We start from the raw sequence: 57,671 nt of genomic DNA, 5'->3' as shown, positions 1-57,671 counted from the left end.
CACCGCGAAGATCCGCAGATCCTCCTGGTAACTGCCCATCCCCGGGCCGGGTTCTACGCGGCCGACTGTCTGCGCTTCCCCGCCGGAGACCGGAATCCGGAAATAGGTGGCCGCGGACATCGGATCCGCGCCGTCATCCTGAACGGAATAATACAGCCACCCGCCGTCCTCCGCGAGAAATTCCGGAACAGTATCGGAGGTGAACAGCACCGTCTCCGCGGCAGTCCCCGGGTCAACTGCGCGGACGGTTACGGTTCCCCCGGCCTTCTCGGCCAGGTAAACCCGCTCTCTTCCGAAGTAGTGGGCTGCCAGGGGATTTCCCTCCGCAATGCGCCTCGGGGAAGTGCCATCCTTATTGGCGATGACGAGGGCGAGAGCCTTCCCGTCCTGAAGCGGGAGATACCCCAGGTGCTCCGCCGCGTAGGCCGGGCTCTCTTCGGGGAAGAGCACGCAGTCTGCCGGGACATCGCGGAGGACCGTGTCTTCCGGAGACAGCTCGGCGCGGGTGAATCCGTCCCCGTCGAGGGCGTACGCCCTGCTATTCTCCGAATCCCTGGCATAAAGGCGCCCGCCGGAAACATAGAGCGATGTGGGGACAAAATTGATATCCGCCATGTGCACGGTGCTTCCGTCCGTGAGGGACAGGCGATAGAGGCCGGTCAGCCCGTCGCCGGCCTCATCCTGGTATTCCATGTCAAAATAAAACCCGCCGCGGTAGATCCAGAACGCGCTGCTCCGCTCGCCGCCCTCGAGCGAAACGATGGTCCGGATCTCACCGGTCGCCACCGTCAGCTCATAAAAAGAGTCCCTGTAGCGGAAATACAGCCTGCCGCCGCTCCGGATAACACCGGCCCCGTTGGTCTCTGCCTGGTCCGTCGCCTCCGCGAGCTCCAAAGCCTCCGCATTTTCCGCTTGTTCCGTACTCTCCGCATTTTCCGTATCTCCCGGCGAAGCCGCGGATTCTATGGCCCGGGAAGGTGCCGGACGGGCACAGGAAGCAAGGCTGAGCGCTGTGAGGGCCATCGCGAATATGCACCACCGTCTCCTCATCCGATCACAACTCCATTTTCCGCCCCGGGGCAAATCCTGTCAGGAATCCAGCTCATCCTCATCCACCACATCCTCATAGCCGTAGCTGTTGATCAGCTCGTTGAAGCGGTTGGAGGCGGCTTTATACTCGGCGTCACTCTCGATATTGCCAACGCCCGCCTCCCCGTTCTCATCCTCGAGATAGCGGTACAGGAACACCGTGCCCTCCTCGCTCTCCTGTTCCTCCGAGGGAAGCAGGGCGACATACTCCCGCCCGCAGGCCTCAAAAATGCCGAGAACCAGGCATTCGATCTCCTGCCCGTCGTCCAGCGACAGTGTCACCGTATCCTGATCCTCCGTGAAAATCTCATCCTCTCTCTTTTCCTTCGCCATAAGAGCCTCCTCCTGCACGCCGAATTCTTATTTCTGTTCAGACCCCACTCTATCAGGAACACAGGAAAATGGCAAGATCGTCCCGTTCAGTACTCGATCCCCCGCCGGGCAGGGATCCCCCGCTCATAGGGGTGGCGAATCTTCCTCATCTCCGTGATATAGTCCGCCCGGTCAAGCAGCTCTCTCGCGGGATTCCGACCGGTAATCACAATTTCCGCGAGGTCCTCCAGGCGGTCCAGGACGCCGAGCACCTCCGAAGTGCCGAGGAATCCCGCCCCCATCGCCGCCGCGAGCTCATCGAGCACGAGGAGGACCGGCGGGGAAGGCAGCTTTTCTTCCGGAGAATGTGCCGCCTGCGCCCCCACCGCCGCCTCCAAAGCCAGCCGTTCAGCCTCCCTGAAGAGGCCGCGGGCGTATTCCGCTGCCTCAACCTTCTCCTCCGGCGTCATCGTCCAGGTAAAGCCGAAGGACTTCCGGCAGGGAATGACCGTGATCCCCGGGATGCTGCGCAGGGCGGCGGCCTCCCCGGAATCCTCCGTCTTGAGGAAGCGGGCGGCCACCACGGTTCCCCCGGCACCGGCGAAGCGGGCAGCAAGGCCGGCAGCCGCGGTAGTCTTTCCCTTACCGTCCCCGCAGTAGATATGGATCATTTCGTTTTCCTCCTATCTGTCGGCGGCAGATACTCCAGCACAAAGCGGGAGACCTCCGCCGGCTTTCCGAACCGGGTTCTCACCGAACAAATCCGGAGATTCCGCTTCGCGCGCGTCATCGCCACATAGAAGAGCCGCCGTTCCTCCTCGATATCGTCGGCAAGCACCGCCTTCCCATGCGGTGTGACGCCCTCCACCGCATCGATGATGTAGACGGTGGAAAATTCCAGTCCCTTGGCGCTGTGCATCGTGGCGAGCGTCACCGCGTCCTGCGGCGTTTTCCCCCGGGAAGCCTGCCGGAGCAGCTCCTCCCGGTACTCGCGGATATGCTCCTCCCACTCGGGAACCGTGCGGTAAGACGCGGCGCTCTCGCGGATTTCATCCGCGATCTCAAAAAGCTCTGACGCCTGCATCCGGTGCGACGCCGCATATTCCTCGAGAAAGCGGTCATAGCCGATCCCCTGGCGGATGTAATTCACCGCCGCGAGAGGGGACATCCGGGACAGGGCCTTCAGATCGTACTCGAAATCGCTGAGGATCTGCTCCATATAGCTGCGGTCCGCATAGAACTGCCGCAGCTCGAAGAAGGACACCTTCTCCCCGGGAAATGCCGCCCGGCTCATATAGCGCTTCGGCCGGTTCATGATCCGGAAGAAGTCCTCCCGGCGGCGCCCGCCCGCGGCAAGCCTCAAGTAGGCGAAGATGTCCCGGGCGATCCAGTGGTCATAGAGATTCGGCACCTGGTCCCTCGTCCGGAAGGGCAGGTTGTAGCCCATCATCGTCTCCATCAGCATCCGCGGCCCGAGGTTCGTCCGATAGAGCACCGCGATCTCCGCGGGCTTCTCCCCCGCTTCCAGGAGCGCCCGGATCTCCTCGACAACCGCCCGGTTCTCCGCGCGGGGATTGGGAAATACCCTGGTGAGCACATTTTTCCCGTGGACGTCCAGGGAACGGATGGTTTTCGGAAAACGCTTCTGGTTATGGCGGATCACCAGCTGCGCCGCCCCGACAATCTCCGCCGTGCTCCGGTAATTGATGTCGAGTAGTACCCGCCCCGCGCCGGGATAATCCTTCTCAAAGCCCAGCATGATCTCCGGCCTTGCGCCCCGGAAGCGGTAGATCGACTGGTCGTCGTCGCCCACGATGAACAGGTTATTTTCCGGGAGGGCCAGCATGCGGACGATATCATACTGCAGCTGGTCGATATCCTGGAACTCATCGATCAGGATATAGCGGTAGCGCTTCTGCCAGGCAGAGAGGATGTCTTTCCTCTCCGTGAAGAGCTCATAGCACATGACCATCATGTCGTCGAAATCGATCAGGCCGGTGCGGCGCATCTCCCCGTCGTATCCACGGTAAATCTGCCGGAACGCCTCATCCGGGCAGGAGGCCGAGTAGTAATGATCCAGGGGGATCCGCCCTGTCTTTACGGTGCTGATCTCCGCCTCCAGCTGGTTCAGGAAGTCGCCCTCGTCCTCCGGCTCCAGGCTGCACCGGTCGGCCAGCTCCTTGAGGATCTGCCGTTTCCTGTCCTCCCGGACGATATTTGCGCCCGTCATGCGGTAAGCCAGCTTGAGAATCTGGAAGAAGACCGCGTGAAATGTCCCGAAGGTGACCCGTGAGGACTTCCCAGAAAGCTTCTCATACCGCTCGCGCATTTCCATGGCCGCCGCCCGGGTAAAGGTGATCACCAGGATGTCTCCCGGGTTGACGCCCAGTTCTTCGGTCAGATACCAGATCCGATAGGTGATCACCGTGGTTTTTCCGGAGCCTGGGCCTGCGAGAACCATCATCGGCCCCCGGTCATGCTGAATTGCCTTCCTCTGTGCTTCACTGAATGCCATAAATCCGTCTCTTTACGGAGGCAGCCGGCACCAGAAACCGGTGCCGGCCGTCTCGCTCTCTTACTCCCGCCGGGGCGCTGCGCCCCGGACTTTATGCTTCCAGCTTCTCGATCCCCTTCCGGATCCTCGCGAGGGACTCCTCCTTGCCGAGCGCGTCCAGAAGCTCGGTCGCGCCGCCCGGTGTCGTCGGGAGGCCGGAGAGCGCCGTGCGGATCGGCCACATCACAAAGCCGGTCTTATATCCCTTCTCCGCGGCGAAACTCTTCAGCGCGGCAAAGAGGGCGTCGTTCGTAAAGTCCTCCTGTCCCTCAAGAACCGGGAGAACCTCCCGAAGAAGCGCAAGGGAATTCTCCTTGTTGGTCTTCATTTTCTTGTGGATATAGAGATCCGTGCTGTATTCCGGGAGCGTGTCAAAGAAGCGGACAAGATCCGGAATATCCGGGAAAATCTCGATTCTCGTCTTCACCATCCGCGCAATCTTGCGCAGGTCCATTTCCCTGTGGACCGCCTCGCGGATGTACGGCTCCGCCAGCTGGAAGAACTTCTCATCATCCATCGCTTTCAGGTACTCGCCGTTCATCCAGCGGAGCTTCACCATGTCGAAGACCGCCGGGGACTTGCTGATATTGTGATAGTCGAATGCCTTCACCAGCTCGTCCAGGGAGAAGATCTCCCGGTTGTCCTCCGGAGACCAGCCGAGCAGGGCGACAAAATTGACCACCGCCTCCGGCAGGTAGCCGGCATCGATCAGATCTTCGTAGGAGGAATGGCCGGACCGCTTGGACAGCTTTTTGTGCTCCTCATTCGTGATCGTCGGGCAGTGGATATACTTCGGCACCTCCCATCCGAACGCCTCGTAGAGGCGGTTGTACTTGGGCGAGGAGGAGAGATACTCGGCACCGCGCACCACATGGGTGATGCCCATCAGATGGTCGTCGACCACATTGGCAAAATTGTAGGTCGGATAGCCGTCCGACTTGATCAGCACCATGTCATCCAGCTCGGAATTATTGACGCTGATATCCCCGTAAAGCTCGTCATGGAACGTCGTCGTCCCCTCGGTCGGGTTGTTCTGGCGGATCACGTACGGCTTTCCGGCGGCAAGGTTTGCCTCAACCTCCTCCTTGGAGAGGTGCAGGCAGTGCTTGTCATAGACCATGATCTCCTCGCCGTTCACCGTCTTCTTCAGGCTGTTCAGGCGCTCCTGGGTGCAGAAGCAGTAGTAGGCCTCGCCCTTCGCCACAAGCTCCTTCGCGTACTTCAGGTAGATGCCCTGCTTTACGCGCTCACTCTGGACATAGGGGCCTACCGGCCCGCCGATATCCGGTCCCTCATCGTGCTTTAAACCGGCACTTTTCAGGGTGTCGTAGATGATCTCGGTCGCGCCTTCCACATAGCGCTCCTGATCCGTATCCTCGATCCGGAGGATAAAATCGCCGCCCTCATGCTTCGCGATGAGGTAGGCGTACAAAGCTGTCCGGAGGTTGCCCACATGCATTCTTCCTGTCGGGCTCGGCGCGTATCTGGTTCTGATTTTTGTCATGATCACACTGTCTCCTCTATTCGATACTCATGTTGTTACCGTTCAGTAACATAATTCTCTGTCGGCGGAAACCCCGAATCCCCGCACTCCGATAGGGGAGCCCGGGCACCCTCAGGCGGCCAGGCTCAGGATATGGCTTGCGAAGGCAAAATAGATCGTCAGGCTGGTCGCGTCCACCACGGTCGTCAGCATCGGGGAGGCGATCAGGGCCGGATCCAGATGGATGGCCTTCGCCAGGATCGGCAGGGTGCAGCCGATGCTCTTCGCAATGATGACCGTGAAAAACACGCTGAGCACGACAGTCAGGCAAATCATCGTATGTCCCGGATACTGGACCATCAGGCGGACAAAATTCGCCGCGGCGAGCGTCGCCCCGCAGAGGATGCCGACGCGGACTTCCTTCCAGATAACCTTGAGGATATCCGAAACCTCGATCTCGCCGATCGCCATGCCGCGGATGATCATGGTGCTTGCCTGGCTTCCCGAATTTCCCCCGGTGTCCATCAGCATCGGCACAAACGTTACCAGAAGCGGGATCGCCTGGAATGCTGACTCGTAGCTGGCCAGGATGTTGCCCGTCACAATGCTGGAAAACATGAGGATCAGGAGCCAGGGGATCCGGTTTCTCGCGAGAACGAAGACGCTCGTCTTCAGATACGGCTTCTCGCTCGGCAGGATGGCCGCCATCTTCTCGATATCCTCGGTGACCTCCTCCTCCATGACATCCATCACGTCATCGACGGTGATGATGCCCACAAGCCTGTCCTCCGTGTCCACGACCGGCATCGACAGGAGGTTATAGTCGCTGAACATGAGAGCCACATTTTCCTGGTCCTCCGTGGTCGCCGCCTTGATGACGTTGGTGTCCATGATCTCCCCGACCTTCTGGCTGTAAGGCGCCATCAGGAGATCCTTCACCGTGACCACGCCTTCCAGCTTTCTCGTGGCGTCAGTCACATAGCAGGTGTAAATGGTTTCCTTGTCAAATCCGTTCTTCCGGATGTACTCAAATGCCTCCCGGACCGTCATGTCCTTCTTCAGGGCCACATACTCGGCCGTCATGACGCTCCCGGCGCTGTCCTCCGGATAATTCAGGAACTGGTTGATCAGCTTGCGCTGATCGGGGTCGGAATTCCTGAGCACACGCTTGACGATCGTCGCGGGCAGTTCCTCCAGCATGTCCACGGCGTCATCAACGAAGAGGTCGTTCACGATGTCCGCGAGCTCATTGTCGGTGATGCTGGTGATGATCTGCTGCTGCTTGTCGATCTCCAGCTGGGCAAATACGTCCGACGCCAGTTCCTTCGGCAGCATCCGGAAGACGACGACCATCTTCTCCGGCTCCAGTTCCTCCAGGAATGAGGCGATATCCACCTCATTCATCTCCGCGAGCTCCTTCTTCAGCTGCCGGTACTGGCGATCCCGGACAAGCTGCATCAGGTGCTCCGTTTTTTTCTCCATTTCCTCATTTTCCATGCTCTTCTCCTCTCCAACCGCGATGTCATCGACGAGCTTGGATACAGAAAAGGCAGCCAGTCTGAGGCCAGGTTAACCTCTCATGCGCCTGGAATCTCTCTGTGCAGTCGGGGCAGGCCTCCCATGCGCTCTGCTAAGACGGCAGTGTACGCAGCAAAAATGCTGAATCGCGCGCGCACTGCCCGCGGTTCAGGATGGCTGCCGTCTGAATCCGACTTCGTACTTCGACCTTTCACTGTGTACACTCCTTTCTCTGAGGGATAAAATTTTCGTCCATCATCCCGGGCTGGACCCGTCATGGGATGAACAATAACAACAGTCTCATTATAAATTTGCAAAGAAAATTTTTCAACCGCAAGTCTTGCGCCCGCGCCGGCTGGACACAGGTACCGGCGCTCCTGCGGAATTTCCGTGCGCTCCCGGCGCGGGTATGCATGTGGACGAAGCGCGCAAAAAAGGCGGGGAAGCCCGGGAACTCCTCTGTCCGCAAACTTCTCCGCCTTATCAAACGATATGCCTTACGCGCCGGCGCGCGCCAGTTCTCAGTTCTTTCCCAGGTCGCTCGGTCTCATGGAGAGGTTCACCCTGCCCATCTTGTCGATCTCGATGACCTTGACCGTCACCTCGTCGCCGATGTTCACGACATCCTCAACCTTGCCAACCCTCTTATCCGCCAGTTTGGAGATATGCACCATGCCATCCTTCCCCGGGCAGAGCTCGACGAAGGCACCGAAATTCATGATGCGGACAACCTTGCCGGTGAAGACCTGTCCCGGCTCGATATCGGAGACGATCGCGTGAATGATGTCCTTCGCCTTACGGATACCTTCCGGGTCAGTGCCGCAGATGGAAACGCGGCCGTCGTCATCGATGTCGATCTTGGTGCCGGTTTCCTCAATGATCTTGTTGATCACCTTGCCCTGCTTGCCGACCACATCGCCGATCTTCTGCGGGTCAATCTGCATCATCTCGATCTTCGGGGCATACGGGGAAAGCTGCTTTCTCGGCTCGGAAATCACCGGAGCCATCACCTGGTCCATAATATACAGCCTGGCCTCGCGGGTGCGGCGGATTGCCTCCTCGACAATCGGGCGGGTAAGGCCATGAATCTTGATGTCCATCTGGATGGAGGTGATTCCCTTATGGGTGCCGCCCACCTTGAAGTCCATATCGCCGAAGAAATCCTCAAGCCCCTGGATGTCGGTCAGGACAATGTAATCGTCATCGGAGTCCCCGGTAACCAGGCCGCAGGAAATTCCTGCCACCATGCTCTTGATCGGTACGCCGGCCGCCATAAGGGCCATGCAGGACGCGCAGATCGAAGCCTGGGAGGTGGAGCCGTTGGATTCCATGGTCTCAGACACGGCACGGATCGCATAGGGGAACTCTTCCTCGCTCGGGAGTACCGGAACCAGTGCCCTCTCCGCCAGGGCGCCATGGCCGATCTCGCGGCGGCCCGGGCCTCTGGACGGCTTGGTCTCTCCTACGGAGTAGGACGGGAAATTATACTGATGGAGATATCTCTTGTAGGTGATGCTCTCATCCAGTCCCTCGATCTTCTGAACCTCAGAGAGCGGGGCCAGGGTGACCACATCCAGGATCTGGGTCTGGCCTCTGGTGAACATTGCGGATCCGTGGACACGCGGGAGCAGGTCAACCTCAGCGGCAAGCGGGCGGATCTGGTCCATCGCCCTGCCATCCGGACGCTTGTGGTCACGGAGGATCATCTTGCGGACCGTCTTCTTCTCGTAAGCGTAGATGGCCTCGCCAAGTCTCGCGAGCCACTCCTCGTTGTCCCCGAGCTCCGCCGCGACGCGGTCGGTGATGGCGGCAATGTTCGCCTCGCGGGTCTGCTTATCGTCCGTGAAGACCGCATTTTCCATCTCCTCGGAGGTGACAAGTTCCTCCACCTTCGCCTGAAGGTCTGCAGGAACGGCAAAGCTCTGGTAAGTCATCTTCGGCTTTCCGCACTCCTCGACGATGCGGTCGATGAACTTGATGATCTCCTGGTTGACCTCATGGGCCTTGTAGATGGCCTCGATCATGATGTCCTCCGGAACCTCATTGGCACCGGCCTCGATCATGATGACCTTGTTGCGCGTGGAGGCAACCGTCAGCGCCATGTCGGAGACATGCTTCTGGTCATTGGTCGGATTGATAATCAGCTTGCCGTCGATCATCCCGATCTGTGTTGTGGCGCAGGGACCGTCGAACGGGATATCGGAGATGCAGGTCGCGATGGCGCTGCCGAGCATGGCGGTGTACTCCGGGCTGCAGTCCGGATCCACCGACAGGACGAGATTATCCAGAAGGACATCATTGCGGAAATCCTTCGGGAACAGCGGGCGCATCGGACGGTCAATGACGCGGTCAATCAGGATTGCATTGTCGCTCGCCTTGCCCTCACGCTTCTTGAAACCGCCGGGGAACTTCCCGACCGCGTACATCTTCTCCTCATACTCCACAGAGAGGGGGAAGAAATCAACGCCGTCACGGGGCTTATCGGAAGCGGTGGCCGTGGAGAGAACCGTCGTGTCCCCATAGTGCATCAGGGCCGCACCATTTGCCTGGGCGGCAACACGGCCCACGTCAACGGTCAGCGTTCTGCCGCCGAGTTCCATGGAAAAACTCTTGTACATAATGATCTCCTTTTCTTCATTGTGCGCTGCCTGCAGGGAGATCCGGAAACTACTGCTCTGGCCGCGAGAACGCCCTTGCGGCTACAGCAGCGGTCCCGGAACCGATCCTGCAGAGAGGTCTCGGAAAGCATATACGAAATGGGACAGAGACCTTTCATCTCTGTCCCGCGAAAATCTCGTATTACTTTCTCAGGTCAAGCTTCTCGATCAGAGAACGATAGCTCTCAAGGTCGCTCTTCTTCAGGTAGTCAAGAAGGCCTCTACGCTTACCAACCATCTTCAGAAGCCCGCGTCTGGAGTGGTGATCCTTCTTGTTTGCCTGCAGATGAGCAGTGAGCTCCTTGATGCGCTCGGTAAGCAGGGCGATCTGAACCTCCGGTGAACCGGTATCGCCAGCCTTTCTGCCGTACTCTGCGATGATCTGCTGCTTCATTTCCTTTGTGATCATTGGGTTTTCCTCCTTAAAAATAAGATATTGCACTTACCGAAAACGAGGCCGTGTCCGGAGAGGCTGCGGCCGCGCAGCGGCGTGATTTCTGGTTTGGCCTGCTGGCTCAAAACCGGTCAAATTATACCATTATCCCGGAGTGATGTAAAGCCCCGGCTACAGGAAATTGTAACTGTCACCACATGCGGTTACTGTTTATCCCATGCGGGAGGGATCGCCGGCAATTCGTCCGCGAGCGGCCGGTTTGCCGACGATCCCTCCCGCATGGGGTTCAAGCAGTCCCCTCTGATTTTCCTGTCAATTCGTCCCCTCAGCCGCCGGGCCGTTGGCCGCGTTTCCAGTGTCATCCGCGGGACCCGCCACGGGGGCTGCCGTCTCCGGCGCCTTGGTGGTCTCCGGCGCTTTCGTCTCCGGCGCCTTGGTGGTCTCCGGCGCTTTTGTCTCCGGTGCCTTCGTAGCCGCCTTCGTCGTCGCCGCCGTGCCGTCCGCGTTGGACTTTTTCGTGGTCTCCGTTCCCGGCGCCCCGTAGCAGATCACCGGGCAGCCAGCATCAATGCTGCCGAAGAGCGCTTTTGCCTTCTCGTAGGGCATATTGATGCAGCCATGCGAGCCGCTGGTCTTGTAGATTGTCCCGCCGAACTGCGAACGCCAGGTCGCATCATGGAAGCCGATACCATTGTTAAACGGCATCCAGAAGGAAACCGGTGTCGAGTAATTCTCCCCCTTCAGGGTCGCATTCCGCTGCTTGTAGGCCACTCGGTAAACGCCGTCCGGCGTGCCGTTCCCCTTGCTGACATTGCCGGAGACAAAATCCGATTCCAGCACCAGCGATCCGTTCTTATAATAATACAGGTGCTGGCCGGTCAGGTTGACTTCGACATAGGTATTGCCGATCCCGTCGTTCGCCGCGCCGTCGGCCTTCTGCGCCCACTCCGCGTCGCGGGTGACGGACTCGCCCTTGATGATCGCCGCCTGGAGATCCGCCGCCTCCTTCGACTGGTCAAGCTTCCAGCCGAAGGAACCGCCGCCGACGGAAATGGTGGTGCCGTAGGAAGTCTTGAACTTCTTGGACTTCCCGACCGTGTTGTACTTGTCCGCCATGCTCTTCACATAGGCATTCAGCTGGTCGGCGTAAACTGTCAGATTCCCGCTGTCGTCCACATTGATCCACTTGTGAATGGTGTCGCCGTCAAGCACTTCCTGGCTGGTGTAATTGGTGGTGATGGTGATCCCCACCGCCTTGTTGAGCGCGGCAAGCTGGGTTTTCAACGCCGGGTCATCCTTCGTCACGGACGGCTTCTTGTAAATGCCCTCTTTCTCGAGATCCAGCTCTCCCTGGAGGTTCTCCACCGCCGTGTTCACTGCTGCCAGGAGCTTATCCTCATCAACCTCATTTCCCTCATTTTCCGGAATAATCTCATAGCCCTTACCGGACTGGTACTCAGAGATATAGGCGTTCGCCGGCTTTGTCACAAGATCCCTGTCCGTGAGCCTCAGGCCGTCGATCTCCCCGGACAGCTTACCCTGGTCAAATTCAATCATCGTGCCGATGGTGAAGGACTGCGGATTGTTCTTCCGCTTTAACCAGTCGTAGGGATTTTGTTCCTCCATCATCTTCTCGAGGCTTCCGTCAAATGTCGTCTTCAGGCTGATGTCGCTCCCGGGTATCGTCTCGCTCTCCCCATCCTTCTCCAGAATTTTGAGCGAATACCCGTCCGCATTCGCGGCGATCGCCTGCTTGATTTCCTCCACCGTCTTGCCGGAGGCATCCATCCCGTTGATGATCGTTCCGGGAAGAAAGACATTCTTGTATTTCTGCGCGGTGGAGGCGAAGGCCACACCACCGCAGAGCGCCACGGCGATCAGCACAACGCCGGCGCCAATCGCAATCTTCCTTCCACTACCTCCCCGGAGGCCGCCCTTCGCGCCTCTGGCGCGGCTCCTTCCATGAGATGGAAATTCCTTAAAGCCGGCCATATCCCGTCTTCCTGACGCGCTTCTTCTGATCTGCTCTGCCATGATCCCCGATTCTCCTAACTTTTTGAAAACAACCGGCTACGGCAGCCGGTTAAAGAGTTCTTCCTGTAAACATTGTTGATTCTATCTTTAATCCCGGGAATAGTCAATTGAGCTTCTCTTACAAAAAAAGTAAGGTTTTGCACACAAAATAAGGCATAGTTCCGCGGAGAACTCCTCCGCACAAACTATGCCTGGAAAATGCCTGACGACTGTCTGAAATTTTTCCCTGTTATTTCTCCCATGGGAAGGGCTTTTTCCTGCCACCGGACGCGGCCTTCGCCTCTATCCCGTTCATCGCCTCGTCAAAGGCACGCAGGGCTTCCTTCTGCCTCTCATTCATGCTCGTCGGTACCTTGACCACCAGCGTGACATAGTGGTCGCCGCGGGCGCCGCCGCTCCGGAGGCTGGGCACGCCCTTGCCCCTGAGCCGCACCTTCGTGTCCGTCTGGGTTCCCGGTTTCACGTCATACTCCACCTCGCCGTCGACCGTGTTGATGCGGATCGGCCCGCCGAGAGCCGCGGTCGCGAAGGACACCGGCACCGTCGAGTAGATATCCCTGTCCTGGCGGCGGAAAGTCGGATGCGGGCTCACCAGGATCTGCACAAGAAGATCGCCTCTTGGTCCCCCGTTCGCCCCGGGTTCCCCCTGGCCGCGGTCGCGGATCACCTGTCCGTTGTCAATGCCCGCGGGGATAGCCACCTTGAGCGTCTTCCTGCGGGAAATATACCCTGTGCCGTAGCAGTCCGGGCATTTTTCCCGGATGACCTTGCCGGTACCGTTGCATTCCGGGCAGGTCTGGACATTCTGAATCATGCCGATCGGCGTCCGCTGCGTATAGCGGATCCGCCCCTTGCCGCCGCACTTCGGGCAGGTCTGGGCAGATGTTCCCGGTTTCGCGCCGGTGCCGCCGCATTTCGGGCAGGTATCCTTGAGATTCAGCGTGATCTCCTTCTCACAGCCACGGATCGCTTCCATGAACGTAATCCTGATATTGGCGGAGACGTCCGCACCGCGCCGCGGCTGGTCGGCATCACGCGCCGACGCGCCGCCGGCCCTGCCGCCGAAGAAATCGCCGAAGATGTCACCGAAGATATCGCCCATATCGCCGCCGAAGCCGAAGTCACCAAATCCGCCTCCCGCGCCGCCGGCGCCCATGCCGCCCTCGAACGCTGCCTGGCCAAACTGATCATACTGCCTGCGCTTCTCGGGATCACTCAGAACGCTGTACGCCTCCGAGGCTTCCTTAAACTTTTCCGCAGCTTCCGGACTGGGATTGACGTCCGGATGATATTTTTTTGCCAGTTCACGGTAAGCTTTCTTCAGGGCAGCTGCATCTGCATCTCTCGGGACGCCTAAGACCTCATAATAATCTCTTTTTTCTGCCATGTCTTATCTCCCTCTCATACACAGCAAGGGGTTGGGCCCCGAAAGGCCCAATCCCCAACCTGATCAATCCATTATGCCGGATTCTTACCGGATCAGACTTCCTTGAAGTCACCATCAACAACATTGTCGTTGTTATTGTTATTTCCGCTGGACGCTCCCGCGCCGGTGCCGTTGTCCTGGCCCTGTGCCGCGCCCTGCGCCTGGCCGGCCGCCTGGGCGTTCTCATACATCTTGGCGAACAGGGACTGGGCGCTGTTCATCAGCTTCTCCTTGCCGCTCTTGATCTCGTCAATATGCTGATCGGTCATCTGATCCGCCGGAGCCTTTGCCAGGGCATCCTTCAACGCTTTCAGGTCAGCCTCAACGCCGGCCTTGTCAGCCTCGGCGATCTTGTCACCGACCTGTTTCAGGGCATCCTCGGTCTGGAATACCAGCTGGTCAGCCTCGTTTCTCGCGTCGATGCCTTCCTTTCTCTTCTTATCCTGCGCCTCGTACTCGGCAGCTTCCTTCACGGCCTTGTCGATATCCGCGTCGGACATATTGGAGCCGGAAGTGATCGTGATGTGCTGCTCCTTGCCGGTGCCCAGATCCTTGGCGGAAACATTAACGATACCGTTCGCGTCAATATCAAAGGTTACCTCGATCTTCGGGACGCCTCTTCTCGCCGGAAGAATGCCATCCAGGCGGAAGTTGCCCAGCGTCTTATTATCCTTCGCGAACTGGCGCTCGCCCTGGACAACGTGGATATCTACAGCGGTCTGGTTATCCTCTGCCGTCGAGAAGATCTGGCTCTTTTTCGTCGGGATCGTCGTATTTCTCTCAATCAGCTTGGTCGCTACGCCGCCCAGCGTCTCGATGGAAAGGGAAAGCGGGGTGACATCCAGAAGAAGGACATCCCCGGCACCCTTATCGCCGGCAAGCTTGCCGCCCTGGATCGCCGCGCCGATCGCCACGCACTCATCCGGGTTCAGGCTCTTGCTCGGCTCCTGGCCGGTCAGCTCTCTCACCTTATCGACAACAGCCGGCATACGGGTGGAACCGCCGACCAGAAGAACCTTGCCGAGGTCGGAAGTCGTGAGGCCGGCGTCTCTCAGCGCGTTCTGTACCGGGATGACGGTCCTGTCGACCAGATCCTTGGTCATCTCATTGAACTGTGCCCTGGACAGATCCAGGTCAAGGTGCTTCGGGCCGTCCTGGGTTGCGGTGATAAACGGAAGGTTAATGTTGGTCGTTGTCTGGGCGGACAGCTCCTTCTTCGCCTTCTCGGCCGCCTCCTTCAGTCTCTGCATGGCCATCTTGTCGCCGGAGAGGTCAACGCCCTCAGCCTTCTTGAACTCATCGATCATCCACTGGGTGATGCGGTTATCGAAATCATCGCCGCCCAGGTGTGTATCGCCGTTGGTCGCCATAACCTCGATCACGCCGTCGCCGATATCGATGACAGACACATCGAAGGTGCCGCCGCCGAGATCGTAAACCATGATCTTCTGCTCCTTCTCATTGTCCAGCCCATAGGCCAGCGCTGCTGCCGTCGGCTCGTTGATAATTCTCTTAACTTCAAGGCCGGCGATCTTGCCTGCGTCCTTGGTGGCCTGACGCTGGGCATCATTGAAGTACGCCGGAACCGTGATGACTGCCTCGGTCACCTTCTCACCGAGATAGCTCTCCGCATCCGCCTTCAGTTTCTGAAGAATCATCGCGGAAATCTCCTGCGGCGTATATTTCTTACCGTCAATATCTACCTTATAATCGCTGCCCATGTGTCTCTTGATGGACGAGATGGTCCTGTCCGCGTTGGTCACGGCCTGTCTCTTCGCCGGTTCACCGACAAGCCTCTCGCCGTCCTTCTTGAAAGCGACAATGGACGGGGTTGTCCGCACACCTTCGGCGTTCGCGATAACGGTCGGCTTACCGCCTTCCATAACTGCTACGCAGCTGTTCGTTGTACCAAGATCGATACCGATAATCTTACTCATAATCCTTATCCTCCTGAAATCCTGTTTTTTCAGCGGCCTGCCGGAAAATGTCCGGTCCCGCGTTAATTGGCTACCTTGACCATGCTGTGTCTGACGACACTGTCCCGGTAGGTGTAGCCTTTCTGTAATTCCTCAACCACAATATTCTCCCCGTAATTCTCATCATCCACATGCATCACCGCATTGTGGAAGTTCGGGTCGAACGCCTTGCCCGCTGCCTCGATCGGTTTCACGCCGATGTCATCCAGCGTCTTTAAAAACTGCTTATATACTTTATCCATTCCCTTGACGAAGCTGTTTTCCTTCTCCGCCTCCGGAACGGTAGCAAGCCCGCGCTCAAAATTATCGAGGATCGGGAGCATTTTTTCAATGATGTCCTTCGCCCCGATCTCGTACATCGCGGATTTTTCCTTCTCGGTGCGCTTGCGGAAATTATCAAATTCCGCATAGAGCCTCTGCAGGCTGTCCGTCAGCTCCGAGATCTTCTGATCCCGCGGATCCTTCTTCTGATTCTTCGGCTCCGCGCTCTTCTCCGCACCGGCCTGATCTTCATCCGGCTTCTTTTCCTCAGCCTTCGCGGTTTCCGGCTTTTCGGCCTCCCCGGCCTCCGGGTTCCCGGCTTCCCCAGCCGCGGCCTTGCCGCCTTCCGGGTTCTTTCTGCCGTCTTCCGGAGCTTCAGGCTGTGGCGCCTGCCCGGCGGCCTCCGGGGTATTCATCTGCTGCTTGTTCTCATCAATTTCCAATTTTATTCACCTCTTTAGCCTTAACGGCAATTCCGCCGGAACTCTAGTTTCTCCCCGGCGGCGCCCCTTTGCTGTTCTCATTCTTATAGGTCTTCCTGAGCTGTTCCCGGAGATCCTTCAGCGTATTGACGACCTTTTCATAGTCCATCCGTTTCGGTCCGATAATGCCGACCGTTCCGCGGAGGCCGTCTCCCAGGTCATAATTGGCGGTGACCACGCTGCAGTCCTTCATGGATTCCACCTGGTTCTCACTGCCGATATACACCTGGATCCCGTGCTCCGGATCCCCCGGTGTCACGGAATGATCCCCGTTCTCGGACTCACTTAAGAGCTCCTTCAGGTCATCCTTCTTCTCCAGGGTGCTGAGAATCTCTCTCGCCTGCTCCGTGTCGGACAGCTCCGGATATCGGAAAATATTCGTCGCGCCCTCCGTATAGATCTTCAGGTCCTCCTCATTTGACCGAATCGCCTCCGCGATCTCGTTGAGGACCATGTCAACAACCTCCCTGCGCTCACCTGCCTGGGATTTCATCCGGGAAATGACATCCAGGTTGATCTCCTCCATCGTGAGCCCGGTCAGGTTATTATTGAGCAGAATGTTCAGGTTCAGGATCTCCTCATCCGTCAGCAACGCTCCGACATTCACAATCTTGTTCTTGATAATATTCCCCTCAAGAACCGTGACCACGAGGAGCCTTCCTGTCTCCACCCGGGAGAGCTGGACGAACTTGAGCTTCGTGCGGTTCGTGTGGGGAGTACTCACCATCGTCGCGTAGTTGGTGCTCGCCGCAAGGATCTTCGCCATCTGCCGCAGCAGATCCTCAAGCCTGTCGACTCTCTGGATGACCATGCTGTTCGTTACCTCGCCGTCCGTCTTCACGAGGCTCGTCCCCGGCTGCCCGGCATCTCCGTTTTCCACGGTCTGGCTGTCAGCGCCCTGCGCCCCGGCCATGGCCGCGTCCTTTTCCCGGATGGCTTTCTCCTTCTCCCGGACGATCTCGTCTACATAAAAACGATACCCCTTATCTGAGGGGATCCGCCCGGAAGATGTGTGCGGCTGAATGATGTATCCCATCCGCTCAAGATCCGACATCTCATTCCGGATCGTCGCGGAGCTGAGCTTCAGGTCGGAATCTCTGGAGATCGTCCGCGAGCCGACCGGCTCACCCGTCTCAAGATAGGTCTGGATAATTGTATTCAGGATCTTGATTTTTCTCTCATCCAGTTCCATTCTTCCTCTCCTTTCCGCTCTCTGTTAGCACTCAGTTAATCGGAGTGCTAACATCCACAGTTCATAATATATGCCTACGAAACTTTTTTGTCAACAGGTTTGCGGAAAATTCCTGGAAAATCCGCTCTTGACTTTTAACAACTTTGTAATACAATGTGAATAATGTGAAACTTTTGAGACGCAATGGCAAATCTGAAAGCCGGAGCACCTGTCCCGGAGGCAGTTGAGCCCGGGACACATACCAGGAGTAAGGAATGCAAAACCATCTCAGGAGAAACTTAACAACCATCATGACAGCAGCGCTCATCGCCGCGTCCGCCCATGTGACGGCATTTGCGGCGCAGGCCACAGGCCCTGCCCTCGTCAGCGGGACAGAGGCTGCAGACGATATTTCCAAGAACGGCCCATCCCTCCGCATGAGCGCTTCGGTGGATCCCTCCGACGCGCCGGAGATGATCCGGACAAAAGACGGCCGGACGGCAAAGCTCGCCGGCATTTTCAAGACCACAGCCTACTGCTTCGAGGATGGCAATTCTTCGATGACCGCTTCAGGGAAGCAAGCCTCTGTCAGCCATACCGTTGCCGCGGACTTCAGCGTCCTCCCACAGGGGACGGAGATCGTCGTCGACGGCCAGGTATACAAGGTCGAGGACACCGGCGTCACGGGAAATGTCGTGGATTTCTATCTGGATTCCGCGGAGGCCTGTGAGGAGTACGGTGTGCAGTACAAAAACATCTATATTATTGAAGATTCAGGCCAGAAATCCGGAAATACCGGTGATGAAGCGCAGGGGCCGGGAAGAAAAAATTAAATTTTCAGAACAGTTCAGCGAAAGAGGCTGCGGCAATCCCATGATCATTCGTGAGATGCCACAGCCTCTTTTTGTGAAGATCACTGAACAGGCGCGAGCCCTGCGGGTGAAACGCAAGTTTCGCGCGAGCCAGGCGAATTTACTATATCATCCGTCCCCATTCAGACGTTCCGCGCCACCCCGAAGATGATCAGCGCGGCGATATACCCCCAAAGCAGCCACTGCTCCCATTGCGGCATGGCGCCCGCCCCGGAACCGGAGATCTCCCGGGAAAAGCTGCGGAAAATCTCCGCGATCAGGAACGGCAGCGTCAAAAGCAGAAAGGGATTGGCCTCCCAGGCTGCCGGAAAATCCAGCCGGGAAAGGGCAAGAACCATGTGCGTGACCCCGCAGCCCGGGCATTTCCACCCGGTGAGGAGGCGGAAAAGGCAGGGAATGCCGATTCCCGTGAGGCGAAGCCAGAGCAGGTACAGGAGCCCTGAAGACGCCAACGCCAGGGATTTTCCTGTTTTTTTCATCCTAGCGGGCATCACCGCGCAGCCGCCTTGTTGATGGTATCCTGGATGATCCCGAGAACCACAAAGATCATGCAGGCAAAGCCGGTTCCGCTGTAATTCTCATTCGTTGCCCAGTAGAGCACGCCGGACGCGAAAGCCCCCGCAAGCGGCAGGATCAGAAAGAGCAGGGCGCTGTTCCCGTTCGGACGGTTTTTCATCTCATCAACCCGCTCGCCCATCTTGTAGAGCCAGTACAGCTCATAGATCCCGCAGGTCAGGATGCTGAACAGGACAACCATGCCGCCGGAGGTCTCCTCGGGGCGGCGGACAAGCTCCTTCGTGTCGTCATTCATCTTCGCGATCCAGTAATACCGGTAAATCCCGCAGGTCAGAATGCTGAACAGGATACAGAGCGCGATATTTCTCGGCCTGATCGCCGGGCGCCACGAGCCGCCGTTCGGCGCACCGCCATAACCGGATTCGGTCTGCCACGAGCCGCCGTTCGGCGCACCGCCATAACCGGATTCGGTCTGCCCCGTGCCGCCAGAGCCGGCCTGCCACGAGCCGCCGGACGACGCAGAGGAACCTCCCGCCCCCGGACCAAAGTCCTGCCTCACCAGACGGGTTCCGCACTGGTGGCAGAACTTCTCCCCGTCATCACACGCCGCACCGCAATTCGGGCAATATTTCATGTCTCTCCTCCTGGATTATCGGGATCACTTCTCAACACATGACTGGAAAATGTAAAATTTCAGGTAATAGCTGTCGTCCGCGCCCCAGAGAATCGGATGATCCGGCGCCTGGGTGCGGAACTCGATCTGGCGCAGCCGGCGGTGGACGCTGCCCGCCGCTTCCGCGATGGTCTTCGTGAAAAGCTCCTGGGTCATAAAATGCGAGCAGGAGCAGGTGACAAGAAAGCCCCCGTCACGGACAAGGCGCAGCCCCGCCCGGTTAATCTCCCGATAGCCCCGGATCGCGTTTTTCGTCGCCTCCCGGGACTTTGTGAACGCCGGCGGGTCGAGAATCACCATGTCATAGCTCTCCCCGGCTGAGGCAAGCTTCGGCAGCTCGTCCAGCACATTCGCCACACGGAATTTCACCCGGCCATCGAGATGGTTCAGCCTCGCATTTTCCCGGGCCTCCTCGATCGCGAATTCGGAGATATCGAGCCCCGTCACCTCACGCGCACCGCCGAGCCCGGCATTCAGGGCAAATGTCCCCATGTGCGTGAAGCAGTCCAGCACCTTGAGCCCCCGCGCGAGCGGCTGGACTGCGCGCCGGTTGAGCTTCTGATCGAGGAAAAAGCCAGTCTTCTGCCCCTCGGCGACATCGACGATATAGCGGACCCCGTTCTCCGTGATCGGCACGCGGACATCGAAGGGATCCCCGATAAAGCCCTTCACCGGCGCCATCCCCTCCTTCCGGCGGACAGGCGCGTCCGATCGCTCATAGATGCCCCGGACCGAAATCCCGTCTTTTTTCAGGATGTCCCGGAGATCCTCGAGGATCAGCCCTTTCAGCCGGTCAATGCCGAGCGCCAGCGACTGCACGACCAGGACATCCTCATACTTGTCCACGACAAGCCCGGGCAGCCAGTCTGCCTCGCCGAAAATCACCCGGCAGGAGGAGGTATCGATGACCCTCTTCCGGTATTCCCAGGCATTTTTCACCCGCTCATAGAGAAAAGCCTCATCGACCGGCTCCTTTCTCCACCGCGACAGCATCCGGACACGGATCTTGGAGTGGCTGTTGTAAAAGCCATAGCCCATGAAAAACCCGTCGAAATCCCTGACGGAGATGATCTCCCCGTCAGAAAAATCCCCCTCGGTTTGTGCAATCTCATTGTCAAATATCCAGGCGCCGCCCGCTTTTACGGTCCTTCCCTCGCCCTTTTTCAGCACCACACAGCCTTCCGAAACCAGTCCCGCCATCCCGCAACTCCCTTTCCGATATAGTGATTGCTCCCAGTATAGCAGAAAATAGCCGCGCCATTCAATGCCCTGTCGCCAGGGCGCAGAAAAAAGCCCGGAACCTCCGGGGTGCCCCCACACCCCGGACAGATTCCGGACCCTCAACGCGCCGCGGACGTTCAGTCCTTGCCGCTCAGATATTCGTGAATGCCCTTCGCGCCGGCTCTTCCTGCCTGCATCGCCAGGATTACCGTGGCCGCGCCGGTCACCGCGTCGCCGCCGGCAAATACGCCCGGCCGGCTGGTCGCGCCGGTTTCCTCGTCCGCGACGATACACCTCTTCCGGTTGGTCTCGATGCCGTGGCTGGTCTTCGCGATCAGCGGGTTCGGTGAGGTGCCGAGCGCCATGATCACCGCGTCGCACTCGATCTCGTACTCCGACCCCGGAATCTCCACCGGCCTGCGGCGTCCGGACTCATCGGGCTCGCCGAGCTCCATCTTGATCACGCGGATCCCACGCACCCAGCCTTTGTCATCGGTCAGGATTTCCACTGGATTGGTCAGCAGCTGGAAAATGATCCCCTCCTGCTTCGCGTGCTCAACCTCCTCCGCTCTCGCCGGAAGCTCCGCCTCACTGCGACGGTACACAATATGCGTCTCGGCGCCGAGACGGAGCGCCGTTCTCGCCGCATCCATCGCCACGTTGCCGCCGCCGACAACCACGCACTTCTTCGGCCGCATGATCGGCGTATCATACTCGTCCAGCCATGCCCGCATCAGGTTATTTCTCGTCAGATACTCATTGGCGGAGAAGACGCCGTTCGCATTCTCCCCCGGAATATTCATAAAGCGCGGGAGGCCGGCGCCGCTTCCGATAAATACCGCGTCAAAGCCCTCCCGGTCAAGCAGGTCGTCGATCGTCATCGCCTTGCCGATCACGACATCGGTCTCGATCTTCACGCCGAGCTTCGTCACATCCTCGATCTCCGGGAGGACAACGCGGGATTTCGGCAGACGAAACTCCGGGATGCCATAGGTCAGGACGCCGCCGGGCTGGTGCAGCGCCTCAAAGATCGTCACATCGTAGCCGAGCTTCGCGAGGTCGCCGGCGCAAGAAAGGCCGGAAGGACCGGCCCCGATAACCGCAACCCTTTTCCCGTTTGCCGGAGCTTTCTCCGCCGCAATGCCGCCCTGCGCCCGGGCGGTATCCGCCACAAAGCGCTCCAGCTTGCCGATGGATACCGGCTCACCCTTGAAGCCGCGGATGCATTTGCCTTCGCACTGGGTCTCCTGCGGGCAGACACGGCCGCAAATCGCCGGAAGACAGGAATCCTTTGCGATAATCTTCGCCGCCTCAGTGTAATTGCCCGCCTTCACCTCCTGGATAAACGCCGGGATATTGATATTCACCGGACAGCCCTTGATACACTGCGCGTTTTTGCAGTTGAGGCAGCGTGTGGCTTCCGCCTGCGCCTCCTCCGCGTTATAGCCGAGGCAGACCTCCTCAAAATTCGTGGAGCGGGCCTTCGGATCCTGCTCCCTGACCGGAACCTTCTTTAATACATCGATTTTATTCTCCATTTTCGCATCCTCCGATCATCCGCACTGGCCGCATCCGCCGTGGTGAGTGTCGCCCTCCTGAAGCTTCAGCATCGCCCTGCCTTCCTCCGTCTTGTACAGGGTCTGGCGCTTCATCGCCTCGTCGAAGTTTACGGCATGGCCGTCAAATTCCGGCCCGTCCACGCAGGCGAACTTCACCTCGCCGCCAACCGTGACGCGGCAGGCGCCGCACATGCCGGTACCATCCACCATGATCGGGTTCAGGCTGACGATCGTCGGAATGCCGAGTTCCTTCGTCGTCAGGCAGGCAAACTTCATCATGATCATCGGGCCGATCGCAACGCAGACATCGTAGTGCTTTCCCTGGTTTTTCACCAGATCATTGATCACCGCGGTGACCATGCCGTGAAAGCCGAAGGAGCCGTCATCCGTGCAGATATAGAGGTTGCCGGCAACCTTCTCCATCTCCTCGGTGAGAATCAGCAGGTCCTTCGTCTTCGAACCGATGATCACGTCCACATCGATCCCGTGCTCGTGCATCCATTTCACCTGCGGATAAACCGGGGCCGCGCCAAGGCCGCCGCCGACAAAGAGATACTTTTTTTTCTTCAGGGTTTCCAGGTCCATCTTGACAAATTCGGACGGATTGCCCAGAGGGCCGACAACATCGGCAAAGGACTCTCCTGCCTTGATCCAGCTCATCTTTGTGGTGGAATAGCCAACCGTCTGCCATACGAGGTAAATTGTCCCGGCTTCCCGGTCATAATCGCAGATCGTGAGCGGAATACGCTCCCCGGTTTCATCCAGACGGACAATGACAAATTCGCCGGGGCTGCATGCCCGGGCGATGCGGGGTGCCTCAACGGTCGCGGCAAAAATCCGGTCCGCGAGCTTCTCCGCCTTCAACACTTTAAACATAAGTTTCCTCCCGTTTTTTGAAACTGACAGTCAAACGATAATTGCTAAAATGCCCTGATCAACATTGTAGCATTTTGTTGAAATTGACGCAACAATCTCTGTTTATTCGCATAATACCTATATTTTATTTGCTATAATTTATCTTTATCTGCATCTGTTCAGCACACGCAGGGGAAGCTTCGCGAGATGCGGAGTTCTGAACAGATGTCTTTATTCGCACAGCAAAACGGCTGCTTGCAGACGATTTTGTATAAAAAGACCGCCATGCCCTCCCGGGGGAAAGCACAGCGGCCTCATCACCTTATCCTGCATTCACAGGTTAGTCAACCGGCTTGAACTCATCCTTGCCGGCACCGCAGATCGGGCATACCCAGTCTGCCGGAAGATCCTCGAACGCCGTTCCCGGAGCAACACCGTTATCCGGGTCGCCGACAGCCGGATCATAAACATAGCCGCAGGGGCCGCACTCATACTTCTTCATTGCACAATCCTCCTTTTTCGTCCACATCGGGGTACTTATCTCCAACCTCACGCTTCGGAAGCCTCCGGCTTCTCGCCGAGAATCAGCTCCCTCGCGTAGGGAAGCGAGCGAATCCAGTCGCAATAGGTATGCCATTCCGCCAGCTTATGATCCTTCCTGGCATAATAAATGTTGATCAGCGTCTCATAGTTGAGCGTGCAGGTTCTCGTCTGGTTGTAGCTCTCCGGGAGCAGCTGGATCAGGTCATACCAGTCATCTTTGCTCCTGGTTTCCAGGTAATGCTTCCGGATCTCCTCAAGCTTCCCGACCACCGTCTCCATATACGCCTTCGTCGCCGGCGTCATGTGGTCGGTGCTGAAATCTACCAGGGAAAATTCCTTTGCCGCGATCTTGTGCATCGTGCTGGTCGAGTTGGCCACCGTAGCTACCTTGTAGGTATCGTACTCCTTCCACCAGTAAATCGGCGCGGTCACATCCGCCGCCACAAAAACCATACGGAGGAACTTCCGGTGGTCAGAGCCTGCCGTCCGGAGCCGGAAGGCGAGATCCAGATCCTTCGGGCCGAGCACATAGCTGCCGTCCGGGGCGTAATAGGAATCTGACCGCGCCCAGCTGTTCATCGGGTTTCTTGCCCCATGCATGGCCATGTCCAGATTCATTACTTTTGTCTTCTCAATGCAGATCATAGATTTCCTTTCCGGCAAAAATACGCTACAATGGGCTGAGTTTCAACCATTATATCACAACCGGAGGGGTGCGCAAACATGAAAAACAGGAAAGCTTCCGAAAACCGTCATTTTTCCCTGATCGCCATCGCCGACAAAAACTGGGCAATCGGCCGCGGCGGGCATCAGCTGGTCTCCATCTCGCAGGACCGGGCGATGTTCCGCGAGGCGACGATGGGGCGCATCGTCGTGATGGGCCGGCGGACCTGGGACTCCCTGGACATCCGCCCGCTGGAAAGCAGGTTCAACGTCGTCCTCAGCCGGGATCCGGATTTTACCGCAAAGGGAGGGTTCACAGCCCGATCCGTGGACGAAGCGCTCGCCGAAATCGACCGGCTTCTCGGGGAGAACCGGCTCGAGGACACCGACGTCATCGTGATCGGCGGCGGTGCCATCTACCGGGCATTTCTCCCCTACTGCGCGCAGGCGCTCATCACCGCTGTCGACTACGCCTACGACGCGGACACCGACATGCCCGACCTGGACGCCCTCGGCTGGAAAATGACCAGCGAATCCGACGAGCAGACCGCCTTTGACCTCATCTACCATTACCGCCTCTACGAGCGTCCGGAGGACTGATCCTGCTGTTCAGCCGGCAAAGTAAAGCCCGTCAAAGATTTCCTCCACATCGGTGCCCCCGATCGTGACCGGCCAGCTCGCCCTGTCATCGACCGTCACGGCGGCAAATGTCCCATCCGCCCGCTCCAGGATGACGCGGTTCTTCTCATCCGTGGCGCGGCGCTTCACCGTCTCCCCGGCAGGGATCTCCACGGCCTCCCCGGTATTCTCATAGCTCACGCTGCCCCGGGCGTTCCTCGCCTCGGCGCGATCCCCGGACAGCGGCTTTTTCAGCGTGAGGGCATCATTATCCTCTGTATACAGGTAGTCTTCCTCTTTCGCCAGGATTTCCCCGCTGGACGGATCCAGGCAGTAATCCCGGTAGACCGTGGCGGTTCCCAGCATCTGGGAAATCGTATTCAGCCGGAAATTCTCCGGGTCGGTAAGCACCGGGCCGCCGTCCTCATCGAGGCTCTCCGGCGTGCCCTCCGCCCTGCCGATGAATGCTCCCGCATTTTCCGGGTCATACGTCTGGAAAATGCAGGCGTCGTTCGCCGCGTGAAGCGTCAGGCAGAGAACGGATTTTCCCGGCTTTACGCGCGCGACGGCGGCGTCAAGCCCGTAGAAGCCGAGCTCCTCGATATTTTCGAGCCCGAAGGATCTGTCGCCGATCAGGAGCGCCGGCGCGTAGACATCCCCATCCTCGTCCAGCTTGTACTTTACGCTGAGCCCGCTGAGCTTCCTCCTGCTCACAAAATGCCCATACGCGCTCTCGGGTCCTGCCCCGGAGAGTGTGCAGTCTAGATCCTCCACCCAGCGGTCCGTCGTATTTTTTGCCCGGTCCGTGAAGACCTCCGGATGATCCGAGAAGGCGAGGAAAAACGGGATCGACGTCTCCCCGCGCCCGGCGAAGGTGAAAGATTTCCCCGTATTCAGGTAACAATACATGCCCTCGTGCCCGGCAGTGAAGGAAAATTCCGCCGTACTCGGCGCACTGCCGTCACCGATCAGGCGATCCAGCTCCGCGGAAAGCTGTCCATCGCCGCTGTCACAGCCGAGAGCTTCCGCCGCCTTCTCCAGATAGAGACCGCGGAATGTACCGAGATCCGCGACAAAATCGCGCAGGGTGAGGTTCTCCCCGGTCTCCGGGTCCAGATTCACTCCGATCTTTGTATCTGCCGTTTCCATCTGGCTGTCATCATTTCCCCGCTTCTGGAGATGCTGCTGGAAGCTTACGGTATTGGTATCTGTCCGGATCAGGAAGACCTTTCCCGTCGCGCATAGCCCACCGATATCCTCCAGGTCGTCCGGATCCATGGCCTTCGCCGTGCTTCCGAGCTCCTCAAGGTTCCGCTCCGCATTTTCCCTGAGATCATGCCCGGAAGCGAGAAGCGCCGAGGCAAGGCCCGGATAGCGTCCGGCCATTCCCGGATCCTGCGGAATCAGCTCGTCATAGTCTCCGTACAGCCAGACTGAATCGAGCAGCTCCTCAGCATCCAGATTTACTGTCTTTTTCCCGAGCGGGATCAGCTGGGGATGGGCAGCGCGCCGTTCTTCCGCTTCCCCGCCGTCCGCATGGGAAATGTCCGGCTCGGAGGAACCTTCCGCAGCGGCCGCTTCCTCTGCAGTTTCTGTGCGCAAAGCCTCCGCGCCGCTCCCGCCCGATGTCCGGGCACCCCTGTTCCCGCAGCCTGCCGCCGCGGCCAGGACGCCGAACAGCGCAGCGGTGAGAAACCATGCTGTCCTCTTTTTCCAGTTTGCCATGGGCTGCCCCCTTTCCTGATCGATCCTTCCACCTGTTCCGGTATCCCGGATCTCGTTATCTCAGTGCTTCCGCACATTCCGGTAGTCCCGGATCTCGTCGAAGAGCTCCCGCTCTCTTCCCATCCTCTCCGCGTTCCCGGCAATCACAAAGGTACCGGCATCGAGGGCGGCGGCAAGGGCATCCGCGGCGGCTTCACGGTCAGCCAGCGATGCGCGCCTGATGTCCCTCGTCATCCGGCCGATCTTCTCCCCGTCCGCTCCGCCGATTTTCCGCCAGATGGCCGCGGCGGCCCTGGTGAGCGGCCCCGCGGGCGGCGTCGCCATCCCGTAGGCCTGCAGAATATAGCCGCGCAGCTCGCTCTCCGCCATCTCCATGTGCCGGAGCTCATCCGGCAGGGCCCTGACCGCCCGGAGGGAATCCCCGACCGCCGGGTCGGAGGAGGAATAGAGGCTGATGAGGTCTCTCGGAATATTGAAGGAAAATCCGCCGCTGTACGCCCCGTTCTTAAACCTGAGCTCAGGAATCAGGAAGCGGTTCGACGCCGCGGCAAAGAGTGGAAGATAGCGCCCCCGCATCCCGGGGATGTCCCGGAGATTCGCCCGGAAGGAAAGGCTCTGCAGCGGGGAATCCAGGAAAATCCCGGAAACCCCGCGCCTTGGCAGGAGGAAACGCTCCGGGGCGAACGGCCTCGGCACCGTCTCCGCGGGCGGGAGCTTCCCGAGAATCCGGAACGCCGTCTCGGTCATTTTCCCGAGATCCTCCTTTCCGGCGGTGAGAATCACCGTAAGGCCGCTCCTGGTGAGCACGCGGCGAAGGATCGGGCGGATCAGCACGCCGAAATTCTCCGTATCCGCCGATTCCAGAAGATAGCGGTAAAAATCCGGGCCGTCCACCGCGTAGGCGAAGCCGCTCCCCACCGTCAGCTGCGCGTCGGCAAGCCCCTTCGCCTCGGCAAGCGGATCGCTCTTCGCATGGTTATAGTCCTCCCGGTATTTGCCGGCCGCAAGCCTGAGCTCCTCACGGTTCTCCCAGCGCGTCTCCTTGAGGATCTCCAGCACAAGCTCGAGGGAAGCCGCAAAATCCTCCCCGGTCCCGGTCCAGCTTACGCAGAGCATCGGATGGCAGAATTCCCCGGCATCCGTCTCCGGACAGCGGAGATCCATGTAAAAGTCATTCAGAAATTCGGAAATCCGGTTGCTCACCTCCGCGCGGGAATAGTGCCCGGCCGCGAGATCGCCGAACACCATGAGCGCAAGGTTAAGCGGCCAAAGCTCTTCCGCGGTAAGCCGAGAGAGGTCAAAGCAGAGCGACACCGCCGCCGCGCCGCGGATTTGGCCGTCCGCGGAAAATACCGTGATGCCGTCCCGGTCTTCCCGGAACACCTCCTCCGCGGGCACAGGTTCCGGAAGATGCTCAGCCGGGATCGTGAATCCGGAGCCGTGCACCTCCGCCTGGTTCCAGCGGTCGAATTCGCGGGTCTTCCGGATCAGTGCCCGGACCTTCTCCCGGCTCATCCGCGACTTCTCCCTTCGAAGAACCTCCGCCCTCTCCTCCGCAAGATGCTCGGCCAGCCCCTCTTTCGGCGCGCCGTAGGCAGTCACCGTCCGCCCGGCCCTGAGCAGGCGGCCGGCCAGCTGCTGAAAAATCTTTCCGCCGTCCCCACGCAGCCGCCGGAGCGCCTCCTCCCGCACCGCATGTGCGTCCGTCCGCTCGGTGGATGCCCAGAAACAGCATACGCTCTCCGCCGCATCGACCGCATTCCCCGTCTGATTCTCCTGGAGTTTCTGATCCAGGCCGAGGCTTTTTAAGACGATCCGCAAAAGCTCCGGATCCACGCCGTTTTTCTCCGTCTCCTCGAGGGTTTCCATAACCGTGCGGACAAATTTTTCCTTCTCGCCCTGCTCCGTATCGTAAAGCCAGACCGACAGGACATCCGCCGGATAGCCGTCCGCGATGTCCGTCTCCCAGTCCGCTGTGCTGAGAAAGCCATTTTCGGCACATTTTTTCCCGAACACCGAGCCATCCTCGTTCAGAATATCGCAGAGCGCCGCGATCTCCTGCTTCTCCACATCGGTAAAGCCGGTAAGGTCTGCCGCCCAGACGATCACCCCCGACCGGTCCGTGTCGTCCCCCAAAAACGCGGGAACAGGCACCGTGATCTCGAGCTTCTCCGGGGGAAAATGCGGCACTGCAGGAATCCGGACCGCCTCCCCGGGGCGCGGCGCTTCTTCCCGGTTTTCGGCTGCCTCCCCGGGGCGCGGCGCTTCTTCCCGGTTTTCGGTTGCCTCCCTGGGGCGCGGCCCCCTCCCGAGGTACTCCCGGTCAAGAAAAGCCAGCATCGTTCTCCAGTCCCAGTGTCCGTAGAGGACAATCAGGGCATTATCAAAACGGTAATATTTCCGGAAAACCTCCCGGACATGATCCAAGGTCAGCTTCTCCCACTCCCGGTAGCAGCAGCCGACACCGCGAGCCGCCGTGCTTCCGGGGTAGAGCGCCTCCATGAGCGCCCCAAAGGTCACCCGCTCCGTGTCCGTCATGTAGTCGAGATCCTCATGGAAAACGACGCCGGAGAGCGTGACCGGATCTTCCGGCGCCCGCAGCTCACGGCGGACGCCCTCCCGGAGAAAGTAATTCTCCTCCGTGAGGACCGACGGGCGGGTCAGGCAGCTGAGATAGACGTCAGCCATCTTCATGAGCTGCTCCTGGCTCCGCGATGCCAGCTGGTAAATGGTCACCGCGGGAAAGGTCTCGGCGTTGAGGAAGGTGCTGTAGGTCTGCCCTTCCATATCAAAGAAAATATCCCGGCTGCGGTATTTTTCCGAGGATGCGGTCACCGCGTGCTCCAGCACGTGGGCCGCGTCGGAATTGTCCGCCTGCGGTACCCGGTAAGCGATGCTCATCCCCAGATTATCCTCACCATTTTCCATCAGATACAGGGCAAGACCGCTGATCTCATGCCGGAATCGGGCTGTCCTTGCCTCAGGAAAATCGGTTTTTCCCGTCTCCTCAAGGCGGAACCCGGAAAAATCCTCAAAATCGCTGAAAATATCTGGCATTATTCACAAAACCTCTCTTCTTTGCCGGAGATGGCCGAAAAATCCCTCTGCTCTCTCCTATGCAATGATCATACCATGGAACGGAATTTTCCGAAACTGTTCAGCCCCCGCATCTCGCGAAGCTTTGCTTCGCTCGATGTGGGGGTGGCCGAGCGCCTGCGGCGCTTGGCTGCATGCTGGGGGATAACCCGCAAAGCCGTCCGCAAGCTGCCGGTTTGCGGGTTATCCCCCAGCATGCACTGAACATATCCATTTTCCTGAACGGGAGATCAAAAAATCCCTGTCCGCGGCAGAGAGTTTCCAGTATAATAATATCTGTCCCGCACGCGCCCGAGGCGTCCCAAAATGCCGCCTGCGGAAAGAAGAAGCCCCGCGCATTTCCCGGATTCCGCGTGTGAGGACAGTGCGGCGATGAAGCTGCAAAGGAAGGAGAAAATTCATGAGTTTAAACAGCACACCGAACGCGGATCGCGTTCATATCGGCCTCTTCGGCAAGCGGAATGCCGGGAAATCCAGCCTGATCAACGCCATCACCGGCCAGGATCTCGCTGTCGTCTCCGAGATTTCCGGCACGACCACGGACCCGGTCTCCAAGGCGATGGAGATTCTTCCCCTGGGACCCGTCCTCCTCATCGACACCCCGGGACTTGATGATACCGGCGAGCTCGGCGCCCTGCGGGTGAAAAAGAGCTGGCAGGTTCTCAATAAGACCGACATCGCCATGCTGGTCGTGGACGAGCGGGCCGGTCTCTCCGCGGAGGATCAGGCGATCCTGGCGCGGATCCGCCAGAAAGAAATCCCCTGCGTGGTTGTGCTGAATAAGGATGACCTGGTTTCCCCTGCGGAAGATGCGGGCGCCGCGCCTGCCTGCCCGGCGCCCGGGGACGGAAGTGCTCCGGCATCTGCGGGCGAAAGTGCCCAAGCGCCTTCGTCAAGCCAGAGGCCCGAAACCGGGCTGCCCGGCACTGCCTTTCCGGTGATCCGGGTCAGTGCCGCGACCGGATACCACATCCGCGAGCTCCGGGAGTTGCTCGCGACCCTGGTCCCTGTGCCCGATGAGAAGTTCCGCATCGTCCGCGACCTGCTCTCCCCCGGGGACTTCGCCGTGCTCGTCGTCCCCATCGACAAGGCCGCGCCGAAGGGACGCCTCATCCTGCCCCAGCAGCAGACGATCCGCGATGTCCTCGAAGCTGACGCATCCGCGGTCGTCTGCAAAGAATATGAGCTCCGGGAAACCCTGGACAATCTGGCAAAGAAGCCGAAAATCGTCATCACCGACAGTCAGGTCTTCGCCAAGGTCTCGGCGGACACCCCGAAGGATATCCTCCTGACCTCCTTCTCGATCCTGATGGCGAGAAATAAAGGCATCCTCGAGGATGCCGTAAGAGGCGTCACCGCGCTTGACCACCTCCGGGACGGGGACAAGGTGCTCATCGGCGAGGGCTGCACTCACCACCGCCAGTGCGACGACATCGGGAGTGTCAAGCTTCCGCGCTGGATCCGGGATTACACCGGCGTTGACCCAGAGTTTGTCTTCACGAGCGGCACGGAATTCCCAGACGACCTTACTCCCTACCGGCTGATCGTCCACTGCGGTGGCTGTATGCTGAATGAGCGGGAAATGAAATACCGTATGGCCTGTGCGAAGGACGCCGGCATCCCCATCACAAACTACGGCATCCTGATCGCGTACATGCAGGGCATCCTCGCGCGGAGCATCGAGGCCTTCCCGTCGATCGCGATGCTGCTTGCGCAGGGCTGACCGCGGAGGCAAACCGGGAGGCCAGTCGCCTCCCCCCGCCGCCAAAGAGGGCGCGATCCCTGCCGCCTGTGACGAAATCCTCGCGGAGCCGGAATGGCTCGCAGGGGCATTTCCCGCCGACGACCTTCAGGGCAGCTCAGCCCTCCAGGTATCCCCGGAGCATGGCAAGACTCTCCTCAGCATCCTCCGGCTTTTCTTTATGAAATTCCATCAACAGGACACCATCAAACCCGCTCTCCCGGACAGCGCGGCACACCTTTTCAAAATCAATCCCGGACTTCATCGGAGGAAGCCGCTTTTCCCCGCTGATATCGATCTGCGGAACCATTTTCCCATAGCGGAGGATCGCCTCCGGAATACACTCTCCTTCATTATAGATATGCAGGGTGTCGAGGTACATGTAAAGGTTCGGTGACCCGATCTTCCGGATCAGCGCGAGGATCGCCTCCGGATCATTGAAGACATCGCTCTCCTTGTGGTCAATCCACTCCAGAATCACCGGCACTTTCCGCAGATCCGCAAAAGCCATCAGCTCCCGCAGGCTTTTTTCAAACTGCTCGTCATAAACCTCCCTGGAAGAAGCATCCCGGTACCAGCCGCGGACTGCGCCGACAATCAGCTGCGCGCCGCCGAGCTCGGCGCACATCTCTGCGAGTGCTTTCATCCGCTCCACCGCGCCCTGCCGGAGTTCCTCCCGCTCACAGCCGAGACCGAGCCCGTCCATCGTGTAGACCGTCCCGGTCGCAAGGCCGGTCACCTGGATCCTGGTCTCCCTGCTGAGCTTTTTCAGTTTCTCCAGCGAATAATCCCCTGGCGTGCGGATTGTGAGCTGGATGCCCGTATAGCCCGCCTTCTCAGCCTTACGAAAAATCTCCTCCTCCGTCCCCTGGAACATCGCAATCCCGCAAGGGATCGTCTCTCTGGTCACAACTGTCGAATAGATCATCCGTCCGTCCTCTCCTTTCCCCGATAGAACAGCGCGACAGTTCCCGGCCCTGTATGGCAGCTGATCGTCGGCCCGATTGGGAAAATCCGAACCTTGCCCTTAAGCGCGGGAAATGTCTCTTCAACGAGCTCCCGCACGGCCTCCGCATCCTCAAAGCACTCCGAATGGCTGATATAGCAGGGGCCGCTGTAGGCGGTGCCATTTTCCGCAAGGTTTTTCATGATCTCCACCGTACGCCGGATCACCGCCTTCTTCGACCGGACTTTCTCACGCGGAGAGAGGCCGCCCTTGCTGTTCACGTCCAGCAGCGGGCAGATATTCATCACCTTCCCGATAAATCCCGCCGTCCGGGACACCCTGCCTCCGCGGATAAAAAAGGTGAGGTCCGAAGTAAAAAACCAGTGCTGGATATGCAGCTTCTCCTCTTCCAGGATATCCCTGGCTTCCCCGATGGATTTCCCCGCATCACGGAGATCGGCGGCCATCTCTACCAGCATGCCGTAGCCGGAGGAAGCGCAGAGGGAATCCACGACGAAGATCTTCCGGCCAGGGAATTCCTCTGCCAGATCCTCCGCCGCGATCCGCGCCGAATTGACGGTGCCGGAAATCCCGCTGGAGAGGGCAATATGGAGGACATCCTTTCCCGCTTCAAGGAACGGCCGGAACAGTTCCTCATACTCCCCGATGCTGACCTGGGATGTCTTCGTGTCCTCACCGGCCAGCATGCGGCGGTAAATCTCCTTTGTCGCGATAGAACGGCCAAAATCGTCTGTATAGGTATCATTTCCCACCGACAGGTGAAAACAAGCCCAGGAAACCTCTCTCTCCCGCAGACGCTCCGCGGTGAGATCAACCGTGGAGCAGCAGGTAATCTGGTAATCTGACATGGATGTTATCTCCTTCCGATCATGAATTCGGATCTATCATCTGGTTTTTAAAACTATATTCCATCCTCATCATACTTTCTCCGGCAAAAAAAGACAAGGAGTTTATGGACATCGGGAAAATCATTGTTCAGTAACCCATACCGTTCCGCAGGCAGCCACTCCACTAAACTCGGACCGCGCTTACGCTTGTCCTCGTTAAGTGGCTGGTTATTGCTAAGTGCTCTGCTAAAGCAAATTTGCTAAGCTCGGACTGCGCTTTCGCTTGTTCTCACCAAGCAAATTTGCATAGCTCGCACTAAGCTCGCGCTTCGCCCGCCGGGCTCGCGCCCCGCTCCGCGGATAGCCACTCCACTAAACTCGGACCGCGCTTTCGCTTGTCCTCGTTAAGTGGCTGGTTATTGCTAAGTGCTCTGCTAAAAAAAGGGCCAGCCGAAGCTGACCCCGATATCATCACTGGCCTGCCGTCAGGTTAAGGTGACGGTCTCCAGGTCATCCGGAACATAAAGACTTCCAGAAAAATACTGTTTTCCTTCTGCAAGATAGAGCTTCTTCCGCTCCCCGTAGGTGCCATCCTCCGTGTGATAGAGCAGCAGGTTCTCCACCCCGAGCTTAGCCCCAAGCTCCGCCGCATCCTTCACCGTGGAATGGTGTTTTTCATACGGATGGTAAATCTCTGCCTGCCCATCCAGACAGAATGCCTCATGGAGAAGCCATGTGCTTCCCGCGGCGTATTTTCGTCCCGGCTCCCCGCAGGGCTCGTCGCCGCAGCAGGTAAGGCGTTTCCCGTCTCCAAGGTCAAGGCAGTAGCCATACTGCTTCGCCTTGGTGGAGCCGATATCGAAAAACGTAACCTTCTGCCCGCTGATTTCCCGGGTTTCACCGTCATGCACTTCGACGAGATGGAGGCGGTCATCGACAAACCGGTTCTCCTTTTTCTTGAGCAGCTTTCCTGCCAGCTCCCGGAGAAGGGCGATCACCTCATCGTGGGCGTAAATATTTGCCTCGCCAAGATAAGTTCCTTCATTCATGAACTCGCAGATCATCCGCATCATCCAGATAATCCCCAGGAGATGGTCGATATGGCGGTGGGTGACGATGATCTCCCGCATATCCTCCCAGCGGTAACCGGCGAGCTCAAGCTGCCGAAGAAGTCCGTTGCCGCCGCCCCCATCCACGAGGATGGTTCTGCCCGCATCATCGAGGACATAACAGGTGTTGTAATATTTCGTGACCAGGGCATTGCCTGTGCCGAGCATTGTTATCTTCATGAATTTTCCTCTGGTATCAGGGTACTTTCGTCAGATCACCCGCCGGATGGCCTTGATCGGCTTATACGTAGCCGAACTCACGCAGATGCCATAGCTTCTTCCCAGGGCGCTGAGCATCTGCCCGCCGCCAAGGTAAAGACCGGTGTGCCCGGAATACACCAGGATATCGCCGGGCCGCGCTTCCGCGAGGCTGGCTACCGGGGTTCCCTGGCTAATCATGCTCTGTGAGTAGTGCGGCAGGGAAATGCCGAAATTCGCATAGACACTCATGACAAATCCCGAGCAGTCCGTGCCGTTTGTCAGGCTCGAGCCGCCCCAGCGGTACGGATTGCCGATAAACTGCGAGGCATATTCGATCACCTGCTCGCCCATCGGCGTCTCCGCCGCATGGGCGGTGCGCGCGCCAAACGCCAGCTGGCACGCAAAGACAAGGGCTGCCGTCACCAGGAACATTTTCACTTTACGGATTATGGTCTCTTTCGTGGTTTCTTTCGCATTGCCTGCGGTCATTGCATCACCTCGTTACAAATTTGTTCTTGAATTGTTACGATAGTGTTACATTACCGCAGAAATATGTCTAAATTATGAACAATCCGTGATAAAAGTGTTTAATCCATAAATATTCACAGATTCTGTGACCTGGCTCTATGAGATTTGTGCAGAATGACGGCATTTTCCGCTCATTTTCCATTTCCGGGAATATGCAGCCGGCCTTTCCCGATCTCCGGGATCCCCCGTCAGCTGTCTTTTCTCCCGATCTCCGGGATGACCGCAAAGAAGGTCAGCGGATCCGGCCCGGGATTCTGGACGCTATGGCTGTGTCCCTCCGGACAGTAGTGGCACTGGCCGGGTTCCGCGTACTCGACGCCGTCGTCCATCAGGATCTTTGCCTTCCCCGAGACAAAAAAGATGATCTCGGAATTGCCCTCATGGCGGTGATAGCCTACGGTCGCCCCCGGCTCCAGCGTATTATAGACGATCTTGTTCTGCCCGTCATTAAACGTCACATTCCGCAGGGACTTCTCCCCACCCTTCATGTTGTGGACGATCTTGCTCTCGCCGTTTTTCATCTCCAGAATCATCTCGTTCTCCTCCTTTGCTCGATAGTGCGCAGTCTTCCTGTCAGGGCTATTTTACCATAACTTCCGCCGGCGGAAAACCGCCGCGCAGCGGGAGCCGCTTGTAGCCGTTCCTCATATCAGCGCCCGACGCCGGACGCATCTGCCGCACAGCGCAAAACCGCCGCGCTCCACAGAGCGCGGCGGCAGATTCACCGGTACATGTCCTCCAGCGTCACCAAGCGGACACCGGGCTCCGCCGGAAGATCCGGCGAAAAGCCGGACAGGGAGAACAGGAGGAAATCCTTCACCTGGTAAGGCCGGATGAGTCCCGCACGGTGCTTCAGCGTGGCCAGCTCCCTTGCCCCCACCTTCTCCCTCTTGAATTTGCACTCCCCGGCCACCGCGGTTTTCGAGGAATCGTCTATGCCAACCACGTCAATGTCCGCAGGCTCCCGCTTTTTGGCGTCCATCCCCCGACATTTTCCAACATCCGTAATAAACAATTCTCCGGAGAAATCCATGAGATGATTCCAGAGATACTGCCGGCAGATCCCCTCAAACTCGCTTTCCATATAATTGTGGAGCGAGGGCTTTACCCTCTGGCGGAAATACTCCGCGCCATAGCCGCGCTCTACGGCATTCGCCGCGGAGGCCACATAGGCAAACCAGAAGCGGAACATGCCGTCCTGCAGGACATACTGGGTGTAGCGCTTATTCTGCTGGCGGGGAACCGGCACATCCTTCCGGACAATCCGGATCCGGAGCAGGCGGCGGAGCATCTGCGAGATGAGGGCGGTATCCATGTGTGTTTTCTGCGACATCTCCGAAACCTGGACGGCTCCGCCGGCGACCGCCTGGAGCAGGGTATTATATGCTGCCACATTCCTGAATTCCTGCTGCAGCAGATTTCCCGGCTCCTCGAAGAAAAACCCGGCATCATCAAAGAACAATGCAATGATATTGTCCTCTAAACTCTTCCCCGGATCGAGCATAGACAAATATTTCGGGATTCCTCCGGTGATCCCATAACTGAGTGCCTTGTTCTCCGGGCTGTAATCTGGCACAAATTCCGCGGCTGCCCGGTAGTCGAAGGGCTGGATATCCATCTGCGCAGTGCACCGCCCATACAGGGGGCTTTTCTCACTCAGAACCTCATCCTCCATCATGCTGATCGAGGAGCCGCACAGGATCAGCATGATGCCGCTGCGCAGCCATTCCTGATCGATGACCTTCTGCAGGACAGAGGTGATCCCTGCCACCACCTCCAGCAGATAGGGAAATTCGTCCAGGACAACGACCAGCCTCTCCGAACGTGCCATGCCGGTCAGGGAGTGGAATGCTTCCGGATAGCCGGAAAAACTGGCGCCCATGCCGTCGATCCCGGAACCCGCGAGAATGGCCCGGCTCAGGCCGGCCAGATTATCTCCCGCCGAGGTTCTTGTCGCCATATAAAAAATGCTTCTCTTATCCCGGGTAAATTCATTCAGAAGCGTCGTCTTGCCGACACGGCGGCGGCCGTACATGACAACCATCTGAAAGCCTGGCTGATGATAAAGGGCATCCAGCTGCCCGAGCTCTTTCTCCCGACCGATAAACTTCATCCTTTTCCACTTTCTGCCCGGGCTGCATTTTCCGTGAAGGCAGCCGTCCCAAAACGCATTTTACTAATTCATAACTTACTAATTTATGTATTAGTATAATTGAAATTCGCCCGTCTGTCAACGCAGATGCGCCCGCGGTTCGACGAAAAACCGCCGCGCAGCGGGAGCCGCTTGTAGCCGTTCCTCCTATCAGCGCCCAACGCCGGACGCATCTGCCGCACAGCGCAAAACCGCCGCGCTCCAGGGAGCGCGGCGGCAGTTTCTTCAGAAAAGTTGGGATTTCGCAGCACGGGAACATATACCGCGGGACTGACCATCAGAACTTCACGACACCGATCAGGGTGGCAAAAATCAATGAAAGGATACTCATCGGCCACATAAACCGGAGGGAATACTTGATGTGCTCGCCGACGGACTCGTTGCAGATACCGAGGCCGACATAGACGGAAGCAACCGTCGGGCTGATGAACGTACCATAGGTAGCGGTCAGCAGCATGGCAGCGGCGACAGCTCTCGGGTCAACGCCCAGCGGGACAACGGCAGCCAGGACAACCGGCAGCAGCCCGTAATAGAAGGCGTCGGTACCGATCATCATCATGATCGGAACGGAGAACAGGGACAGGAACCAGTGCAGGTGAGACGATACGAAGGACGGCACCGAGTTCGTGATGAGGGTAGCCATGAAATCTACCATCGAGGTGTTATCCACATAAGCCAGCTTTTCTGCCGCCGGATCGATCACCGCGTTCTGGGTCAGGATGCCGACAAATACGCCTACCGCGAACAGGGTCATGCACATCTGCATGGCGTTGACGCCGAGTTCCTTGATCTTCTTCTTCTGGTCAGCGGTCTTCGGAAGGTTCGCAACCAGGGCGATGGAAAAGGCAACCATGAAGAGGTAGTACTGCGGAAGGCCGATATCCTTGAAGAGGCATACCAGGAGGATGATGGTCAGAATGGCGTTGAAGGTGTACTTGCCCTTGCTGACCTCCAGCTTGGTCTTCTTCTCTTCCTCTTTCTCACCTGCCGTCTCCACGACCAGGGCACCGGCGCCATGCTTCTTCTCCACGCGGGAGACAAGGACGGCGGTGAGGAAAGCTGTGAAGATCAGGAACAGCCAGCACGGAAGCATGTACGTGAACTGGGAGCCGGCCTCATAGGTCTCAAAACCGGGCTGGGTGGCGATCATCGCCGAAGCGCGGAGCGTCGGGCCTGCCCATGGCATGATGTTCATCGCGGAAGCCGTGATGGCGATCGTGCACATCAGGGCCTGCGGACGGACACCGATCTTTTTGCAGATTGGCATGAACGCGGTGGCGCCGATCAGGAAGGTCGTCGCGCCGGAGCCGTCCAGATGAGCAACCATGGAAACCAGCACGATCACGACAAACAGGGCGGTAAGGCTCTTGCCGATCTTGCCGACCAGGGCGTTGATAATCGGGTCAAACAGTCCCGCCTCATCCATCAGTGTGAAGTACGCGATGGAGAAAACAAACAGGACCGCGGTGTTGATCATCGTCTTCTCACCGGCATTGATGGCCGTCTTGATCAGGCTCGGGCTGTAGCCGGCGGCGATGGCCGCGATCAGCGGAAGAACAATAAAGGTTACCGGCGGAGCAAACTGCTCGCGAACCAGCAGAACCATAAGGACAATTACCAGGATGAAACCGATAATTGCCAGCCTCATAGCATAAGCATCCATGAATTTCCCCCTCCTAAGGGACAATAAAGGTTACCTGGAGAGCGCAGCCGCGCTCAGGCAAGCGATCTCGGGCATTCCTGCCCGACCATCCGCCGGCTGCCATTCCCGAACAGCACGGGGATTAACGGCGCCGGACCTGTTCCCCGGGATCCGGCACCGGTCACTTCAAAAATCCTTCAAAATATCAGTCGGCAAAGGTGAACGGCTTAACCTGGCGCACGACATCCATGATGGAGCCGTCTCTCGCCTCGATGATGCCGACCACACGGTCGCCGAACTGCACCTTCTGCGGCTCGCCGGTGATGCTGTAGGCGATGTCGCGGAGCTCCTCGATGGACTTGAGCGGAAGATCTGTATCCTTCAGGGCATCGATGAGATCCTGGCGTTTCGGATTGATGGCAATACCGTAATCGGTGACCACGACATCGACCGTCTCCCCCGGCGTCGTCACTGTGGTGACGTCGGAGCAGATCGCCGGGATACGTCCCTGGAGCAGCGGGGCAATCACAATCGTGCATTTCGCGCCAGCCGCCGTATCCGGATGGCCGCCCTGCGCGCCGGTGATGACGCCGTCAGAACCGACAACCACGTTGCAGTTAAAGTGGACATCCACCTCAAGGGCCGCCAGGATGACATAATCCAGTTTGTTGACAAATGCGCCCTTGTTGAACGGATCCGCGTACTCGCCGGCCGTGATGTAGTAGTGGTTCGGGTTATTGTTATTCTCCACCGCGAAGGTGTCGAAATCCTGGGTGTCGCAGAGCTTCCCAACAAGGCCCTCATCGAGAAGGTCGCACATCGGCTTGGACATGCCGCCGATGCCGACGCCCATTTTGATTCCCCTCTCGCGCATGATCTTCGCGAGGGACAGGGTGGAGGCAATCGAAGCACCGCCGACACCGGTCTGATAGGTGAATCCGTCCTTGAACCACGGGGTATTCACAACAACCTGGGTCGTGTACTCCGCCATCAGCAGTTTCCGCATATCCGTGGTCGGCTTAGCTGCGCCGGTCGCGATCTTCGCCGGATCACCAATCGAGTCGACGACAACAACATAGTCGACATCCGACATCGAAATCTGTGCCGGATAGTTCGGGAACGGGACAAGGGTGTCCGTCACCGCAACCACATGATCCGCGTACTGCGCGTCAACCGCCGCATAGGAGAGAACGCCGCAGTTTGCCTTCCCGCGCATGCCGGAAAGGTTGCCATACTCATCGGCGGAGGAGGCACCGATAAATGCGATGTCGATGTGGGTCTCCCCGCTCTCGATTGCTCTCACGCGCCCGCCGTGAGAGCGCATGATCGCGAGCTTCTTGAGCTTTCCCGCTGAGATCGCCTCACCGATCTTGCCACGGACGCCGGACGACTCGATGCCGACGATGGTGCCGTCCTCAATGTAGGGGACAATGGCATTGTTCTGCTTGCCCATGGAGCTCGCGCAGATCGTGATGTCGCGGATGCCCATGTTGTGGACTTCCTCCATCACCATGTTGAGGATCTTGTCGCCCTCGCGGAAGTGATGATGGAAGCTGAGCGTCATGCCGTCACGGATACCGCATTTCACCAGGGCATCGTGAATATTGTCCAGAAGCTTGCTGTCGTTCGGATTCAGCACCGGGCGGCACTTCGGTGCGGCTTTCTTATACTCGACGCCGTCATAGTGAAAAGCGCCCTGGAATACCTCTTTTCCGGTCTCCTTAAGGATTTCCTCCGGAATCTCCCTGCCAACTGCGTTGATCATATTATAATTCCCCCTTATATACGCCGGATGCCTTGGCCAGATCGATCGTTCTCTTTGCACCGTCATAGAAGGCGATGTCGATCATCTTGCCGTCTACGGTAAATACGCCGATGCCCTGTGCCTTCTTGGAATCAATCTCGCGCACAACCTTCTCCGCGAAAATGATATCCTTCTGGGTCGGTGTGAAGATCTCATGGACAATGTTGATCTGACGAGGGTTGATGATGGACTTGCCGTCGAAGCCCATATCGTGAATCTTCTGGACATCCTCGCGGAAGCCATCCATATCATCCAGGTTGGTCCAGACGGTATCGAAGCACTGCACGCCGGCCGCGCGGGCAGCAATGATCATCTGCTGTCTGGCGCCCATGAGCTCAACGCCGGTGCCGGTGATATGGGTCTGGAGATCCTTGGTGTAATCGCCGCCGGAGAGGGCGATACCGATCATGCGGTCGGAAGCCTCGCAGACCTCAAGGGCGTTCAGCACGCCGCGGCAGGATTCGAGCGCGGCCATGAGGAGTGTGCTGCCCACCGGGCGCCCGAACTCTTTCTCCGCCTTCTCCACCTCAGCTTCAACCGCCTTTACCATCTCCGCGGTCTCGGTCTTCGGGATACGGATGACGTCGCAGCCGCCCGCGACGCAGACGCGGATATCTTCCTTCCAGAAGGAGGTATCCAGGCCGTTAATGCGGACAACGCGCTCGCAGCCGCGGTAATCAATCGTCTTCAGCGCGTGATAGAGGGAAAACCTCGCCGCGTCCTTCTGATTCTCGGCAACGGCATCCTCCAGATCCAGCATGATGGAATCCGGTTTGTAAATGTAGGGATCCTTGATCAGGGACGGTTTCTGGGCATTCAGAAACAACATGGTTCTTCTCAGACGTTTTTTATTCGGGTTGCTCATCGAATCGCACCTCCCCACGGTAAATTATCGTACTGATCAACCGAGCGGTATACCGCACCCTCGATGCGTGCCTTAATCGTGCAGTCGAGCGCGCCCTTATCGACGATCGAGATGCGGACATTGTCAACGCCGAGATTCTCGAGCGTCTCCAGCGCAACCTTCCGGATCTCATTGCCGAACTGGTGTGCCACCGCGCTGTCCAGGGTGAAATCCACCTTGCCGTCACCCGGTTCAACCGTTACCATGCAGTCGCTGGATTCCAGCGTGCCCGCAACAGCAGGTTTCTTGATCTCCATAAGATGCCTCCTTTTGCAGCAACCCAACAGAAATTGATGTAATTTGGTGATTTTTTTGTGCAATATAACTTTTAATTGCCGCAAAAACCCCGCCTCTATGTGAGAATATTACCATAGAAAACCGCTCAGCCACAAGGATTATTTCAATTATGTTGTGCATAAGTTTTAAACTATATCCGCGGCATGACGCAGGAGGCCGGCACCCGGAACTCCCGGGCACCGGCCTCCTGCCTGCCTTTTCACCGCCTGTTCAATTTCTTGTATTTTTGCAGGAACAGAAAACCTGCACAAATTCCCGCGGAGACAACCGACAGCAGGGCATACCGGAAAATCGGTGTGTCATCGCCGGTGCGGACTGCTGGGTTCTTCCGGACTTCTGCCTGGCGGACTGCACTGCCATTCGGAATATTTCCTATACCGTTAGCATTTTCTGATCCCATCTGTCCGGCGCTCGCCCGGACAATATCCTGCACATCCTGCTCATCATTGCCGGCTGTCGGCTCATCGGGGGAAGTTTTTACCACACGGGTGACCGTGCGATCGTTTCCGCCGCTCGAACCGCCGGAATCAGTGCCGCCGCCATGATCCGGCTTCTCCGGGATCTTCTCCCACACTGCCGTAAACGTCACGTCTGACATCGGAACAAACTTGTCTCCAACTTTAAAACGCTCCTCGGTGCTCCCGGTCAACTGCCATCCGAGAAAATCATATCCATCTCTTACGGCTTGCAGGGAGACAGACGCTGTGCTGCCGGTTCCATCACTGTCGGTGACGTCATTCTCTTCCATTTTTGAAGCGCCGCTGCCGTCAGCGAACACACCGCCGTTCGGATTATAGGTAATCAAATAGTACATTTGCAGCGGGCCTGTCCGATCGGTGAACCGACGGGCCACAGTCCCGTCAGTGCTTTCATCGGACGTCTCCAGGGCTGCCGCCGCTGATTTTTCCCCTATCCTCTGCGGAGCTGTTGTCACCGGATCGTCATTCTGATCAAACGGTGTGGTTTCCTCGACCTGCCAGGTCACGATAATCTCTTGTTCATCGTCCACAGCCTGGAGCACCGTGCCCTGGGACGGATTCGCCGCATATTCCCCGGTGTTGAGATCTCTGGCCTTCGAGGGCTCCTGATAAGTTGCCCGAACTTTCATCCCGGTGAGATCAAGCGTTTCCCCGACGTGATAGCGCAGCTTCTCCGGCGGCTGGACAATCTTCATGTCCTTGACAAGATAGACAACTTTTCCCTGATCCTTGCAGGTAAGGTTACGCTCGTCAAGGTTACCATAATCCCCGTAGACATAGATCGTGCCATAATTGGCCAGCTTCTCCGGGCTTCCCGCGGTAAGCCGGTCATCCGCATACGCCTTTTCCGAATCCAGCGGGTTCTTGTAGGAATCGCTCAGGACGTCCAGCGTAAATCTTTCCGGGATGTATTCCTCCTTCGTGATGCTTAGCGGCTGGTGGTTCAGGATAACCCCGCGGTACCCCTGCGCTTCCGTCCCCCGGAAGTAGATCCCGCGCCAATCCTTCACCATGCTGTGATCCGTGACCGTGTTCGCGACAATAACCGCCTGGCCGTCCAAACCGGTGGAAAATGTAGATTTCCTCTGGATATCCGGCCATTCCCCGGCGCCGATGGCATCCGCGCCGCTCCCGGCATACGCCTGCACGGTGCCGCCGCTGATTACGATGCTTCCCCAGTCCCGGTAAATGCCCGAGCCGATGCCTGCGCCGCCTTCTCCCCCGGAAGCCTGAATATCTCCGCCGGAGATGGTGATTTTGCTTACATGAGCGGTGGAGCCGCCGCCGATGCCTGCGCTTTCCTTGCCGCCCTGAGCTTTGATCCCGCCGCCGCTGATCTCAATGCGATCGTCCTGGGTTTCTCCGTCTGACCAGCACCCATTGCCGATCCCGGCACCATAATCACCGCCTGTGGCCTGAATTTGGCCGCCGCTGACCGTGATCCTGTCCGCATAGGAATGGATGCCGCCGCCAATGCCCGCGCCGCCTTCCCCGGCATCTGCATCAATCTTACCGCCAGTGATCTCGATGGTAACCTGCTGGCTCCCATGACTGCAAAAAGCACCGGTCCCGATGCCCGCGCCGGAACCAGCGGACGGCTGTTCATTAGTTTTGGTCTCCCCCGCAGTACCTTCCGCAGTGCCTTTCGCGGTAATCTGGGGATCGCCGCTGATCGTAATCTTCGCGCATGCCGATGTCGCCCCGCCGCCGATGCCTGCGGCATAGATTCCTCCGACAGCCGATATCTTCGGACTGTCGGTGATTTCAACCGAGCCGTTCCCAATCCCTTTATGCGCGCCGGTACCGATGCCTGCGCCAAAGGCTCCGCCGCCGATCCCGGCAGCGCTGTCGCTTCCTGTCGCTGTCACTTTTCCGCCGCTGATCGTGGTTGTCCAGCCGTCCTGGTTATTGCCTCCGCCGATCCCGGCGCCGCCGGCGCCCGAAGGGATATCCGGATTCCAACGGTTAGCTGCGCCCCCGGAAGCATTGACGTCACCGCCGGAGATGATCACGGTTCCGGGAAGCGCGTTCCCAACAGTTCCGGAGCCGATTCCCGCGGCCATTTTCCCGCCTTGGGCAGTTACTTCGCCGCCTTCGATTTCAATCCGCGTCGCGCCCTGATTCTCGGGGTCACCATCAATCTGATCAGCCATTCCCCCATTGCCGATGCCGGCACCGCTGACAGGAGCTGTATCCACTTCTCCCTGGTCATCGACACCGCCGCTGACAGGAGCTGTATCCACTTCTCCCTTGTCATTGACACCGCCGTGGGCAAAAATCTCGCCGGACTTAATGACAACATGCTTTACCTTGCCCTGGCTTCCACCGCCAATCCCGGAACCGCCGGTCTTGCCGCCGTACGCGGTGATCGTCCCTCCATCAATGGTGATCGTGTCCACGCTATTCTGCATACCGCTGCCGATCCCGGCGCCGCCGGCATTTCCTGAGGCCCGAATAACGCTATTTTTCAGGGTAATCTCTCCCCGATACTTCTGTTTCACATTCCAGTCGTGGGGAATCATGCCGCTGCCGATCCCAGCGCCGCCCACGCCGCCCCTGGCCGTGACAACTGTGGAATTCTCGATCGAAATCTTATTAAAGTACCCACTGAAGCCGCTTCCAATCCCGGCGCCATTTTTTCCACCCAGGGCGGTGATCTTCTCACCGCCCTGGACCGCGATCTCATCAACAGTCCCCTCATAACCGCCGCCGATCCCGGCGCCATTTCCTCCGCCGTGCGCTTCAACAGTTCCCCCGTTGATCCTGACCTTGATGCCGGGAATATCACCGGTGCCGTCTCCGCCTTCCTTCGCGCCGCCGCCGATCCCGGCAGCTCCCTCGCCTCCCTTTGCACACACAGAACCGTTATTGATCGTGACGATGCCCGGCGTATAAGTCTTGCACAGACCCCAGTTATTTGCGCCTCCGATTCCGGCGCCGCCGGCATTGCTGGCGTCTGCGGAGATTACCCCGCCATTGATCGTGATGGAGCCTGTGAACTGTTCATCCCTGTAGCCATTATATACATTTCCGCCGCCGATCGCAGCAATCGCATCATTATCCCTTGTCGTGACGTGAAGCTCCCCCGTTCCGTCCTTCGTCGGCGCCGTGATCGTGAGATTGGCCCCGCCGACGACAATCCCGCCTGCGCAGGTGAGCTTGCAGCCGTCCTCAAGCACCAGGACGACATCGCCCGCAAGGTAAATGGTATCGCTGATCGTTACCTCTCCGGTGACGACATAGACGCCTCCGCCCTCTCCCTGGTCATTCCAGCTGGTATCCGCACTTGTCAGCTGCTGGGATTTTTCCGGGAAGACTGTCCCCTGGGCAGGATCGTAATAGTAAACCAGCCCGTTCTGCAAGTCTGCGGCTGAAGCCGCCTGCAGGATATTCAGTTCCGCATCCGAGGCTTCCTCCCCCGGCATGTGCAGGAGCGCTTGACGCCGCAGGACGTTCCTGCGCGAGAGGGAAGCTCCCGTCGCCTCTTTCCCCTCATGATCATCCTCTGACGAGGCAGATTTCCGGATGGCGTGTTTCCTCACCTCCGCAATCTCCGCTTTCTTTCTGGAAAGAAAAGCCCCAATCCCCTGGCCGAGATCGTTAATCAGCGCGACCGCGCCGGAATCGGAGCTGTTCTCCGCGGCGATCGCCACCGAAGGATCCCCCAGGGCAAGGGCAACCGCCAGAAAGACCGCGATTCCCTGATTCAACTTTTTCCTCGTCATTGTTCAATTTCCCCCTCAGTACGCCTGTATTTTTAATGATCACAGCGTTAATTTACACCCCATTCCATTATAGCGCGCGATACTTTTTAAACAAGATGAAAACGCAGCATCACAGGATGATCAGGCGCACTGAAATTCCGTGAATCTCCATGAAGTTGCAGCGTAACTTTTCCGGAGATTCCCGGCATCCGCCGGACAGATACGAATGCACAAAATCAAAAACATGGTATACTGGAGAAAAGAAGTTCTGGAAAGGAAATCCCGCCATGAATGATCGCCAGCTGACCTATATGTTGACTATTCTGAAGGAAGGAAGCATCAGCAAAGCCGCTGATGTCCTGTGCATTTCCCAGCCGTCCTTAAGCCAGATGGTCCGGAAAATCGAGAAGGAAATCCACGCGGATATCTTTTTCCGCCATCAGACTCCGATCGCGCTCACCGCAGCCGGCGAATGCTACATCCAGGCGGCGCAGAACATCCTGAACATCCAGCAGGCGATGACCGACCAGATCCATGAGATCAACACCGGCGCCCGCGGAACCATCCGGGTCGGCGTCCCCCTGCAGCGGGCGATGGAGATCCTGCCGGTATTTTTTCCTGTTTATCACAAAAAATATCCGAACGTCGAGCTGCGCTTCGAGGAGCGCGGTTCTGACCAGCTGGAGAATATGCTCCTGGAAAATGGCCTTGATCTCGCCTTTGTGACGACAGCGCCGAAGATCAACGACCTCCGTTATCTCCCCGTCGCTGACGAAAAGACCGTTCTTCTCGCCTCGAAGCAGGCCGCGATTGCCTCGCGGATCCCCGCCTTCACGCCGATCAGCATCCGGGAGGCGAAGGATGAGCAATTCATCGCCATCAAGCGCGGACACAGTGTGCGCAATACGCAGGACCAGCTCTTTGCCGCAAACAACATCAAGCCGGAGATCCTGTTTGAGACGTCCAGCATTGAGGTGGCGAAGCGCTCCGTCCCGAGCTGCGGCGCCGTGATGCTCTGTCCGAAAAACTACATCGACATGTCGCCGGAGCTCTATGAGACCTGCCAGGTCTACCCGGTCACCGGGATTGAAGTGGAGCGTCACTTCTTCATCATTCTCCGGAAGAATAAATACATGAACCGGTACATGCAGGATCTGGTCGATATGTTCATCGAATTGTACCGGCACAGAAAAGTCCGCACCGCGTAGATGCAAGACGTGTCGCAGCGCTATCCTCTGAAACTCACCCCTCGGTTTCCGCCTCGGCGCCAGGCCCGGCGGGCGCCTCCGAGGCGTCTTTTGCCGGGCGGGTTCCGACCGTCTCCCGCCCCGGTCCCTCGGCCTCTGTCGGCGCAGCCGTCGTGGCTGCCCCGGTGGTCTCCGCCGCCGGACCCGCGGCAGGCTCTGTCTCCGCGGCGGTCGGCCGCTGCGGCGTCTCCTCATGGGCAGTCTCCGCCTCGCTCTCCGCGGAGCTTGCCAGCGCAGCGATATCCGTCTCATCGAGGCCGGCGGATTCCGCGGCATCGCTGACCGCCGCGGAAACCGCTTCATTGATCAGGCTGTCGATATTCTTCTCTGTCTCCTCCCGCGGTGCCTCCGAGAACGTCTCGAGAGCCTCAATCGGGGATTCTGTCCCCTTCTGCGTCTCTACGCGGACGTCCGAGAGGCGGAAAACCTCAGGAAAGACCGTCGCGGTCGCGGACGCCGCGACAATGACCAGGGTCAGTGCCCCGATCGCGCCGATCAGCTTCCCGCCGGCGTGTGAGATGTGCGGCGGCATGTTCCGATAATCCCCCATGAACTTCTCCTTATTGCCGTTCCCCGGCAAGCTTCTCCGCCATGTCCAGCACACGGCCGAATTTCTTCAGCGCACGATCCACAGGCTCCGGCGTCGAGAAATCCACACCGGCGATCGAGAGCTCATCCAGCGGATCCATCGAGCCACCGAGAGAGAGGAAGCGGAGATAACGGGCGGCTGCGGCATTTTCCAGTCCGGCTCGGCCCTTGCGGTACTCCGCGAGAATCCCCTCCGAGAGGGCGACCGCCGCCGAGTAGCTCGTCGCATACTTGTAGACATAGAACGGGCGGTAGAAATGCGGAATCCTGGCCCACTCGAGCGCGACCTCGTCGTCGATAACCAGCTCCGGGCCGAAATACTCCGCGACCAGCTTCCGGTAAATATCGCTGAGCTTTCCCGCGGACAGGCTCTCGCCCCGCTCCGCCGCCTCATGCGCCTCCTTCTCAAATTCGGCGAACATCGTCTGGCGATATACCGTCCCCTTGAAGCCCTCGAGATACTGGTTGAGAATGCTCATCTTCTCCTCAGGGGTTTTTGCCTTCTCCAGCAGGTTCTCCGCAAGAAGGTTCTCATTCACCGTGGAAGCCACCTCAGCGACAAAGAGCGTGTACTCCGCGTCCTGCGGCTTCTGGGCGTGGTTAGAGAGCCACGAATGCATCGAATGCCCCATCTCATGGGCGATCGTTGACACACTGTCAAGCGTGCCGGTGAAATTCGCCATGATAAAGGGATTGGAGTGGTAGGTGCTCTCAGAGTACGCGCCGCCCTCCTTGCCCCGGTTCGGGTAGACATCCACCCACCGGTCGGCAAATCCCTGCCGCACCCGGGAGACATAGTCCTCCCCCAGCGGCCGGACAGCCTCGAGCACCAGAGATTTGGCCTCGTCATAAGAATAGCGCTTTTCCGGCGCCGCCGAGAGCGGCGCATAGAGATCATAATAATGAAGCTCATCAACCCCGAGAATCTTCTTCCGGAGCGCCACATAGCGGTACATGAGCGGCATATTCCGATGGACAGCCTCGATCAGGTTGTCATAGACCGCCGGCGGGACATCCTCGCCTAGCGAAGCCATTTCCCGGGAGGAAGCATAATGGCGCAGGGAGGCCTCGGCGACCGCTCCCTTCACCGCCCCCGCGTAAGCGGCGGCAAATGTATTGATGTGCTTCCGGTAGCCGCGGTAGAAGCTCCGGAATGCCTGCTCCCTGAGGACACGGTCCTTCGAGGACTCAAGCAGGATATAATTGGAGCCGGCGACCTCGCGCTCCCGCCCGTCCTGATCCTTTACCGGGTCAAAGGTGAGGTCGGCGTTCTGGAGGTTTTCCGCGATATTTTTCGGCGCCCCGAGCACCTCCCCGAGCGTGGACAGCACCCGCTCCTCCGGTGCGGTCAACGTGTGCGGCTTCTGACGGACGAGCTTTACCATCGCGTAATGGTAATCGGCAAGCACATCCGCCTCCGCGATCTCCTTGAGCTTCTCCTCCGGAAGCGCCAGAATCTCCGGCGCCGCGAAAGAAACCGCCGTGCTCATCTCAACATATTTCGCGTAGGCGCGGGCGTACATATCCTGGGCGCGGCCGTCCCGCATGTCCTCGCTCCTTCTCAGAAACGAGTAGGCAAAAACATCCGACATCGCCATGTCAAGCCGCTCTTCCGCGTCAAAATACCGCCGGATCGTCTCCGCATCCCGGAGTTTTCCCTGATATGCCGCGGCATCGGCAATCAGCGGGTCAATGCCCGCGAGGCCATTTTCCCATGCCGCATCATCGGCGAACAGGCTGGAGAGATCCCACTGGTCCGCCTTGTCGATATCCTTACGTTCGCGAAGTTCCTCTGTCATAGGCTTACCTCCTTGCATGGCTCTATTCTACGGCAGAATCGCGCGGGAGTAAAGCAGCGGCGTTCCCGGGAAAACGTGGCGAAAAATGTCACTGCCCTCCCCGACATCTCGCGAGGCAAAGCCTCACTCGATGTCGGGGAGCCGAGCGCCTACGGCGCTCGGCTGCAAGCTGTGGGATCACCCGCAAAACTGCCTGCAAGCAGCCGTTCTGCGGGTTTTCCCACAGCTTGCACGGACCAGTGACAATTTGTTCGAAATTCCTTTAAAAATATTCATGCAATTTGTCTGTTTTCCGGTTTTCAAAAACCCCATGATCTGGTATAATTTTCCCCAGAATACTACATGATCTGGTGATGGGATGGGGATTCGATGGTTAGAATTGATTTTCACATGAACAAAAAAGGCGTTATCATCGGTTCCACGGTTGTGGAATCCGATACCCATACAGAAATCCCGCTCAGGGTGGTCGGCGGGGAGAAGGACAGCCCTTTCCCACAGCACCGGAGCCGCGCGCGGGCGCGCTCGATGGGATTCGGCTACGTCGCCATGCTCGCCGTGGCGGGATGCATCTGCCTCCTTCTCTGTGTGAACTACCTGCACATCCGCTCAGATCTCCAGAACCGCCAGTCTTCCGTCGACGCGCTGGAGACGCAGCTTGCGAAGCAGAAGGCGGACAACGACGTGATTCAGCAGAAAGTGGACTCCGCCATGGACCTGACCCGGATTTACCGGCTCGCCACCACGCAGTACGGCATGGTCTATCCGGAAAATGGCCAGGTGCTTGAGTATCATTCCACGGATAAGGAATTTGTCACCCAAAATCGGGAGATCCCGAAGTCCTGACCGCGGTTCCGCCGCCAGAATTTCCTTGTCAAACGCAATTCCATAAAGCAAGGCCCCAGGCAAAACTTCTGCCTGGGGTCTTTTTATCTCGCGACGCGGAAATTACAGCATATCCGCGATCTCATAAATCAGCTTTTCCGTCTTCTCCCAGCCGAGGCAGGGATCGGTGATGGACTTCCCGTACACCCCGCCGCCGACAGGCTGGTTCCCGTCCTCAATGTAGCTCTCGATCATCAGCCCTTTGACCAGCTTCCGGAATTCCGGGTTGACGTGCATGCTGTGGAGCACATCCTTGGCAATCCGGATCTGTTCCAGATAGTGTTTGCCGGAGTTACTGTGATTCGTATCCACGATCACCGCCGGATTTTCCAGGTTTCTCTGCTGATAGAGATCCATGACCTCGCGGAGGTCTTCATAATGGTAGTTGGGATGATTCCGGCCATAGCGGTCAACACTTCCCCGGAGAATGACATGGGCGAGCGGATTGCCATGGGTCTGAACCTCCCAGCCGCGGTACAGGAACCGCTGGTCGCTCTGCGCCGCCTCAATCGAATTGATCATGACATTCAGGTCGCCGCCGGTCGGGTTCTTCATCCCGACCGGGATGCCGACGCCACTGCCAACGATCCGGTGCAGCTGGTCCTCAACCGACCTTGCGCCGATCGCAACATAGGCGAGCAGGTCGGAGAGATAGCGGTGATTTTCCGGATAGAGCATTTCCTCCGCGCAGGTGAAGCCGGTCTCCCGGAGAATCCGGGTATGCAGCTCGCGGATGGAAATGATGCCCACGAGCAGGTCCTCCACACCCTTCGGATCCGGCTGGTGCAGCATGCCCTTGTAGCCCTTGCCGACCGTCCTCGGCTTGTTGGTGTAGCAGCGCGGTATGATGAAAACCTTGTCCGCTACCTTTTCCTGGACCCTGCGGAGGCGGGTAATATAGTCGATCACCGCGTCCTCATTGTCCGCGGAGCAGGGTCCGATGATCAGCAGGAATTTATCCTCTCTCCCCGTGAAAATGTCCGCGATCTCGCGGTCTCTCTCCTCCTTGATCTTTCTCAGGTCGTCGGTAACCGGAAATCTCTGCTTCAGTTCCTTCGGAATCGGAAGTTTCCGGATGAATTCCATCTGCATTTCCATGATCGCCACTCCTTTCGGCTGCTCAAAAGTCCTCCCATCTCTGACAGGGAGGATTCTACCACTTCTTCGCTTTAAAGTAAATACTATTTCCTTTTGCTTTAACGTGGCACGCATCCTGTTTGCTGGCATACGCAGGCCCCGTCAGCAGTTCCCCGTATGCCGCCGTGGCAATTCCCCGGTGATGTGGCTGGTGAGCGGCGGGAAACTCCGGATGCGAGATGCGGCCGCCGGGCGGCGGGAAACTCTGGATGCGAAAATGCGGCCGCCGGCCGCACCCGCTTAGTCCGGGGTGCCTGCCGGCAGCCGCCAATCCCGGGCAATTCCCGGTCAACCCATATTCTCAGGGAAAATTATCTTCTTCTCCTCCGATATCCGTAGAGCATCAACAGCGCCAGCGCGGAAATGCTGAGCACGCTGTACAAAAGGACGTGGGCGTGATCCCCCGTCTTAGGAACGCCATTCCTGTTCCGCGAGCTGACTTTCCCTCTCCGTACATTGCTGTCCTCCTGCAGGCCGACAGCACCGCCTTTCTCCCAGGTATTCCCGCCATTTGCCACCGTCTCCGCGCCCTGTTCATAGGTGTTGGTCAGGATATAGCCGTCCGCCGCATTTCCCGAAACCGCAGCGGTATAATTTTTGCTTTCGGAAACTTCCTGCACCGTGTAGGCGATCTTCGCCCCGCTCCGGGTTCGCACCGCAAGTCCAGTCCAGGTATGTGTCCAGCCACCGTCCGCGTAAAGCGTCACGGGATCTCCGCTCGGCTTGCCGTCCGCGTAAAGCTGAACCTGCACGCTGTCCGGCCGGATGCCGTACTGGTTATCCGCATCGTTCCAGACCTTCGTCACGGTCACGCGGGTTGTCGCTGTCGAGTACGCCGAGCCGCCGGAGCCGCCACTGCCGCCGGAAGAATGGTGTGTGCTACCCGGGGTATAGGTGTTGGTCACATCATAGCCGTTGATTGCCGTGCTGTAATTTTCTACCGGGATCTCCTTGATTGCATAGTTGATCTCCTTACCGTCGGCATACTTCGGAAGATCCACAAAGCTGTACGTCCAGCTGCCATCCGCGTCCGGCTTCACAATCCGGCCGTCAATCCAGACGCCATCCGCGTAGAGCTCCACCGTGATACTGCCCGGCCGCCTACCTGCCCGGTCATTCTCATCGTTCCAGGTCTTCGTCCCGGACACCGTGACCGTCTCCGGCGTGTGGGCGTTCACGATAGTAAATCCGGTTCTTGGCATTCCCTCGATCTTGGTCGTATAGCCCGGGACATCGGTGATTTCTTTGATCGAATAGCTGTTGCGCTTTTCCTCCAGCTTGCCCCAGGTATAGCGCCAGCCGTTCTCCGCGCTCAGCGTAACGGGATCGCCGTAGGCTACATCATCCTGATAGAGCTGTACCTGGATGCTTGCGGGACGGATGCCATCCTGGTTGTTCCCATCCTTCCAGGCCTTGGATACCGTGATGGCTGCGTGGCCTGGCGTATAGGTATTGGTAATATCGAAACCGTTGTAACTTCCGGTATAATCGTCCACCACATCCTCGGTCACCGAGTACGTGATCGGCGAGCCCTGAGCATTTTTCGGAAGATTGCTGAAGGTGTATGTCCAGTTTCCGTCCGCATCCGCCTGCACGGTCTGGCTTTCTTTCTTTTCACCGTTCGCAAGCAGGTTGACCTTGATGCTCGACGGACGGTTCCCTGCCGCATCGTTGTTATCGTCCCAGGTCTTCTTACCAGTTACGCTGGTCGTCTCCGGCGTATGGGTGTTCGTGAGAATCTCGCCGTTTTTGACCGTCTCAGCGCTTGCCGTATAGCCAGCAATGCTGTCCTCTTTGACCGAATAGGAAACCTTGCCGCCTGCCTCCTCGATGCTCTCCGGGAGATCCAGGTAGGTCACCGTCCAGGTGCCATTTCCCTGCTGGGTGATCACCGGCGGATAATTTTTCGATACATCGAGCGTTCCGCTTAGCCCTGCTGCCAGGAGATGAAGTTTGGCCGCATAAGCCTCCATCGTCGGTCGGATCCCGTCCTGGTCATTCGCGTCATCCCACACCTTGGTAAAGCTGACACTCTCCCCAGACGTCTCGTGAAGCTTGAACGACTGGGTGATCTCCTTTTCATGGATCACTGCGCCGATCATGTTCTGGTAGCCCTTGCCGTCCGAGGCTACCGCATTGCCCATCGCGGTGTAGACCTTGAGGTTCGGATCCATCCACGGGACTTTGGCTGTCAGCCGGAAACCATTTGCCTCTGCCGGCTTCTCGGCTGTAACCAGGGAAAAACTCTCGCCGGGCTTAATCTCTCTCTTTCCGCTCTCCTCGGTAACGCCTGCCGGAAGCTCAAGCGTGAAGCTGACATGGTAGGTATCCGGCACGGAAAGTGTCAGGCGCCCGGTATGCCATTGGTGATCCGTTGTGCTGTATGCGTACGTCAGGTCGCCGGTCACGCGGATGTCGTCATCCTCTGGCTCCGACGTGGGAATCAGGTCCTTCGTGTCCGCATCCAGCAGTTTTCTCGTCAAGGCGTCTGCATCATCCTCAGTAAGACTATTATTCTGGACACCAGCATTATTCATGGCGATCCAGATTGCATAGGAAGTACTGGTGTACGCCTTCGATTCCGTCACATAATAATCAGCAAGATACATCGCGGAGTACGCATCAATGGGAGCTCCTGCGTAATAAACCATGCAGTAAGCAGCCCGAACAAATGGGAGCTGCATCAGCTGCTGGTAAGTAAGGCCGGAAGGTGTAGTCCCGCCAAGGAAATAATCCCCCACAGCGAGCAGAAATGTTTTTAACTGGGCGATCTTCGCGCTATTATTCCGGTCAGCATAGGTAAATGTCCGATTGCCAAGGCTGTCCGGGAAATCCTCGCGAAGAAACTGCGGCGCATTGAGCAGCTGGTTAAACTCGCCCTCCGTAAGCGTTGGAGCCGGGTCAGCCACCTGGTAGAGGCCGTAGCCGTTATAGGGATACCCTGCATAGAGGAGATTCTCCACCTGCGTTTTCAGGTTTGCCATCTTATCGCCGGTGATGTTGCTCTCCGCGCAGAACTTCTCCAGCGTCGTCTCCTGGTAGAGCGGCACATTAGGCGTGGCCGGCGTCGAATGCGGCCAGTGCAGCTGGTTGTTCATGCAGTAGAGGATGATCCGATTGCCGTCGCTGTCCGTAACCGAATGGATATCGGTCTTTTCATCATAATCGATCCTGATCCCGTTGGAATTTTGCGTCACGCCGAGCAGAATCGCGTAGGTCGAGAACTCCTCCGCCTCCAGCGTGACCGTCCCGGTTTCCGGATCCACCGTCACCGGCTTTTCCTCCGCCTCCGCGCCCTCATCCTTCAGGTGGTAGGCACTCGCCTTCTCCTGGTCTTTCATCTGCGGGAGGACAATCTGCACCGAGATCTCCTTTTTCGGCTCGATATCGTGCTGATCGTCCAGGAAAAAGTCGAAATCATAAGCCGCGACCCGGTCTTCCTCGAGGCTATCGTCCGCGGATGCCTTTCGCAGCGCGTCGAGGATGTTGGCCGCATCCACGCGCTTTACCGACACCTGGATCCCGTCGGGAAATGCCCCCTCCGGCGCCTCGATATGGATCTTCGTCCCGTCATCGGCTGCCGTGTCCAGCGTGAGCGCCGGGATGAGATCTGCGGCGGTTGCCGGGGTGACATCATCGAGGAGAAGTTCCTGATTCTCCTCCCCGGCACGCTCCGTCTCCTTTGTGCTGCCGTTTTCATTGGCGCTGCTCTCATTGTCGCTGCCGCTCTCCCCGCCAGTTCCGCTGTCCCCGGCAAGCGAGCCCGGCGTCGCCTTTGCCTCCGCTTCTGCCGCGGCAGATTCCCCTGCGGCAGCTTCCGAGATCCCCTGCCCGGAGGCCTGCCCGGGAAATACCGTCTGGCTGACCAGGCTGGCTGTCAAAGCCAGCGTCAATAACAATCTGCCTGCCATTCCTCGTTTTTTCAATTCTGTCCGTCCTTCCTGCCTGGAATAGAATCCTGGATTTTCCTGTTTATAGATACATCTCTTGCGGGTATTTTTCAGTTATTAACCTTTATATCATAAATAAAATTCAGTGTAAATCAATTCCCGGGAGGTGGAAAAATTTTTAGCCGCAGCGGAAATGGTGCAGCTATGCCGTATTCCTGAAACATAAAAAAAATCCTGCCGCCGGCCGATTTTTTCCATAGAAAAAGACTGCCGCACGGATTTCTCCGCGCAGCAGCCTCTTCATCCATGATTTCAAAGAACCCGTCGATCAGTTCTTTTCGTTGTTGATTGCCGCCTGAGCCGCAGCCAGTCTTGCAATCGGCACACGGAACGGTGAGCAGGAAACATAGTCCAGGCCTACTCTGTGGCAGAAGTCAATGGTGGACGGATCGCCGCCGTGCTCGCCGCAGATTCCGCAGTGAAGGTCAGGCCTCGTCTTGCGGCCCTTCTCAACAGCCATCTGTACCAGCTGGCCGACGCCCTCCTGATCCAGCTTCGCGAACGGATCAAACTCATAGATCTTGTTCTGATAGTAGGACTCCAGGAACTTGCCCGCGTCGTCACGGCTGAAGCCGAACGTCATCTGGGTCAGATCATTGGTGCCGAAGGAGAAGAATTCAGCCTCCTGGGCGATCTTATCCGCGGTGAGTGCCGCTCTCGGGATCTCGATCATCGTGCCGATGTGGTACTTGATGTCGGAATTCTTTTCCTTCTTGACAGCCTCGGCGGTCTCAACGACAACGTCCTTGACGAACTTGAGCTCCTTCACCTCGCCGACAAGCGGGATCATGATATCCGGCTCGATGCTGTAGCCTTCCTCTGCGTTCACCTCGATGGCAGCTTCCATAACCGCACGGGTCTGCATCTTGGCGATCTCCGGATAGGTAACCGCAAGGCGGCAGCCTCTGTGGCCCATCATCGGGTTGAACTCGTGGAGCTCGTCGCATCTGGTCTTCACTTCCTCAACGGAAAGGTTCATATCCTTTGCCAGCTGCTCCATATCCTCCTCGGTCTTCGGAACGAACTCATGCAGCGGCGGATCCAGATAGCGGACAACCATCGGTCTGCCCTCAAGAGCCTTGTACATGGCCTTGAAGTCACCCTTCTGGAACGGGATCAGCTGGTTGAGCGCAGCCTCTCTCTCCTCAACAGTATCGGAGAGGATCATCCGGCGGATCTTCGGGATTCTGTCCTCATTGAAGAACATGTGCTCGGTACGGCAGAGGCCGATGCCCTCAGCGCCCAGCCTTACCGCGTTCGCCGCGTCTGCCGGGGTATCCGCGTTGGTTCTTACTCTCAGCTTTCTATACTTATCTGCCCAGCCCATGATGCGGCCGAAATCGCCGGTGTTGGTGCTTGCCGGAACCGTCTTGATATCGCCCTTGTAGATATTTCCGGTGTTACCGTCCAGGGAAATGTAATCGCCCTCATGGAAGGTGTATCCGCCAAGCTCGCAGACCTTCTTCTCCTCGTCAACCTTGAGCTCGGTGCAGCCGGATACGCAGCAGGTGCCCATGCCGCGGGCAACAACCGCCGCGTGGGAGGTCATGCCGCCTCTGGCCGTGAGAATGCCCTCGGAAGCGTGCATACCCTCGATGTCCTCCGGGGAAGTCTCCAGGCGGACAAGGACAACTCTCTCGCCTCTGCCGCCCTTGCCGGCAGCCTTCGCTTCCTCAGCGGTGAAGTAGATCTTGCCTGCAGCGGCACCCGGGGAAGCCGGAAGTGCGTGGCCGATCACCTCGCCGGCCTTCAGGGCGTCCTTATCGAATGTCGGGTGAAGCAGCTGGTCGAGCGACTTTGCCTCGATACGGCAAACCGCTTCCTTCTCATCAATCTGGCCCTCGTCAACAAGGTCGCAGGCGATCTTGATGGCCGCCTGGGCGGTTCTCTTGCCGTTTCTGGTCTGCAGGAAGTACAGCTTGCCTTCCTGGATGGTGAACTCCATATCCTGCATGTCGTGGAAATGGTTCTCCAGCTTGGTCGCCAGTTCCATGAACTGCTTGTAGCACTCCGGA

The 57,671-nt window shown here is 58.2% G+C and carries 43 protein-coding genes (2 of these 43 running past the window's edge); 5 read left to right on the top strand and 38 right to left on the bottom strand.

All coding sequences use genetic code 11. From position 1 onward, the window contains the following. From ISF27_RS01745 to ISF27_RS01685, 13 genes are all read right to left on the bottom strand, one after another. On the bottom strand, positions 1 to 1,050 hold the 5' portion of the coding sequence (locus tag ISF27_RS01745; protein WP_194608541.1) for a DUF3298 domain-containing protein. Its footprint begins 804 nt before the window's first position; 1,050 of the gene's 1,854 nt are visible here — the first part of the coding sequence; it begins with the start codon at positions 1,048 to 1,050; the stop codon falls past the left edge of the window. Between the two features lie 39 nt (positions 1,051 to 1,089). Further along, positions 1,090 to 1,422 carry a DUF1292 domain-containing protein gene (locus ISF27_RS01740; RefSeq protein ID WP_194608540.1) on the bottom strand — a complete coding sequence of 111 codons (333 nt, stop codon included), beginning with the start codon at positions 1,420 to 1,422 and terminating at the stop codon, positions 1,090 to 1,092. A gap of 86 nt (positions 1,423 to 1,508) precedes the next feature. Continuing rightward, entirely contained in the window at positions 1,509 to 2,072 is a 564-nt protein-coding gene (locus ISF27_RS01735; RefSeq protein WP_194608538.1) for a cob(I)yrinic acid a,c-diamide adenosyltransferase, read from the bottom strand. Beyond that, positions 2,069 to 3,916 (bottom strand): ATP-dependent helicase, encoded by a 1,848-nt coding sequence (locus tag ISF27_RS01730; RefSeq protein WP_194608536.1) that lies wholly within the window; start codon positions 3,914 to 3,916, stop codon positions 2,069 to 2,071. The genes ISF27_RS01735 and ISF27_RS01730 overlap by 4 nt, the downstream gene beginning before the upstream one ends. 91 nt (positions 3,917 to 4,007) lie before the next feature. Then, positions 4,008 to 5,459 (bottom strand): glutamate--tRNA ligase, encoded by a 1,452-nt coding sequence (gene gltX, locus ISF27_RS01725; protein WP_194608534.1) that lies wholly within the window; start codon positions 5,457 to 5,459, stop codon positions 4,008 to 4,010. Between the two features lie 111 nt (positions 5,460 to 5,570). Next, entirely contained in the window at positions 5,571 to 6,935 is a 1,365-nt protein-coding gene (gene mgtE / locus ISF27_RS01720) for a magnesium transporter (protein WP_194608532.1), read from the bottom strand. 542 nt (positions 6,936 to 7,477) lie between these two features. After that, complete coding sequence (locus ISF27_RS01715) at positions 7,478 to 9,574, bottom strand: polyribonucleotide nucleotidyltransferase (protein WP_194608530.1); 2,097 nt, start codon at positions 9,572 to 9,574, stop codon at positions 7,478 to 7,480. Between the two features lie 181 nt (positions 9,575 to 9,755). Then, positions 9,756 to 10,022, bottom strand: coding sequence for a 30S ribosomal protein S15 (gene rpsO / locus ISF27_RS01710; RefSeq protein WP_194608528.1), 267 nt, complete (start codon positions 10,020 to 10,022; stop codon positions 9,756 to 9,758). A gap of 297 nt (positions 10,023 to 10,319) precedes the next feature. Beyond that, positions 10,320 to 12,041, bottom strand: a complete 1,722-nt coding sequence (locus tag ISF27_RS01705) for a L,D-transpeptidase family protein (RefSeq protein ID WP_194608526.1) — start codon at positions 12,039 to 12,041, stop codon at positions 10,320 to 10,322. 229 nt (positions 12,042 to 12,270) lie between these two features. Further along, positions 12,271 to 13,428, bottom strand: coding sequence for a molecular chaperone DnaJ (dnaJ, locus tag ISF27_RS01700; protein WP_194608524.1), 1,158 nt, complete (start codon positions 13,426 to 13,428; stop codon positions 12,271 to 12,273). 92 nt (positions 13,429 to 13,520) lie between these two features. Next, positions 13,521 to 15,404 (bottom strand): molecular chaperone DnaK, encoded by a 1,884-nt coding sequence (gene dnaK, locus ISF27_RS01695; protein ID WP_194608522.1) that lies wholly within the window; start codon positions 15,402 to 15,404, stop codon positions 13,521 to 13,523. Positions 15,405 to 15,466: 62 nt separating this feature from the next. Continuing rightward, positions 15,467 to 16,147 (bottom strand): nucleotide exchange factor GrpE, encoded by a 681-nt coding sequence (grpE, locus tag ISF27_RS01690; RefSeq protein ID WP_407926035.1) that lies wholly within the window; start codon positions 16,145 to 16,147, stop codon positions 15,467 to 15,469. A 43-nt stretch (positions 16,148 to 16,190) separates the two neighbouring features. Beyond that, complete coding sequence (locus ISF27_RS01685; RefSeq protein ID WP_194608520.1) at positions 16,191 to 17,378, bottom strand: HrcA family transcriptional regulator; 1,188 nt, start codon at positions 17,376 to 17,378, stop codon at positions 16,191 to 16,193. A 254-nt stretch (positions 17,379 to 17,632) separates the two neighbouring features. Between ISF27_RS01685 and ISF27_RS01680 the strand changes: the two genes are divergently transcribed. Further along, the gene (locus tag ISF27_RS01680; RefSeq protein ID WP_194608518.1) at positions 17,633 to 18,190 is read left to right on the top strand and encodes a 3D domain-containing protein; all 558 of its coding nucleotides are present in this window, start codon (positions 17,633 to 17,635) and stop codon (positions 18,188 to 18,190) included. Between the two features lie 161 nt (positions 18,191 to 18,351). Here the strand turns inward: ISF27_RS01680 and ISF27_RS01675 are convergent, their stop codons facing one another. The 7 genes from ISF27_RS01675 to ISF27_RS01645 all read right to left on the bottom strand — a co-directional run bounded on the left by ISF27_RS01675 (position 18,352) and on the right by ISF27_RS01645 (position 24,241). Next, complete coding sequence (locus ISF27_RS01675; RefSeq protein WP_235985985.1) at positions 18,352 to 18,708, bottom strand: DUF2752 domain-containing protein; 357 nt, start codon at positions 18,706 to 18,708, stop codon at positions 18,352 to 18,354. 11 nt (positions 18,709 to 18,719) lie between these two features. Next, positions 18,720 to 19,379 (bottom strand): DUF4234 domain-containing protein, encoded by a 660-nt coding sequence (locus tag ISF27_RS01670; protein ID WP_194608514.1) that lies wholly within the window; start codon positions 19,377 to 19,379, stop codon positions 18,720 to 18,722. A 24-nt stretch (positions 19,380 to 19,403) separates the two neighbouring features. Continuing rightward, positions 19,404 to 20,618, bottom strand: coding sequence for a class I SAM-dependent rRNA methyltransferase (locus tag ISF27_RS01665; RefSeq protein ID WP_194608512.1), 1,215 nt, complete (start codon positions 20,616 to 20,618; stop codon positions 19,404 to 19,406). A 158-nt stretch (positions 20,619 to 20,776) separates the two neighbouring features. Next, positions 20,777 to 22,177 carry an NADPH-dependent glutamate synthase gene (gene gltA / locus ISF27_RS01660; RefSeq protein WP_207727362.1) on the bottom strand — a complete coding sequence of 467 codons (1,401 nt, stop codon included), beginning with the start codon at positions 22,175 to 22,177 and terminating at the stop codon, positions 20,777 to 20,779. 15 nt (positions 22,178 to 22,192) lie between these two features. Continuing rightward, positions 22,193 to 23,074: a sulfide/dihydroorotate dehydrogenase-like FAD/NAD-binding protein gene (locus ISF27_RS01655; protein WP_194608510.1), complete on the bottom strand. Its 882-nt coding sequence runs from the start codon at positions 23,072 to 23,074 to the stop codon at positions 22,193 to 22,195. A gap of 319 nt (positions 23,075 to 23,393) precedes the next feature. After that, positions 23,394 to 23,555 carry a rubredoxin gene (rd, locus tag ISF27_RS01650; protein ID WP_194608508.1) on the bottom strand — a complete coding sequence of 54 codons (162 nt, stop codon included), beginning with the start codon at positions 23,553 to 23,555 and terminating at the stop codon, positions 23,394 to 23,396. 47 nt (positions 23,556 to 23,602) lie between these two features. Then, positions 23,603 to 24,241, bottom strand: a complete 639-nt coding sequence (locus ISF27_RS01645) for a hypothetical protein (RefSeq protein WP_194608506.1) — start codon at positions 24,239 to 24,241, stop codon at positions 23,603 to 23,605. Between the two features lie 78 nt (positions 24,242 to 24,319). Between ISF27_RS01645 and ISF27_RS01640 the strand changes: the two genes are divergently transcribed. After that, positions 24,320 to 24,859, top strand: coding sequence for a dihydrofolate reductase (locus ISF27_RS01640; RefSeq protein ID WP_194608504.1), 540 nt, complete (start codon positions 24,320 to 24,322; stop codon positions 24,857 to 24,859). A 9-nt stretch (positions 24,860 to 24,868) separates the two neighbouring features. On the opposite strand, the gene ISF27_RS01635 is transcribed toward ISF27_RS01640, so the two are convergent. After that, positions 24,869 to 26,602, bottom strand: coding sequence for a hypothetical protein (locus ISF27_RS01635; protein ID WP_194608502.1), 1,734 nt, complete (start codon positions 26,600 to 26,602; stop codon positions 24,869 to 24,871). 60 nt (positions 26,603 to 26,662) lie between these two features. After that, the gene (locus ISF27_RS01630) at positions 26,663 to 29,659 is read right to left on the bottom strand and encodes an insulinase family protein (RefSeq protein ID WP_194608501.1); all 2,997 of its coding nucleotides are present in this window, start codon (positions 29,657 to 29,659) and stop codon (positions 26,663 to 26,665) included. Positions 29,660 to 30,098: 439 nt separating this feature from the next. On the opposite strand from ISF27_RS01630, the gene hydF reads away from it, so the two are divergent. Next, positions 30,099 to 31,421 carry a [FeFe] hydrogenase H-cluster maturation GTPase HydF gene (hydF, locus tag ISF27_RS01625; RefSeq protein WP_194608499.1) on the top strand — a complete coding sequence of 441 codons (1,323 nt, stop codon included), beginning with the start codon at positions 30,099 to 30,101 and terminating at the stop codon, positions 31,419 to 31,421. 136 nt (positions 31,422 to 31,557) lie between these two features. Here the strand turns inward: hydF and ISF27_RS01620 are convergent, their stop codons facing one another. The 11 genes from ISF27_RS01620 to ISF27_RS01570 form a co-directional block, all read right to left on the bottom strand. Then, positions 31,558 to 32,367: a sugar phosphate isomerase/epimerase family protein gene (locus ISF27_RS01620; RefSeq protein WP_194608498.1), complete on the bottom strand. Its 810-nt coding sequence runs from the start codon at positions 32,365 to 32,367 to the stop codon at positions 31,558 to 31,560. Further along, complete coding sequence (locus ISF27_RS01615; RefSeq protein WP_194608496.1) at positions 32,364 to 33,254, bottom strand: DegV family protein; 891 nt, start codon at positions 33,252 to 33,254, stop codon at positions 32,364 to 32,366. The genes ISF27_RS01620 and ISF27_RS01615 overlap by 4 nt, the downstream gene beginning before the upstream one ends. A gap of 464 nt (positions 33,255 to 33,718) precedes the next feature. After that, on the bottom strand, positions 33,719 to 34,522 hold the full coding sequence (locus ISF27_RS01610) for an MBL fold metallo-hydrolase (RefSeq protein WP_194608494.1): 804 nt from the start codon (positions 34,520 to 34,522) through the stop codon (positions 33,719 to 33,721). Positions 34,523 to 34,552: 30 nt separating this feature from the next. Next, a complete protein-coding gene (locus ISF27_RS01605) occupies positions 34,553 to 35,032 on the bottom strand; it encodes a C40 family peptidase (protein ID WP_194608492.1) in 480 nt (159 codons plus the stop codon). Between the two features lie 227 nt (positions 35,033 to 35,259). Next, positions 35,260 to 35,604, bottom strand: coding sequence for a cupin domain-containing protein (locus ISF27_RS01600; protein WP_194608490.1), 345 nt, complete (start codon positions 35,602 to 35,604; stop codon positions 35,260 to 35,262). A gap of 188 nt (positions 35,605 to 35,792) precedes the next feature. Beyond that, on the bottom strand, positions 35,793 to 37,184 hold the full coding sequence (locus ISF27_RS01595; RefSeq protein ID WP_194608488.1) for an ATP-binding protein: 1,392 nt from the start codon (positions 37,182 to 37,184) through the stop codon (positions 35,793 to 35,795). Positions 37,185 to 37,500: 316 nt separating this feature from the next. After that, positions 37,501 to 38,886, bottom strand: a complete 1,386-nt coding sequence (locus tag ISF27_RS01590; RefSeq protein WP_235985984.1) for an SLC13 family permease — start codon at positions 38,884 to 38,886, stop codon at positions 37,501 to 37,503. A gap of 184 nt (positions 38,887 to 39,070) precedes the next feature. Further along, complete coding sequence (gene citF / locus ISF27_RS01585) at positions 39,071 to 40,630, bottom strand: citrate lyase subunit alpha (RefSeq protein ID WP_194608486.1); 1,560 nt, start codon at positions 40,628 to 40,630, stop codon at positions 39,071 to 39,073. Between the two features lies 1 nt (position 40,631). After that, entirely contained in the window at positions 40,632 to 41,534 is a 903-nt protein-coding gene (locus ISF27_RS01580; protein WP_194608484.1) for an aldolase/citrate lyase family protein, read from the bottom strand. Next, positions 41,531 to 41,830, bottom strand: a complete 300-nt coding sequence (citD, locus tag ISF27_RS01575) for a citrate lyase acyl carrier protein (RefSeq protein WP_194608482.1) — start codon at positions 41,828 to 41,830, stop codon at positions 41,531 to 41,533. Before citD ends, ISF27_RS01580 begins: the two co-directional genes overlap by 4 nt. A 239-nt stretch (positions 41,831 to 42,069) precedes the next feature. After that, on the bottom strand, positions 42,070 to 46,074 hold the full coding sequence (locus ISF27_RS01570; RefSeq protein ID WP_194608480.1) for an InlB B-repeat-containing protein: 4,005 nt from the start codon (positions 46,072 to 46,074) through the stop codon (positions 42,070 to 42,072). Positions 46,075 to 46,340: 266 nt separating this feature from the next. On the opposite strand from ISF27_RS01570, the gene ISF27_RS01565 reads away from it, so the two are divergent. Further along, positions 46,341 to 47,261 carry a LysR family transcriptional regulator gene (locus ISF27_RS01565; protein WP_194608478.1) on the top strand — a complete coding sequence of 307 codons (921 nt, stop codon included), beginning with the start codon at positions 46,341 to 46,343 and terminating at the stop codon, positions 47,259 to 47,261. Positions 47,262 to 47,295: 34 nt separating this feature from the next. Here the strand turns inward: ISF27_RS01565 and ISF27_RS01560 are convergent, their stop codons facing one another. Then, the gene (locus tag ISF27_RS01560) at positions 47,296 to 47,850 is read right to left on the bottom strand and encodes a hypothetical protein (RefSeq protein ID WP_194608477.1); all 555 of its coding nucleotides are present in this window, start codon (positions 47,848 to 47,850) and stop codon (positions 47,296 to 47,298) included. Between the two features lie 10 nt (positions 47,851 to 47,860). After that, positions 47,861 to 49,687 (bottom strand): oligoendopeptidase F, encoded by a 1,827-nt coding sequence (gene pepF / locus ISF27_RS01555; protein ID WP_194608475.1) that lies wholly within the window; start codon positions 49,685 to 49,687, stop codon positions 47,861 to 47,863. A 369-nt stretch (positions 49,688 to 50,056) separates the two neighbouring features. On the opposite strand from pepF, the gene ISF27_RS01550 reads away from it, so the two are divergent. Next, a complete protein-coding gene (locus tag ISF27_RS01550) occupies positions 50,057 to 50,530 on the top strand; it encodes an FtsB/FtsL family cell division protein (RefSeq protein ID WP_194608473.1) in 474 nt (157 codons plus the stop codon). 102 nt (positions 50,531 to 50,632) lie between these two features. Here the strand turns inward: ISF27_RS01550 and ISF27_RS01545 are convergent, their stop codons facing one another. The 3 genes from ISF27_RS01545 to ppdK all read right to left on the bottom strand — a co-directional run. Further along, complete coding sequence (locus tag ISF27_RS01545; protein ID WP_407926050.1) at positions 50,633 to 51,661, bottom strand: 3-deoxy-7-phosphoheptulonate synthase; 1,029 nt, start codon at positions 51,659 to 51,661, stop codon at positions 50,633 to 50,635. Positions 51,662 to 52,017: 356 nt separating this feature from the next. Continuing rightward, positions 52,018 to 55,617 (bottom strand): Cna B-type domain-containing protein, encoded by a 3,600-nt coding sequence (locus ISF27_RS01540; protein WP_194608469.1) that lies wholly within the window; start codon positions 55,615 to 55,617, stop codon positions 52,018 to 52,020. A gap of 307 nt (positions 55,618 to 55,924) precedes the next feature. Next, positions 55,925 to 57,671, bottom strand: the 3' portion of a protein-coding gene (ppdK, locus tag ISF27_RS01535) for a pyruvate, phosphate dikinase (protein WP_194608467.1). The gene runs 890 nt beyond the window's last position; 1,747 of the gene's 2,637 nt are visible here — the last part of the coding sequence; the start codon falls outside the window, past its right edge; it ends in the stop codon at positions 55,925 to 55,927.

Origin of the sequence: Clostridium vitabionis (assembly GCF_015351765.1) — a bacterium.
GTDB classification, from domain to species: domain Bacteria; phylum Bacillota; class Clostridia; order Lachnospirales; family Lachnospiraceae; genus Clostridium_R; species Clostridium_R vitabionis.
Note: the sequence above shows the minus strand (reverse complement) of the source record. Positions and strands in the feature narration are given on the sequence as shown.

Bases quoted from the DNA above. Each gene is read 5' to 3' on its own strand.
- dnaK (WP_194608522.1), bottom strand. From the start codon at position 15,404: ATGAGTAAGATTATCGGTATCGATCTTGGTACAACGAACAGCTGCGTA.
- gltX (WP_194608534.1), bottom strand. From the start codon at position 5,459: ATGACAAAAATCAGAACCAGATACGCGCCGAGCCCGACAGGAAGAATG.
- ISF27_RS01670 (WP_194608514.1), bottom strand. From the start codon at position 19,379: ATGAAATATTGCCCGAATTGCGGTGCGGCGTGTGATGACGGGGAGAAG.
- ISF27_RS01565 (WP_194608478.1), top strand. From the start codon at position 46,341: ATGAATGATCGCCAGCTGACCTATATGTTGACTATTCTGAAGGAAGGA.
- ISF27_RS01665 (WP_194608512.1), bottom strand. From the start codon at position 20,618: ATGGCGGGACTGGTTTCGGAAGGCTGTGTGGTGCTGAAAAAGGGCGAG.
- mgtE (WP_194608532.1), bottom strand. From the start codon at position 6,935: ATGGAAAATGAGGAAATGGAGAAAAAAACGGAGCACCTGATGCAGCTT.
- ISF27_RS01630 (WP_194608501.1), bottom strand. From the start codon at position 29,659: ATGCCAGATATTTTCAGCGATTTTGAGGATTTTTCCGGGTTCCGCCTT.
- ISF27_RS01640 (WP_194608504.1), top strand. From the start codon at position 24,320: ATGAAAAACAGGAAAGCTTCCGAAAACCGTCATTTTTCCCTGATCGCC.
- ISF27_RS01540 (WP_194608469.1), bottom strand. From the start codon at position 55,617: ATGGCAGGCAGATTGTTATTGACGCTGGCTTTGACAGCCAGCCTGGTC.
- ISF27_RS01595 (WP_194608488.1), bottom strand. From the start codon at position 37,184: ATGAAGTTTATCGGTCGGGAGAAAGAGCTCGGGCAGCTGGATGCCCTT.
- rd (WP_194608508.1), bottom strand. From the start codon at position 23,555: ATGAAGAAGTATGAGTGCGGCCCCTGCGGCTATGTTTATGATCCGGCT.
- ISF27_RS01560 (WP_194608477.1), bottom strand. From the start codon at position 47,850: ATGGGGGATTATCGGAACATGCCGCCGCACATCTCACACGCCGGCGGG.
- ISF27_RS01600 (WP_194608490.1), bottom strand. From the start codon at position 35,604: ATGATTCTGGAGATGAAAAACGGCGAGAGCAAGATCGTCCACAACATG.
- ISF27_RS01655 (WP_194608510.1), bottom strand. From the start codon at position 23,074: ATGTTTAAAGTGTTGAAGGCGGAGAAGCTCGCGGACCGGATTTTTGCC.
- ISF27_RS01615 (WP_194608496.1), bottom strand. From the start codon at position 33,254: ATGTCAGATTACCAGATTACCTGCTGCTCCACGGTTGATCTCACCGCG.
- ISF27_RS01545 (WP_407926050.1), bottom strand. From the start codon at position 51,661: ATGCAGATGGAATTCATCCGGAAACTTCCGATTCCGAAGGAACTGAAG.
- rpsO (WP_194608528.1), bottom strand. From the start codon at position 10,022: ATGATCACAAAGGAAATGAAGCAGCAGATCATCGCAGAGTACGGCAGA.
- ISF27_RS01740 (WP_194608540.1), bottom strand. From the start codon at position 1,422: ATGGCGAAGGAAAAGAGAGAGGATGAGATTTTCACGGAGGATCAGGAT.
- ISF27_RS01635 (WP_194608502.1), bottom strand. From the start codon at position 26,602: ATGGCAAACTGGAAAAAGAGGACAGCATGGTTTCTCACCGCTGCGCTG.
- ISF27_RS01590 (WP_235985984.1), bottom strand. From the start codon at position 38,886: ATGGATGCTTATGCTATGAGGCTGGCAATTATCGGTTTCATCCTGGTA.
- citF (WP_194608486.1), bottom strand. From the start codon at position 40,630: ATGATCAACGCAGTTGGCAGGGAGATTCCGGAGGAAATCCTTAAGGAG.
- ISF27_RS01645 (WP_194608506.1), bottom strand. From the start codon at position 24,241: ATGATCTGCATTGAGAAGACAAAAGTAATGAATCTGGACATGGCCATG.
- ISF27_RS01730 (WP_194608536.1), bottom strand. From the start codon at position 3,916: ATGGCATTCAGTGAAGCACAGAGGAAGGCAATTCAGCATGACCGGGGG.
- dnaJ (WP_194608524.1), bottom strand. From the start codon at position 13,428: ATGGCAGAAAAAAGAGATTATTATGAGGTCTTAGGCGTCCCGAGAGAT.
- ISF27_RS01610 (WP_194608494.1), bottom strand. From the start codon at position 34,522: ATGAAGATAACAATGCTCGGCACAGGCAATGCCCTGGTCACGAAATAT.
- citD (WP_194608482.1), bottom strand. From the start codon at position 41,830: ATGGAGATCAAGAAACCTGCTGTTGCGGGCACGCTGGAATCCAGCGAC.
- ISF27_RS01580 (WP_194608484.1), bottom strand. From the start codon at position 41,534: ATGAGCAACCCGAATAAAAAACGTCTGAGAAGAACCATGTTGTTTCTG.
- hydF (WP_194608499.1), top strand. From the start codon at position 30,099: ATGAGTTTAAACAGCACACCGAACGCGGATCGCGTTCATATCGGCCTC.
- gltA (WP_207727362.1), bottom strand. From the start codon at position 22,177: ATGGAGAATAAAATCGATGTATTAAAGAAGGTTCCGGTCAGGGAGCAG.
- ISF27_RS01675 (WP_235985985.1), bottom strand. From the start codon at position 18,708: ATGAAAAAAACAGGAAAATCCCTGGCGTTGGCGTCTTCAGGGCTCCTG.
- ISF27_RS01735 (WP_194608538.1), bottom strand. From the start codon at position 2,072: ATGATCCATATCTACTGCGGGGACGGTAAGGGAAAGACTACCGCGGCT.
- pepF (WP_194608475.1), bottom strand. From the start codon at position 49,687: ATGACAGAGGAACTTCGCGAACGTAAGGATATCGACAAGGCGGACCAG.
- ISF27_RS01680 (WP_194608518.1), top strand. From the start codon at position 17,633: ATGCAAAACCATCTCAGGAGAAACTTAACAACCATCATGACAGCAGCG.
- ISF27_RS01605 (WP_194608492.1), bottom strand. From the start codon at position 35,032: ATGACCGCAGGCAATGCGAAAGAAACCACGAAAGAGACCATAATCCGT.
- ISF27_RS01570 (WP_194608480.1), bottom strand. From the start codon at position 46,074: ATGACGAGGAAAAAGTTGAATCAGGGAATCGCGGTCTTTCTGGCGGTT.
- ISF27_RS01620 (WP_194608498.1), bottom strand. From the start codon at position 32,367: ATGATCTATTCGACAGTTGTGACCAGAGAGACGATCCCTTGCGGGATT.
- ISF27_RS01715 (WP_194608530.1), bottom strand. From the start codon at position 9,574: ATGTACAAGAGTTTTTCCATGGAACTCGGCGGCAGAACGCTGACCGTT.
- ISF27_RS01550 (WP_194608473.1), top strand. From the start codon at position 50,057: ATGGTTAGAATTGATTTTCACATGAACAAAAAAGGCGTTATCATCGGT.
- ISF27_RS01685 (WP_194608520.1), bottom strand. From the start codon at position 17,378: ATGGAACTGGATGAGAGAAAAATCAAGATCCTGAATACAATTATCCAG.
- ISF27_RS01705 (WP_194608526.1), bottom strand. From the start codon at position 12,041: ATGGCAGAGCAGATCAGAAGAAGCGCGTCAGGAAGACGGGATATGGCC.